This is a genomic window from Halobacillus kuroshimensis DSM 18393, assembly GCF_000425705.1.
Taxonomy (GTDB): Bacteria; Bacillota; Bacilli; order Bacillales; family Halobacillaceae; genus Halobacillus; species Halobacillus kuroshimensis.
In genome coordinates, this window is record NZ_AUDY01000010.1 from 1 (window position 1) to 57,671 (window position 57,671).

Genomic DNA, 57,671 nt, shown 5'->3' on the forward strand with positions numbered 1-57,671 from the left:
TAAAGCGGTACGCGAGCTGGGTTCAGAACGTCGTGAGACAGTTCGGTCCCTATCCGTCGTGGGCGTTGGAAATTTGAAAGGAGCTGTCCTTAGTACGAGAGGACCGGGATGGACACACCGCTGGTGTACCAGTTGTTCCGCCAGGAGCATCGCTGGGTAGCTACGTGTGGTCGGGATAAGTGCTGAAAGCATCTAAGCATGAAGCCCCCCTTGAGATGAGATTTCCCTCTGCTTCGAGCAGATAAGATCCCTCAGAGACGATGAGGTTGATAGGTCCGAGGTGGAAGCGTGGTGACACGTGGAGCTGACGGATACTAATGGATCGATGACTTATCTATATATACTTCGTGAATCGTGTTTTAATCAATAGTTGTTTCCTTATCCGGTTTTGAGGGTTCACCTCAAACTTTATATTGATGTGGTGGTGAAGGCGAAGAGGTCACACCTGTTCCCATGCCGAACACAGTAGTTAAGCTCTTCAGCGCCGATGGTAGTCGGGTTTACCCCCGTGAGAGTAGGACGCTGCCACGTCACACGAACCCTTCAGGATGATCCTGAAGGGTTTTTTTATGTTCTCGTATGAAGAAATAAAGAAACGTGTCTAAAGGACTGGTTTCAAAGTGGGGAAACCGAGTCTTTGGTCACAAATCTGTTCCATAAGCCTGCTGCTGTGTTTAACATAGCAGGTAAACGGTTATGTTCCCTCTGTGAGTTCAAATCTAGTTTGGAGGTATGAACATGAATCGATTTACAATCCCACGCGATATATACTTTGGTGAAAATGCCCTTGAAATCCTTCAGGACATCAAAGGCAAACGGGCACTCCTTGTTATTGGCGGAGGCTCAGTAAAAGAAAACGGAAATCTGGATACGATTAAACAACATTTATCCAAAGCGGATATAGAAACGAAAGTCATTGAAGGTATTACGGAAGAGCCGTCTACGGACTTAGTTAACAATCATCTGGAAGAAGTGAAAAACTATGAGCCGGACTGGATCATTGGTATCGGGGGCGGTTCCCCAATGGATGCTGCCAAAGCCTTCTGGATTTTCTATGAACATCCGGAGCTCAGCTTCCAGGACGCAATGGAGCCATTTAATCTGCCTGCTCTAAGAGGGAAAGCGAAGTTTATCGGAATCCCGACAACAAGTGGTACAGCATCAGAGATTTCCAACCTCTCTGTCATTACAGAATCAGAAACAGGGGTGAAATATCCACTGGCTGATTTTGACCTGACACCGGACCTTGCTGTCATTGACCCGGTTATGGTTGAATCCATGCCGAAGCACGTGACCGCCTATAGTGGTATGGATGCTGTAACACACAGCATTGAAGCTTATGTGGCTAAACCGAGGACGACTTTCACAGATGCCTTGTCCATTGAGGCGCTGGAGACACTGGATCAGCACCTCCTGGCTTCTTATAATGACAATCAGGATTCCCGTGAAAAAGTCCACTATGCTCAAGCGATGGCAGGCATGGCTTTTGCGAATGCTGTTCTCGGAAATGTGCACAGTCTGGCGCATAAGAGTGGACCTACCTTTGGTGTTCCACACGGCTGTGCGAACGCGATTTATCTTCCATATGTCATTCAATTCAACCGAAGTGTAGTGGAAGACCGCTATGCAGCTCTTGCCCGCCGGATCGGCCTTTCCGGACAGACAGATGAAGAACTCGTGGATGGTCTGATTGAATGGGTACGCAATCTGAATAAAGAGATGGATGTACCAAATACACTGAAAGACTTTGGTGTAGAGGAAGAATTGTTTAAAGAGCATGTGGATCAAATGGCTGCCAATGCTGTAGAAGATCCATGCACTGGAACAAACCCTCGTGAAACTTCTGTAGAGCAGATGAAACAATTGTTCATCGCTGCTTACTATGGCAAAGATGTAGACTTTTAATCCATGAAAGACACCCGGTCCATGACCGGGTGTTTTTTTGATTAGATAAGGGTATGATCCATCCATGAACATTTGAAAGTGTGGTAAAATATAGGCGGGAAGGTGTATACATAAGGAATGAAGGAGCGTTTGAAATGGTTCATTTTGAAAGAAAACGCAATACATTTTGGAATTGGAAGTATGCCGTTCTTTTGCTGCTTCTCCCCCTTGGGTTTTATCTTGTTTCTCTGAAAGGAGACATTGGAGAAATCCAGCACATGATTTTTGTGGCTGTGATTGTATGGCTGGCTATCGCAGGTGTTTTCGGTTTGACGAACAGGTGGGACCGGCTGCACGCCTATGGATATCTGTACCTCTTCAGCAGTCTCTTATTCTCGTTTTTAGGACTTGCTTTTATTTGGTAATACCGGTTGTGTTTTCATAGATTCCTCGTTATACTGATTGGGAGAATATATGTTCGGGGTGATCATCATACAACTGACGAGATGGAGTTATTCACGTAGGAAAATGGTCCGCGGATATTTTGATAAGTTTCCACATTCAACCGTATACTTCCGAAGGGTACGGCGTTTCTATATTATTTATATGGTCGATTGGCATGAGCAGGATCCGGTCATCACCCAGGAGGACCGGGAAGGGATGCAGCTGTTGATCAACCGGGAGCTTGGCCGGGAAAAAGAATATAATCAAAGAAAGTCGAGAAAGGGCTGACCCTTTCTCGACTTTTTTTGTCATGCCATTGCTTCCCATGCTGCATGCATGCCCGCTACACGGCCGGTGACCATTGCTGATGTAATATTGTATCCGCCGGTGTATCCGTGAATGTCTAAAACCTCTCCACAGAAATAAAGTCCCGGCATGAATTTCGACTGCATGGTATTCGGGACGATTTCCTTGATAGAAACACCGCCGCCTGTTACGAAAGCTTTTTCGATCGGCTGGGAATCGTGTACATGAACGGTGAAGTGTTTCAGCAGTTGAACGAATTGGTGGAGCTGCTGATTGGACAAGTTCGCCGCCTTATCCTCACGATCGATTTCAGACTGATCCAATACATAGTCAAGCAGACGTTCAGGAACCATCCCTTTGACTACATTCCGAAAAGCTTTCTTGGGCTGGTCTTTCATTGTTTTCTGAAGCTCATCGAGCAGGGATTGTTCATGCTGATCAGGAAGAGCATCAATCTCCACCTGAACAGGTGAGCGGCCCTTCATCAGCTCTTTCACAACATACTGAGAACAGCGTAAAACAGCAGGGCCGGAAAGGCCGAAGTGAGTGAACAGCATATCCATCCGGTGGGTGATGATTTTTCTGCCTTTCGGATTTAATACCGATACGTTCACCCCCCGTAGAGAAAGCCCCTGAAGAGTCTTCTGTTTAATTACAGTGTCGTTTGACAGCAGAGGCACTTCTGTCGGAAACAGTTTTGTAATCGTATGGCCTGCTTTCTTCGCCCATGCATAACCGTCTCCAGTAGATCCGGTATGCGGGACAGCTTTTCCTCCGGCCGCAATGACTACAGCATTCGTTTGTATCTTCTCTTTGGACTTCAGAATGATCTGGTGCTCGTTTTCCCCGTAATGAATGGCATCCACAGGTGTTTCTTTTCTTACTTCGATATTCAATTCATCCATCCGGTTCAAAAGGGCCTGGACAACATCCTTGGCCTTATTACTGACAGGAAACATCCGGCCGTGGTCTTCTTCTTTGAGCGCCACTCCAAGCCCCTCAAAGAAATCAATGATATCGTAATTGTTAAAAACAGAAAATGGACTGTATAGGAACTTTCCGTTTCCTGGTATATGTTTGATGACTTCCTCTTCTGGAAGGCGGTTCGTAACGTTGCAGCGGCCGCCTCCGGAGATGGCAAGCTTGGTGCCCAGCTTTTTTCCTTTTTCAATCAAGAGCGTACTTACACCCTGTTCAGCAGCAGCGATGGCTGCCATAAGCCCTGAGGGCCCTCCGCCGATGACGGTTACGTGGTAATTCATAAATGTCGTCCCTTTCTTATCTCATTCGTTCCTTGTTTATCCTCTATCTATGATAAAATAGATGAGGTCGATTCTACAATAAAATTGAAGGTGAAAAGCGAATTATGTCAAAAATACTTAAAGGTACCTTGTTATTGACTGCAGGAACTTTCCTATCCAAGTTCCTGGGAATGATTTATACGGTTCCGTTTGAAAATATGGTGGGAACAGACGGGACCGACCTATTTTCCATTGCTTATGTTCCCTACAGCATTCTGCTCAGCTTATCGAGTATGGGCGTCCCTGTCGCTGTTTCCAAGTTTGTGTCCAAATACAACTCGCTTGGTGATTACGAGACCGGTCAGCGGATGCTGAAAGCCGGGATGACTCTGATGTCCATCACAGGAGTGATCGCCTTTTTAATGCTTTACTTCTCAGCTGAACAGGTAGCTGTCTGGACAATCGGCTCAGACTCTGACCGCCTTGACCATGCAACAATGGTCATTCAGATGGTCAGTTTTGCTCTGCTTGTTATCCCGCCGATGAGTATTACGCGCGGGTTTTTCCAGGGACATGAGTCCATGGCCCCTACGGCTGTATCACAGGTCGTTGAACAAATCGTCCGAATTGTTTTCCTTCTGGCCTCCGCTTTTATTATTGTCCAGGTCCTGGGCGGCCCTGTCCATCAGGCGGTAGGTTTTGCAACATTTGCTGCCTTTATCGGAGGGATTGCTTCCTGTATCGTTCTGTATGTATATTGGAGAAAGCGTAAACCTTTCCTGGAAAATCAAATTCAGGCTCAGGAATATACGTACGGCTTGTCCAATAAGGAAATGTTCAAGGAATTGTTCACCTATGCCGGTCCTTTCATTCTGGTCGGGATTGCTACGCCTTTATACCAGCTGGTGGACCAGTTTACTTTGGAAAAAGCGATTAAGGCCTCAGGCGCTGAATATAATAATGCTTTTTCCATCATAAATTTTCTAAGTCATAAATTGATTATGATTCCGGTTACTCTCGGCCTTGGTTTATCACTCGCGCTGCTGCCGGCGATTACACAGGCGTTTACGAAGAATGAGATGGACCGCCTGAACAAACAGATCAACCAGGCCCTCCAGATCGTTGCGCTGCTGATCATCCCTGCTGTCGCCGGCTTATCTGTCGTCGCGTGGGAAGCGTATGGAACGTTTTACGGCGTGGATGAGGTAGAATACCGCGGAGATCTTCTCAGGTGGTATGCACCAGTAGGGCTGTTCCTGGCCTTATATACGGTCACTTCTTCGATTCTTCAAGGGGTGAATAAACAGAATTTTGCTGTTGTCAGTCTCGGAACAGGGATTTTGTTAAAAGTCAGCCTGAACTGGTGGTTGATTCAGCTGCTTGGCGCAAAAGGAGCAATTTTAGCGACAGGCATCGGTGTCGCTGCAGCTGTCAGCCTGAACTTCTGGCGTATTTTTACGACCATCGACTTTTCTTACAAGCAGCTGCTGAAGCGTACTCTGCTTGTCGTCATTTTGACAGCAGTCATGGCCGTAACGGTTCTTCTAGTCAAATGGCTGCTCGGTTTTGTATTTGAACCCACCGAGAACCGTGTGGATGCTCTGATCGTATTGATATTCAGTATTGGGGCCGGCGGGATCGTCTACTTGTGGACAGCCTACAAGACGACACTGCTTGAACATGTACTCGGCGGAAGAGTCCGTGTGCTGGATAAGTTTTTGAAGCGCAGCTAAGGAGGAATAGGATTGAGAATTGATAAACTGCTTGCCAATATGGGCTATGGAACTCGTAAAGAGGTGAAAGGCCTTTTGAAAAGCGGCCATGTCCGCATCAATGGCGAACCGGAAAAAAGTCCCAAAACCCATGTAGATCCCAAGGAAGACTTAGTGACGGTTATGGGCGACGAAGTGGAATACCGTGAATATATCTATCTGATGATGAACAAACCAGGGGATTTAATATCCGCTACCGAAGATCCCCATGAGACGACAGTGATCGATATTCTCCAGCCGGAAGATATCGTCTTTGAACCGTTTCCTGTCGGGAGACTCGATAAGGATACAGAAGGCCTGCTCCTGATCACGAACGACGGTCAGCTGAACCATCGGTTGACTTCCCCGAAAAAAGACGTAGGAAAAACCTACTTTGCCCGTATTGAAGGGAAAGTCACTGAGAGCGATGTGGAAAAATTCGCTGCAGGTGTCACTCTGGATGACGGCTACCATACGAAGCCGGGAGAGCTGGTGATTCTTTCTTCTGATGAATTTTCGGAAATCGAACTTACGATTACCGAAGGCAAGTTCCATCAGGTGAAGCGGATGTTCGAAGCTGTAGGAAAGAAGGTTGTGTATCTCCAGCGGATTAAAATGGGGGAACTGGTTCTTGATGAAGAGCTGGAGCTTGGAGAATACCGTGAGCTGACGGATGAGGAACTGGAGTATTTGATGAATATAACAAACCTCTAAGTTCGAGAATAAGCAAAAAAACACCCGGTCCACGACCGGGTGTCATCTATATAAGAAGAGATAATGATTCAATTATGAGATTTTGACCCTCTTTTCAGTGATTGACCACCTTCCACGGTGTGGACTGGCGACAAGTCCATTGTATTCCAATATGCTTAAGTCCCTCTGCATTGTGCGATCAGTGATACCAAACTCATCTGCTAACTCATTTGTCGTGACTGTCCCTTTTTCTCTAATGTAAAGGTAGACAGCTTTGATCCGGGTGAGCATACGTGATGATGGATGATTCAAAAAACCACTCCTTAATCGTCATTATATGGAACTTGTGGTGCCAGTGAATCTCTGAAGTTGGTTTCATTCTACAATAATGAAAGGTATCGTGCTACTATAATCCTCTCAATTTACAGATTATTCACCTTATTTACAGATTATTAAAGATCGGAGGCATGAAATTGTACTTTTTCAGGAAAATTCTTTTAAAAATGGTGAAGGTCAATAATCTTGTCCTTTTCTTAGCAAGCATAGCCCTGCTGCTTCTATCCAGTATTTTGATCGTTATCGTGGAAAATGATACCTTCCCGACACTATTCGATGGGTTCTGGTGGGTCATGACAACGGTAACCACTGTAGGTTACGGGGATTATTCTCCTATCAGTGCTGGTGGGCGGCTGATAGCCATGTTTTTATATATCTTCGGAATCGGTTTGATTGGAATTGTGATTGGTAAGGTCGTTGATAGCCTGGCCATTTATAGAAAAAAACGTCTGGAAGGTGATATCGTGTATAAAGATCAAGGCCATTTTGTTATTATCGGCTGGTCCCAGAAAACAGAATTTGCTGTGAAGGAAATGCTGGATACGCATGAAGACTGTGAAATCGTATTGATCGATCAGCTACCAGAAGCTCCTATGCTTTCAGAAAACATACACTACATAAAAGGAGATGCTGGAGATCATAACACATTGGAAAAAGCCAATATTACAAAAGCGAAAGCTGTATTGATCTTTGCTGATGACCAGATGACCAGCAATCAGATGATTGATGGAAAGACACTTCTGATTGCTTCATCCGTTGAAAATCTGGCTCCGGGTGTTCATACGATCGTTGAAGTGATGGAGGAAAAACACATCAATAACTTTAAGCATGCCCAGGTGGATGAGTTTATCGTCTCCAGTGAAACGATTTCCTCTTTGGCAGTCCGGGCAGCATTCAGAAAAGGGGTTTCTGGAATTTATGGACAGCTTCTGAAGCGTTCTGTAGGAGAGGACCTCTTTTACATTCCGACACGTTCAGAATGGCGTACCTACCGGGATGCTTTTCAAAATCTTCTATCTGAAGGAGCCACCCTTATCGCAGACCGGAATGATCTGGCGATTAATCGAAAGCTGGAAGAGCCGATCCCTGATAACGCAGAACTTTATGCCGTTTGTGATAAAGCCACGTATGACGCCATTCTTTCTAAAGGAGGACAATCATGAATTTCAAAAAATTAAGTGAAGAGTATTTGGATTCCTTCCTTATTCATGCTGGTGAACTGATCAGCATTCCAAGTGTTTATGAGAAAGACGAGGATACACCATTTGGACCCGCCATACAGCAGGCCTTATCCCATATGCTTGCGCTTGGAGAGAAAGACGGGTTTGTAACAAAGAACATCGACGACTTTGCTGGACACATCGAATTTGGAGAAGGAGACGAAATCATCGGGGTGCTCGGCCATCTTGATGTTGTTCCTGCAGGTGAAGGATGGACATCTCCGCCCTTTGAAGCTGCTGTAAGGGATAATAACCTGTACGGACGCGGAGCCCAGGACGATAAAGGACCTGTGATGGCTGCTTATATGGCCATGAAAATGCTAAAGGACCAAGGATTCCAGCCTAAGAAGAGAATCCGGCTTATCCTGGGTACAGATGAAGAGCGGGACTGGCAGGGGATCAGCCATTATTTTAAAAAGGAGCCTATGCCTGTGGCCGGCTTCACTCCAGACGCTTCTTTTCCAGTAATTCATGCCGAAAAAGGGCTGCTTGATGCTTATGCTGCGTATCCTGCTGCACCGGACACAGAAAATGACATCCGCCTCTTACGTGTGAAAGGGGGAGGGCCGTTGAATATGGTACCGGATGAGGCCGTAGTCGAATTGTCAGGGGCTGTTCGGCCGGCTTTTGATGCCTACATAAACGAACATCAAGCAGACGCATACCTGAAGGAGAAAGAAGAGTCTGTCCAAATTGTGTTCAAAGGGAAAGCAGCTCATGCAAGCCGTCCGGAAACAGGAAAAAACGCGCTGATAGACCTTTTGGGCTTTCTCTTCTCCCTCCCGCTTCCTCAAGTCGACCATCAACTTGTTTCTCAGCTGCTTGCCTGCTTTACAGACACGGACGGCAGTGGTCTCGGTTTGGACATGTCTGATGACGTATCCGGACCATTAACCTCAAACCTGGGTTCTTTGGAAAAGACAAAGGAAGAATGGAGAGTCGGGCTGAACCTACGCTATCCTGTAACGGCGGACGCAGAGCAGGTTATGGAACGATTGCACAACGCGCTGGAAATAAACGGAGGAACAGTAGAGATTTATGATCATCTGGCGTCTCTCTATGTTGAGAAAGAGGATACTTTAGTACAGACGCTGCTGTCCGTCTATAACGAAGCCACCGGCGGGCTGGCAGAAGCTTTGTCCATTGGAGGAGCCACTTATGCCCGTTCTTTGACAACCGGGGTCGCTTTCGGGGCGATGTTTGCCGACAGTCCGGATACTGCGCATCAGTCTGATGAACACGTCAGGTTGAAGGATATGGTAAAAGCAATGGAAATTTATGCAGAAAGCCTTTACCGGCTGACAAAATAAAAGGACTAAGGAAACGGAGGCGGGATCATGAGCGACCCTCATTATTTTATCGGCCTGAAGACAGAACAAGCGGCAGATCATCTTCTTCTATGGCAGCAGGAACTGAGGGAACATATGCAGTACAAAGTATGGACGAATCCCTCAGACTTTCACGTAACCCTAAAGTTTCTGGGACCGGCATCCGATGAAAAAATAAACAAGTTGATTACAATCCTCCACCAGCAGGAGCTGCCGGATGCTTTTTCAATCACCATCGGACCCGCCGGTGGTTTCGGCCACCCGCAGTCCCCACGGGTCTTCCTCGCTGAAGTGGAAAAGGCCCCGCAGCTGGAGAAGCTGTACCAACAGGCAGAGAAAGCGGCGGCTGCATCCGGATGGGATCGGGAAAGAAGGAAGTTTCACCCCCATATTACACTGGCAAAAAAACAGGCGGAAGGGCAGTCTCCGCTCTCGTTAAGCAACGTTCCCCCTGTATTTCAACAGAAGTTCCCGATGATTATGGACCATGTAACGTTATTCAGGATCCACCCCGGGGAACATCCGAAATATCAAGAAGTGTTCACCATTGAATTAAAAAGTAGGGATGGCAATGGCTCAACTAATTAAACTGAATGATTATATCTCCAGATATGAAGTGAATATGTATCAATATCCCGCCCAGTTTATCCGTTTGAAACAGGAGAACTGGACGAAAATGCGGTCCCTGTACGAGCAGGGACGGCTGGACTTTCAAAATGAGCTTCCGGATTCTGTAGAAGTTGAACCGGAAAAAATCCCGTGGTGGAAAGCTTTATTCCGGGATAAAGGGCTTGGAGACGCTGGTGAAGAAGCAGCATCCATGATGGTGGAAAAACAGCCCCGCTCATTAAGGGAGCTGAAGCAGTACTATCTGGATGGGCTGCTTCCTTTTCAATTGAAATGGGCGACGACCACCCTGCAGAAAAAATCCTTTCTGCATCCAGCCTACAAGGACGACCCGTCCCTCTCTTTTTATCTGCAGCGCTTCCCGGATACTTACCTGCTCATGTATGAACCGGTCGCTCAGCTGAGAAACGCAGAATTGGAAATCGATCACATCCTGATTGGTCCGCATGGACTGGAGTTGGTTACATCTCTGCCTGCCCGGAAGGGGGAGACGGCGTATGTGCAGTCTGAACACACGTGGATGTTGGAAGAAGGTAACGTTCAGCGGAAAGTCCAAAGTCCGCTGATTTCCTTGAAGCGTACGGAAACCTTTGTAAGGAGCATTCTTAGAAAATACGATATTGAATTCCCTTACACTAAAGTGGTGTTATCTCCTTCCTTGTCATTTGAAAAAACACAGGAGCCCTACCAGACGATCTATGTAGGAAACAATGAGTATGAACGCTGGCTTTATGAGAAAAGACAGATGAGCACACCTTTGAAGCATAAGCAGCTGAAAACGGCAGAAGCTCTCTTGAAGCACTGCCGGACAAGTGCGGTAAAACGAGCCGAATGGGATACGGAGGAACCTATGGAAGAATAGCGGCATGTGGAAACGGAGCTGGTCTGCCAATCAAATAGCCCTGGCCGAAGTGGACACCCAGAGCGGCAAGCCAGTTCCATTCCTCCGGGGTTTCAATCCCTTCAGCCAGGACATCGATAGTAAGTCTGCCTGCGTCAGCCATTACTTGGTTAAGAAAGGACTGTTTCTCCGGCTGGATATGACAGTCCTGAATGTAGGAACGGTCAATTTTGACATAATCGGGCTGTAGTAAGCGAAGCATCTCCAAAGAACTGTATCCGGCCCCCACATCATCAAGAGCTGTTTTCATTCCGGAAGCTTTGTATTTCTCCAGGATCGTTTTTAAGTGATCGACGTTTGTAATTCTCTCTGTTTCCACGACTTCAAACACAAGGTCCTCCGAAGGGACATCGTATTCCTTGACCATTTGGAAGGTATGAGCCAGACAGAAGTCCGGGTCATAAATGGTGGAGGGGAGGAAGTTGATGAAAATCTTTTCTCCTTTTTGTAAATGTTCAGCTTTTGCTTTTACGGCCGCTCTTCTTGCTTTTTGGTCAAGCATCGACTGAAGTCCCGCATCACTGGCAAAAGAGAACAGCTCACCTGGATGGATAGAGGCGTGATTCGTCCGCAGTAAAGCTTCGTATCCAATCACCTTTTTCATTTTTATATCCATGATAGGCTGTAAATGGGCTTGAAACTCACCCTTATGAATAATCGAAACGAGATCCGGACGGGTAATCCTTTCGTAGAGGTGTGTCAAAGGGATTGGATGGGAACGATCCGTGGAAGGGTCTAGAACGTGAATACGGATGTGGGGAATATTCCCGTCATTCCACTGTTCAAGGGCACCCTTCAGCTCCTCGTGACTTCGGTAGGAAAATACAGTGTGAACCTCGTCTTTATCTTCCACCGTTAAGGGCAGTGGTTTTGGGAAGTGATTGAAATAGGATTCTTTAATGACCAGTTTTCCTTGATCAGGGACTGTGAAAATAGTCCCGCATGACAGGCAGTTGTTCCTCATGTGCTTCTCCTCCTTTTATACTAGTAGTATACTGGAGTAGCTATCATAAAGTATAGTCATTCAACTCGCAGGGAGTGGGGCTCATGTATATTCTGATTGTGAATCCTGCGGCGGGAAACGGCCGGGGATTAAAGCTGTATCAACAGCTTAAGAAAACGTCCGACTACCACAGCCGGGATATTCAGACGTTTTTCACAGAAGCGCCTGCTGGTGCGGAAGCACTGGCGTCCGACCTGTCAAAATCTCAGGGGCCTTCCTTGAAAGCTTGTTTAGTTCTTGGTGGAGACGGCACCCTTCATGAAGTGATCAATGGCTGGAATCCGTCACGGCCTGTCCCCATCTGTTTTTTACCAGCCGGGTCAGGGAATGATTTTGCACGGGGACTGGGAGTAAAGTCACGAATTCCAGATTTGTTCAAATCCGTCCTCCGTAAGCCGCGGGAGCACCATGTTTATCTGGGAAACTACCAGGTGCACAATGGGCAGAAAAGAACCTTCTTGAACAGTGTTGGTATCGGATTTGATGGGGCAGTGGCGTCCTATGCGGACCGCCCTGCTTTTCGGTTGTGGATGCGCCGTCTTCATTTAACGAAATGGATCTATCCCGCGGCTCTTGTCCGTGCTTTGCAGTGGTTCAAAGCTGTGGAAGTGGAAGTGAAGCTTGATGATCAGCCTCCTGTTATTGAAAAAGTCATGATGATGACGATTACAAACCATCCTTATTTCGGGGGCGGGATGAAAATTGCACCCAGAGCAGGCATCCACCATCCACGCTTCTCGGTTATTCTCGTTCGAGCTCTATCCAAGCGGAAACTGCTGGCCCTTTTTCTAAGCGTATTCATTGGAAAACATACAGCTTTGAGGGAAGTGGTCGAGTGGGAAGCGGATAGGGTCCATGTCCGTACAAATCAGGGGACACTTTTCCAGGTGGACGGCCAACCTTCTCGATCGGATGAATGGTTGATCAAGAAAGCGTCATCAAAAACGACATTCCTGAGCAATTCATAGATATCTCTTGAAACTTGACAGATCAATGAGTTAATCTATTCTAAGGTGACTATTGAATCGGCAGGGTATATTTCGAATAATGACAAAAGTACGGTATACTGAATGAATAAAGACGTGATTCGATCACAAGAGGATTTGAGGAATTGAAGGTGAATTGGTTGGAACATATACTCGGTAGTAATTGGACAATAACACCAGCAGGCGGTTCGACAGGGGAAGCTTACTATGCCCAGACAGATGAGAAGCGGCTGTTTTTAAAACGCAACTCTTCACCTTTTTTAGCCGTCCTGTCCGCAGAAGGGATCGTCCCTAAATTGATCTGGACCAAAAGGCTGGAGAATGGGGATGTCATTACTGCCCAGGAATGGCTGGACGGGCGGGAATTAAATCCGGAAGAGATGAAGCACCCGCGGGTAGCCGCCCTGTTAAGTAAGATCCACCATTCCACTGAGCTGCTGGATATGTTAATGAGACTGGGTAAGCATCCTTTAACCCCTGATGAGATACTTTTGGATATCAAGGAAAATCAAAAGGTTCTGGATAAGGTGGATCCAAGGATTGAAATTCATCAGGCCGTCAGATACCTGGATCAGGAAGTACGGAATGTCCAACATGATGTTCACGTCGTCTGTCATTGTGATACCAATCATAATAACTGGATGTTATCCGCAAAAGATCATCTTTATTTAATCGATTGGGATAACGCGATGGTAGCTGATCCCGCTTTGGATCTCGGAATGCTTTTATATAACTATATCCCAGAGGATTACTGGGAGACATGGATGAAGGAATACGGCATCCGGCCTGACTCCCACATGTTCCAGCGGATGAAATGGTACTCGATTTCCCAGGCGCTTTCATTTATTCAGTGGCATCAAATGCGGGGAGAATACCATGAATCCGCCGTACGAACAGAAAAGTTAAAAACCATCATGAAGCAGCATGGAATAATATAAACGTCCAATAGAGAAAAAGCTTATGCCGCCGCGGCATAAGCTTTTTTTGAACGGGTCCAGAACATTAAAAGGATCAATCTTCCAAACAGGCGGGTATCGTTGGGTATCTGTCATTAAAATGGAGGGATTGGGTATGGAGAAAAATGTACTCGTTTCAGGAGGAAACCGCGGCATAGGTTTTGAGGCGTGCCGTCAGCTGGCCGAAACGGGCTTTAAAGTGTGGCTGGGGTCCCGGGATGAAGAAAAGGGAAACGAAGCCGCTTCCCGTCTTCAGAAAGAGGGACTGGACGTCCAACAAATTTTCCTTGATGTGGCCCAGCCGGATAGAATGGCTGAAGTCAGGGGTAGAATTCTTAAAGAGGACGGTCGAATCGATGTACTGATTAATAATGCCGGGATCTTTCCTGATAAAAGAAGTTCCATCCTGGATATTGATACCGTTACCTTTGAAGATATTCAGCTTGTGAATTATTTTGGCCCTTATTTTCTCATGAGGAGCCTTATGCCTGTGATGCTGGAGAATAATTATGGCCGGATTGTAAATGTTGCTGCAGAGATGGGGGTCAGTCAGGCGATGGACGCTCCAATGGCTGGTGCCTATAAAGCGTCCAAGTACAGCTTGAATGCCTTAACGAGATTGTTCGCAGGAGCAGCACGCCGGAAGAACGTGAAAGTGAACTCCGTAAGTCCCGGATGGGTGAAAACGGAGCTTGGTGGAGAAAAGGCAGAGCGTAAGCCTGAAGAAGCTATGGAAGGGATTTTATGGCTTTCGCAGCTGGAGGAGGACGGCCCTACAGGGAAATTCTTCAGAGATAGAGATGAACTTGAATTTTAGTGGGAAATGAGACGTCATAAAAAAACCACTGCCCTCAGGCAGCGGTTTTTTGTGTGGCTGGTGTATATTTAAGTTTTTTGGCTTTGACTTCTGCACTCATACGTTCAGACATTTTTTCAAACGGATAAACAAACAGGGCATATCCTGCGAATAGAACAGAGAAGACGGCCAGAACAGATACTTCAAAAAGTTTTGTCATCAATTTCATAGCTTTCTCATCACTCCCGTTCAGTATTGATCAACACGATACTCATCATAAAGTAGGAAGCGCTTACAACCCAACCCCCTTAAAACGGTGAATTTTACGTTATACACGGAGCAGACGTTCTGTAGAAGATATATCCGATAAAATGGCTTTAATCATCACGGATGGTCCATAATCCGTACAGATACAGCGAATATAGAAAAAAATTTTCAATTTCCCGGTCTTCATGGTACCATTTTATCGATAAGAAGGAGGAATTCCATACATGCGTTTAAGAAATAAACCTTGGGCGGATGATTTTCTAAGGGAAGAAGATCAGATTGTCGTCCAGGCTCCATTTGCACAAAAGGGAAGCTGGAAGCATTTGTTTTCCCATCCTGAACAACCCCTTCATTTAGAGATTGGATCAGGAAAAGGTCAGTTTATCGCCGGGATGGGTGTCCAGCATCCTGAAGTCAATTTCATCGGCATTGAATTCGTGAAGAGTGTGATTGTCGGCGCGGTGAAAAAAGTGAAAGACGCGGAGACTGAGAATGTAAGGATGGTCAATGAAAATGCAAAAGATTTGACCGATCTTTTTGAAAATAATGAAGTAGACCATATTTATTTAAACTTTTCTGATCCGTGGCCGAAATCGAAGCATGAAAAAAGGAGGCTGACATTCCATACGTTCCTCTCCCAATATGAGGCGGTTCTTAAAGAAGAGGGGAGAGTCACGTTAAAAACGGATAATAAAGGATTATTCGAGTATTCACTGGTCAGTTTTTCTGAATACGGCATGATTCTTGAGGATGTATCCGTTGATCTCCACGCAGATGAGGATCCATTGAATGTCCCGACGGAATATGAAGAGAAATTCTCGGCAAAAGGACAACCCATCTACCGTTGTACAGCAAGATTCACAACTTGATAACGTTTTCAAAGGCTCTAGTTATTATGATAAACTAGAGCTATCTTTATAGAAGGGGTGATAGTGGTGGAAAAGCTGACGATCGGTCAAGCAGAGCTGACCTGGCTGGATGGCGGGGTAACTCATTTGGATGGCGGTGCCATGTTCGGAGTTGTTCCCAGAGCACTATGGAGCAAGAAATATCCTGTGAACGATAAGAATCAAATTGAGCTTCGGACGGATCCCATCTATGTGCATGCAGGAGGGAAACATATTCTCATTGATTCCGGGATTGGGAATGGAAAAATGAATGAAAAACAGATGCGTAATTTCGGAGTGCTTGAAGAATCCAAAATAGATCAAGGACTTCAGGCATTAAATCTGACCCGTGAGGATATTGATTATGTCCTGATGACTCACCTTCACTTCGATCACGCCTGCGGTTTAACCCGCTGGGAGGGAGAAGAACTGGTATCCGCCTTTCCTGAAGCCGTTATTTATACGAGCCGGACGGAATGGGAGGAAATGCGGGAGCCGAATATACGCTCTATTAATACATACTGGGAGGATAACTGGAAACCTGTAGAACATCAGGTGCGGACCTTTGAAGACAGCCTAGAGGTTGTGCCCGGCCTGCGGATGATTCACACAAGCGGTCATAGTGACGGCCATGCTGTTCTTGTTTATGAGGAAGATGAGCATGTATGGATCCACATGGCTGATTTGATGCCGACCCATGCTCATCAAAATGTGCTGTGGGCTCTCGCTTATGATGATTATCCGGTGACTTCTGTACACGAAAAGAAAAAATGGATGGAATTTGGGTATGATAAAGAGGCCTGGTATACGTTTTACCATGATGCTGTATATCGTGCGTTGAAATTCGACCAGGACGGAAAAATCATCGATCAGGTGGATCAGAACAAGCATCATTACACATAAAAAAATACCCTCTTTGGAAGAGGGTATTTTTATAAGTCAGGCCGTTGTTTCCGCTACATCCACAATGGTGCCTGTGTCTGTATCGATATAAAATTCGAATTGAGAGGTTTCCCCGTCCTGGTTCTTGGAGATGCCGCCTCGATACACATCATAATTGATACCGTTTTTATTCAGTTCTTCCGGCTTCATGTAAATCCATGAACCGCTGATCGGCCCCTGTTTCTTAAAGGCTTCCTTTGCAATTTTCAGTGCCTTTTCAGGAGTGACATTCTGACTGCTGCTGATTTGTTCTTTTACAATATAACCGGCGAGTGCTCCTACACCTGCGGCTATCGCGACTTTTTTCCAGTTCATTAACCAATCACCTCACAACTAGTTTCTAGTGTCCAGTATACTAAATATTCCCGTTAAAAGGAAATCAAAACTCATTTGAACGGCGGATTTGTAGAAACGTTTTCACAATTCCGTTAAAATAGAAACAGATGGAAATAAAGGAGATGTACATATGAATCAAGAAACCCAAGAACTTTTCAAAACGTTGACGGAACTGCCGGGTGCTCCTGGAAACGAACATCTGGTACGCCAATTCATGAAAGAAGAGTTAGGGAAATATTCGGATGGAATCGTTCAGGATCGCCTGGGCGGTGTGTTTGGAGTGAAGAAAGGGAAGGGGCCGACGGTTATGGCTGCGGGCCATATGGATGAAGTAGGCTTCATGGTCACTCAAGTCACTGAAAACGGCATGATCCGCTTTCAGCCGCTGGGAGGCTGGTGGAATCAGGTCCTTCTGGCCCAGCGTGTCCAGGTAGTGACCGATCGCGGGCCCGTGGTTGGTGTGATTGGATCCATCCCTCCTCACAATCTGACACCGGAACAGCGGAAAAAACCGATGGAAATTAAAAACATGCTGATTGATATCGGAGCAGATAACAAGGAAGATGCCGGAGAAATCGGCATCAAGCCTGGACAGCCGATCGTGCCGATCTGCCCGTTCACCTCGATGGCCAATGAAAAGAAAATCCTTGCGAAAGCCTGGGACAACCGTTATGGCTGTGGTCTTTCCATTGAACTACTGAAAGAACTGCAGGGAGAAAAACTTCCGAATGTTCTCTATTCCGGAGCTACTGTTCAGGAAGAAGTCGGACTGCGTGGGGCTCAGGTAGCCGCCAACATGATCCAGCCGGATATTTTTTATGCGATGGATGCTTCACCAGCCAACGATATGAGCGGGGATAAAAAAGAATTCGGTCAGCTGGGTAAGGGGGCACTTCTCCGTATACTTGATCGTTCCATGATCACACACCGCGGCATGCGTGAATTCATCCTGGATACAGCTGAAACCCATGATATTCCTTACCAGTATTTTGTTTCACAGGGTGGAACAGATGCAGGACGGGTGCACATGGCGAACGATGGAGTTCCATCTGCCGTTGTTGGAATCAGCTCCCGATACATTCACACATCCTCTTCCATCATTCATGTGGATGATTATGCAGCAGCTAAAGAGCTTCTCGTGAAGCTGGTCAAAGCGACGGATCAATCCACTGTTGACGAAATCCGCCGGAACGTATAGATCACCAAAAAGTCACACGTGCTGATGTCAGCGGGTGTGACTTTATGCTAGAATGATAGGAACTAAAGAATTCAAGGACCTTGAAAGAATATAAGTGAGAAGGAGAAAGGTGCCTGTTATGTTGAAGATTTATGTAGGATCAAAGAACCCTACGAAGGTTGATTCGGTGAAGCGGGTGTTTCCTGAGGCAGAAGTCGTAGGAATGGAAGTTGAATCAAAAGTGGCAGCACAGCCCTTTTCTGATGAAGAGACGTTGGAAGGTGCCATCAACAGAGCACGCGAATGTGCGTCGCACCATAAATCAAAATTGGGCATCGGCCTGGAAGGCGGGGTCATGGAAATTGAAGATGATCTCTACCTTTGCAACTGGGGCGCTCTTGTAGATGAAAAGGAAAACGTCTATAGTGCAAGCGGAGCCAGAATTCGACTGCCGGATGAAGTGAAGGCAGGCCTTGAAAAAGGAAAAGAATTAGGCGATGTCATGGACGAATACGCAGATAAGCACGATGTCCGGAGTAACGAAGGGGCTATCGGCATATTTACGAATGGTCTGATTCACCGAGAAGATATGTTCACACACGTTGTCCAGCTTCTGAAGGGGCAGTGGGAATTTGATCAACAATAAATGGACGGGGGATTTCCCCCGTCCATTTTCTAATTTTGGATTCGGTTTTCAGCGGCAGTCGCTGCAGCTTGCTTTATTCATAAAGATAGGCAAGGACTTCAATGGCTTGTTCGATGGTTTCTACTGTTACATCAGCCTGATTGGAGAGCTCCTTCAATGGATGAACGAGGGACTCCGGGCGGATCAGGATAAGGGGTTTGCCTGCCTGAATCGCAGCTCCGGCATCCATCGCTGTGTTCCACTGTTTATACGATTCCCCGAAATAGGCAATGGCTGCATCCGACTTGTTCAATAATATTTTCGTACGGAAATTGTTGATGGAAGAGGCCGCATCATCGCGTTCCACTTGACCGGGCTGGTCCCCGAGTATTTTTTCCCCAATATCGTCGGACAGTGCATGATTTTCCTGAGGGCTGACAAAAGTTACCGGCAGCTGTTTCTCGTCTGCCTTGGATTTGATTTCCCTGCGCCAATCATCGTGAATCTGTCCTGCTAAGTATACGGTAAGCTGCATAATTCTCCCTCCCAATCTTTTCTTCTTTTTCAGTATGAGAGAGATGTTGATTCAAGTCCAGTCGAAGCTCTTTGTCAGGAGCTTCGTTTTTCCGGTATATTCCATTCGGGGTCTTTAATTGTAACAACATCGTTATCTAATGGGATTTCTTTTTCACTCGGCCCTTCGTCATCTTCCATCAGCTGTTGAAGAGTGAATTCGCTCACTTCTTCTTCAAGTTCGCTGGACAGTTTTTTAACATCTGAAGCCGAGCGTGTCACCTGCTCGATGGCAGACAATTGATTTTCACTGGATGCCGCTACTTCTTCGGATGTTGCCGCTGCTTCCTCAGAAATGACACTGATATTGTGAAGGCGGCTCTTGACCTCTTCATTGGCTGTTTCGACTTCGTTGACCGCATCCGTTACTTTACCTGTCTGCTCGTTTATATACGTGATGTGGGAAGCGATCGTCTTGAAGGCTACTTCTGTCTGCTGGACGGAGGATTCCTGTGCGGCACGGTACTGTTGGAATTGGTCGGCTTCACTGGTCAGCTTATCCATCTGGACGGTCATATGCTCAATCATGCTTTGGATGCTTCGTGCTTCTGTTTTGGACCGTTCAGCAAGTTTCTTCACTTCATCAGCCACAACAGCGAAGCCACGTCCGGATTCTCCGGCGCGGGCAGATTCGATAGCCGCATTTAAGGCTAAAAGGTTCGTGCTGTCAGCAATATCTTCGATCGTAGTTACGGCTTGTTGGACTTCTTTGGACTGCTCGGCCGCAGCTTTCACTTCCTGTGTCATTAAATCAGACAAACGGATAAAATCATCGGACGTTTCTTTTAAGCCTGTCATCGTCCGAAGGCCTTCATCTCCAGCTTCTTTCGCTTGATCAAGCTTCCCTGCGATATCTGCTGCTGCTGTTTTTGTCTGTTGAATGGCCTCTGATACATCGTGGATGAAGTGATTGGTTTCATCAATCTGCTGAGCCTGCTCCTGAGAACCAGCGGCCACCTCTCCGATGGCTGCATGAACTTCCGAGGCCTGTATGGAAGTTTGTGAAGATACTAAGGACATCTGTTCCGATGTGTCGTTCATCAATCCGGAGGCTTGAAGAACTTTTCTGACGGACTGCTCCATTTTCCCGGCCATCTCATTGAATTGACCCGCAAGTTCGCCCATTTCATCTTTCGTTTCAAGCCGGATCCGGTGACTTAAATTTCCATCTCCGATAATGGAGGCCCCTGTTTTCAGCTGCTGGATGGATTTACTGATGGAGCGGATCAGCAGAAAACCGGTTGAGAAGAGAATGATAAGCATCAATGATCCTAAGGCTAAAAGGCCTCCTGTAAACCAGAGCTGCTGTTCTTCCTGCTCAGCAGCCATGCGTTCGTTCATTTCACCGGCTGCCTGCATCACCTGATCCACCTGGGTGGAAACCTGTGAAGCAATTTCCTCGAACGATGTGCGTATGTTTCCTGCCTGTTCGTAAGTATTATCGATGGTGTTTAAGCCCTGCTCATACTTCAGCAGGCTTCTGCTTAATGTAGTGTTTTCTTCTTCAGAAAGGTTCAAACTCTCCGCGGACTCTTTTAAGGATGAGGAGCTCTCCTTAAAATCAGAAAGCTGTTCTTCCTCTGGATTGTTTAAATAAGCCTGCTCATCCATTTTCATTACCAACAGGGTATTTTCCAGCGCTGGACTTTCGGATTGGCTGATCAGCTCACTGAACTGTGCAGAGGCTTCCTGTATCTGCTTACGAAGTCCTTCTGAATCGGAAAAGCCTATCAGCTTAAACATATTCACCAGCGGTCCGAGCTCTTCTATGTACTGTTCGGAGCTTCCGTAAATCGATTGAAACCCCTTCTCGATGGATGGGTAGCTGCTGTAGGTTTCTTTATAGCTTAGAGATGCTTCCTTCACTTCAGTGATGGCTGTCTCCACGGCTGCGCCCTGGTCTTTTGATGGCTGATTGAAAAACTGCTGCTGTTCCAGTTTCACCTCGTTCATGAGAGCTTGGACGGATTCACTGTCTGTTACGGCCTGCTGAATCATCTGTCTTTCTTCGGCCTGCTTCGACTGTTCCATAAATAAATACGTCGATACGCCTACAAGAAGCAGCAGGGAGCAGAGTGAGGAGATAAGGATGAACCTTACACGTGCACGAATCGTTTTCATAAGAACCCTCCCTGTGAATATTCTGAAATTTATGTAGATATGGATTTATTATAAGACTAATCGATTAGGAACACAATAGAATCCAGGCTTTTAGGTATGGGTCTAAAGACCTTACGGGAAGATGAGGCGACTTGTCTTTACACATGTTGTGTATAGGTGTATAATTTCTTTCGGTAAGACAGGAGGTCATGGAATGAAAAAGTTTTTAAATAGAAAAGGTGTGTATATTTCGGTTCATGCCTATTTCATAACGGCTCTGAGTTATATGGCTCTCGGACTTTTTTCTTCATTAATAATCGGGTTGATTATGAAAACGATTGGTGAACAGCTGGATTTAGGGATGTTTTCAGTTTCTCTTATTGATATGGGAACCTTCGCCATGGATGCAAAGATATGGGGAGGAGCAATCGGGGCGGCTGTAGCCTACGGGTTGAAAGCACCACCGCTGGTCATCTTTGCTGCATTATTCAGCGGTGCTTACGGAGCAGATCTCGGCGGTCCGGCCGGCAGTTATATTGCTGCTCTGTTTGCAACGGAATTTGGGAAGCTTGTCAGTAAGGAAACGAAACTTGATATTATCCTTACTCCTTTTTCTACGATTTTGGTAGGGTACTTTGTTGGTGTGGTGATTGGAGCGCCGATTGGAGCATTTATGACCGGATTGGGAGAAATCATCAACTGGTCCACCCAACAGCAGCCACTTTTGATGGGTGTCCTTGTTGCCGTTCTCATGGGGCTGGCCTTAACTGCCCCGATCTCGAGTCTGGCAATCGCTCTTATGCTTTCTTTAGAAGGGGCAGCGGCCGGAGCGGCTACCGTCGGCTGTGCAGCCCAGATGATTGGGTTTGCGGTGACGAGTTATAAAGATAATGGATTTGGAGGTGCGGTTGCCCAGGGGATCGGCACATCCATGCTTCAGGTAGCCAATGTCGTGAAAAAACCGTTGATCATCCTTCCACCGACGCTGGCCGGGGCGCTGCTGGCTCCATTAGCAACGATGTGGCTGTCGATGGAAAACAATGCAGCCGGTGCCGGTATGGGTACGAGTGGTTTTGTTGGTCAGATTATGACAATTGAGACGATGGGACTTTCACCTGAAGTGGGTCTGATCATCCTTTTCCTCCACTTTATAGGGCCCGCGGTCATCAGCTACGGTTTCTATTATTGGTTTTCAAGAAAAGGGTGGATTGAGCCTGGAGACATGAGAATTGAATATGAGTGATCCTGTGCTAGAATAGCGGTGGAGGTGTCCTTATGATTACATTAGAATCTGATCAGCAATTAAAAGAATTGATAGAAAACGAATCGGTCATCCTGCTCTTTTCGGCAGACTGGTGCCCGGATTGTCGAGTGATCGAGCCATTCCTTCCTGAGCTGGAAGAAAAATATTCCCAATGGACATTTGTTTATGTAGACCGTGATCAATTTATCCACGTCTGCGCCGAAAATGACATTTTTGGAATTCCGAGCTTTCTTGCTTTCCGTGAAGGCGGAGAAGCAGGACGGTTTGTCAGTAAAGACCGTAAGACAAAAGAAGAAATCGAAGCTTTCTTAACGAAAGTTTCCGGTTGATCCACAGACAGGCTGTGCAGATGGCGCAGCCTGTCTGCTTTTTTTACACCAAAGATGTGTGTATAATGGAAGAGTATGCAAATCGAAGAGAAATCAAGGACATGATCTTCTTTCTTCCCATGTAAAAGGAGGAAAAAACAATGAAAATGACAAGTATTAAAATGAAGAAGAAATTAGAGGAGCGGCTGGCCCGGGACGAGTGGAAAGCTACCTTTAACCGAGATAAAGACACATTCAGAATTGAATGGGCAGAGTCTGGAAAAGGGATTACGATCACCCTCCCCAATGTCATATCTAAATACCAAGCGCGCGGGGAAGAGGCTCTTGATGAGCTGGAAGACCATGTAACAGAAGCTCTGCGTGTGATGGAGGAAGACCACCACCTGACAGGAAAGGAACAGTATATCTTTCCTGTTATTCGTGCGGCTTCTTTCCCAACAGAGACAGAGCAGGGAAAAAAGCTCGTTTATACAGATCATACGGCTGAAACCCGTATTTATTATGCCATTGATCTTGGGAAGTCTTATCAGCTAATTGATGAGGATATGCTTAAAAAAGAAAAGTGGGATCTGGACAGGATCCGGGAAATTTCGGGTTTCAACGTCCGGTCTCTGAAAACCAATCTGAAAAAAGATACGGTCTATGGCAATGACTTTTATTTTCATTCCGCCCGGGACGGGTATGATGCCAGCAGGATTCTGAATGAAGCCCTGCTTGAACAGCTCAAAGCAGAAGCCAAAGGAGAGCTTGCCATCAGCATTCCCCACCAGGATGTTATCATTTTTGCGGATGTTCAAAATCCAGAGGGCTATGATATATTAGCTCAGATGGCTATGAAGTTCTTCGCCGAAGGAACGGTCCCCGTAACTTCTTTGAGCTTTCTTTATGAAGATAAACAATTGGAGCCGATATTCATACTGGCTCAGAAAAAACCGAAAAAGGACCGAAAGGAAGAGTAGATCATGCACGTATTTTACAACAAGCAAGGAATTGGAGACGTTTTACTTATTCCCGTTAAAGAAGGCAGCCGGGACGAAATCAAAGAGGAAGCCTATGGTGATGTCGTCAAAATCACCGACAAGAGAGACGGATCCCTCCTTGGATACAACATTTTCAACGCATCCAAGTATTTCAATATTGAAGGCCAGGGGAAAATCCGCTTAACGGAAGAAGTGCTGGCTCCAATTAAGGATCTTTTTACCCAAAACGAATTGAATGATGTCCTTGATTTCGATCTCAGCCCTAAGTTTGTCGTCGGGTACGTAAAGGAAAAAGCCCCTCATGAAAATGCAGATAAATTAAACGTATGTCAGGTCGATGTTGGAACCGAAACCCTTCAAATCGTCTGCGGTGCGCCGAATGTTGATGCAGGACAGAAAGTGGTTGTAGCGAAAGTAGGAGCTGTCATGCCAGGTGGAATGAAGATTAAGGATGCGAAGCTTAGAGGCGTTCCATCTTCAGGGATGATCTGCTCTGCCAAGGAACTCAATCTACCGGATGCTCCTGAGGAGAAGGGTATTCTTGTATTGGATGACCAATATGAAACAGGACAGACGTTTGAAATGGAATAACCCTGTCTAAAAGCAAAGCAGCTCGTCTGCTTTGCTTTTTTTGATTCAAAAGTCATTTTTAAAGCGATTGTAAACCAAACCCTTCTGTAAACCTGTTAAAATATAAGGGAATCAGCATTATGATTTAAATTGGAAAAGAGTGTGAACTTAATGTGGAAAGACCTAAAAGATAAAATGAAACGCTTGTTTGAACAGGAAGAAAACCATGCTGAAGAAGCTGCCGTACATAAAGAAGAAAAGAAAGATGTCAACGCAAAAACAAAAATGACGTATCGATATCCGAAGCAGGGAGAATTCCGTTTTCCTGTCATTCCAGATCAGGACCAGGAACGCCGGGAACATGTGTCACGTGCAAGATCTGAGCGCAGACGTCATGTGCAGGAAGAAGAGCCGGAAGTGGAAAAACGACCACAGCGTAGGAAGAGAAAGCAGCCGGAACCTGAGGAGGAATTAAAAGAGACACTTGAAACGACGTCCATTCCTTTTACTCCAACCGATGTTCCCTCCCCTATCTTTGGCTATCAAACCAGACAGATGACGAAAGGACTGCAGAACCTGGAGTATACCGTAGAGGAAAATTCCAAGCCGGAATTTTACACAGGTTCCTATGAAGAGAAAAAATGGCAGGATTTACGGGAAAAGTTGAGAGAGCGCGTCCAGGTTGGCAGGAAACAGCCGGATGCTGTGACTCCATCCGAGGAGGAGCCGGAACAGGAAAGCCATCAGGAAGGCGCGGCGTCGCTGGAAATGGAAGCGCCTGTCCAGGAGGAGCTTCCAAATAGAAAGGAAGAGCTGTCCAAGCTCAAGGATACTTCCATTCGCGGCGAACATACCGAAGAGACGCCGGCAGACACAGCCCCCCCTGGACACGAAGACACATCCACAGTAGATTTCGAAATGCATGCATCGCATTCGGAGACAGAAGACAGCTCCATGGAAGCCGGCCCAGATCAGGAAGTAAATGCAGAGGCGCATGAAGAAGAAACATACAGGTACCGCCTCCAGGATATCTTCGATCAGGACGCTCCAGCCATAGGCAATGCCAATGACGATGGTAATGGAGAGGTTCATACAGAAGAAGAACAGCCGGAAGAGCCGGAAAATGAAGAAACCCAGGTGGACCCGTTTGAAGATGATTCTTCTGAGGCGGCAGAACGACCGTTCATCAATGAGGAGGAAGAAGAAGCTGTTCCCGAAGGTGCTGGAGAGCTTCCTGACCCGGAAGAATATATGGCAGGGGAAGTAGAAGCTGAGCTTAAGGTAGAGACGGAAACAGAGCGGACTGAGGTGAATCAACCTGAATTCGAGGAGCCGGAAGGTCACACAGCTGAGGACGAATCCGGAGATGGGACAGAGGCAACTGAAGAGCTTCCGGTTGCGGGCCCAGAACACGAGGCTGCATCTGTTTTGGATGAACAAGAGAGGAAAACGAAAGAAGACATGGAGCCCCAGCCGCTTGGGGAAGAACCGGCAGACTCCGGGGAAGACCAAGAGGAAACACCAAAATCCTCTTCCAGAAGAAGCGTGCCATTTAATGTTCTTATGACGCCGCGGGATAAGCGGTCAAGAGATCATCAGAAGCCGGAAGCCCCTAAACAGGAGGAACCCAAGCCTGAAGCTGTCCAAACGAAGGATACTCAGGTGGAGAAACCAGCAGCTGAACAGGAAGAAGCAGCAGGAAAAAGACGTACGGAATATGTGCGCAGTGAATATCAGACACCGCTGCATCTACTCGAGGATCCTGTCCGTCCATCCACAGATGATGACAGCTGGATTACCGGACAGATGGAACTGCTCGAAACAACCCTGCGTCATTTCCATGTCCGGGCGAATGTTGTCAATGCAATGAAGGGTCCTTCTGTCACACGTTTCGAAGTTCAGCCGGAGCCGGGTGTGAAAGTAAGCAAAATCACCAACCTCGCGGATGATATAAAACTGAGCATGGCTGCAAAAGATATCCGTATAGAAGCTCCGATCCCAGGAAAGCAGGCCGTTGGGATTGAAGTTCCCAACAAACAGCCACAGATGGTGGGGCTGCAGGAGATTTTTGAGGATGAAGCCTTTTCTCAAGAACAGTCCCCGCTTTCTGTGGGACTCGGCCTTGATATCGGTGGGGAGTCGATCGTGACCAACCTGAAAAAAATGCCGCACGGGTTGATTGCAGGGGCTACAGGTTCAGGGAAAAGTGTGTGTATCAACACCATTCTTGTCAGCTTGTTATACAAAGCACATTATGATGATGTGAAGTTCCTGCTTATTGATCCTAAGATGGTGGAATTGGCGCCTTACAATGATCTGCCTCATTTAGTCGCACCAGTCATTACAGATGTAAAAGCGGCCACGACAGCATTGAAGTGGGCCGTGAAGGAAATGGAAGAGCGGTATGAAAAGTTCGTAGCCGAAGGCGTCAGGGATGTGGAGCGTTACAACGATAAAATGATCAAACAGGGACGTGCTTCTGAGAAGCTTCCTTATCTTGTGATCGTTATTGATGAGCTTGCTGATCTGATGATGGTTTCTCCTCAGGATGTCGAAGATGCCATCTGCCGGATTGCTCAAAAGGCTCGTGCCTGTGGTATTCACCTGCTGCTTGCTACTCAGCGTCCGTCAGTAGATGTCATAACAGGCCTTATCAAAGCGAATATTCCAACGAGGATTGCCTTCAGTGTATCTTCCCAGGTGGATTCCCGTACCATCATCGACTCCTCCGGTGCCGAGAAGCTGTTAGGAAAAGGGGACATGCTTTTCGTTGAAAATGGTTCAGGTCAGCCTGTCCGAATTCAGGGAGCCTTCGTATCGGATGATGAAATTGAACGGGTCACGAGTTTCATTAAGAAAATGGCTCCTCCGCAGTATCTGTTCCATCAGGATGAATTGATCAAGCAGGTATCGACCGAAGAGGAGACGGATGAGTTGTTTGATGAAGCGGTCGATTTCGTCCTCGCTCAGAACGGAGCCAGTGCCTCCTTGATCCAGCGGCGCTTTAAAGTCGGGTACAATAGAGCCGCCCGCCTGATTGACCAGATGGAGGACTATGGGATTATTTCTGAACAGAAGGGAAGCAAACCGAGGGATGTCCTTCTGACCAGACAGCAGATCGAAGAAATAATGGACTAAAATCTTGGAGATTGGTCGAAAGGCTTGTGAAACAGGTCTCAATTTTATATGATGGACTATGAATAAAAATTCGACCAATTACGACCTATATGTTTAAGGAGTTAAGCCATGAAGGAAATTGCACTTAAATTAAATGGGGAGATCAGCCGACTCACCAACAAGACATTCAAGTTTGATGAACGCGTTGCTGAAGGCTGGTTCTCTGCCGTCTATTTTTTGAAGACCCGGGATATCGTTAAAAGCCACCTTCCTGATAATAAGGTGACGATGCAGTTTTTCCAGAAGGATCATGCCGTTTTATGCGGGACGGATGAAGTGATTGCCCTTATCCATACCTTTGCGGACCACCCGGAGGAACTGGAGATTCATTCGCTGAAGGATGGCGATAAGATCAGTCCGTATGAAACTGTTCTTACAGTCACGGGCCCTTATCAATATTTCGGATTTCTGGAAGGAATCATTGACGGTATTCTGGCCCGGCGTACATCTGTGGCCACCAATGTCTACAATGTCGTAAAAGCGGCCAGATCCTCTGGTAAACAAAAACCGATTATTTTTATGGGAGACAGGGATGACCACTTTACGCAGCAGTCCGGTGACGGATATTCTGCATTCATCGGGGGATCGACTGCCCAGGCCACCCATGCCATGAACGAATGGTGGGGGAAAGAAGGAATGGGTACGATGCCCCACGCTCTGATTCAAATGTTTAAAGGTGATGTCGTTGCAGCCACCAAAGCCTATCATGAACAATTCCCGGACGATCAGCTCATGGCTCTCGTTGATTATAATAATGATGTGATTACAGATTCCCTTCATGTGGCCCGTGAATTCGGGGAGGAGTTGAAAGGGGTACGCCTGGATACATCAAGGAATCTCGTGGACAAATATTTCCTGAGAAATCAGCATCTGATGGGGACATTTGATCCGCGGGGGGTCAATCCTGAATTAATCTTTGCCTTACGCCGAGCATTGGATCAGGAAGGATTCCGTCATGTGAAAATTGTAGTGAGCGGCGGGTTCACGAAGGAACGTATCCGCGCGTTTGAAGAGAAAAAAGTTCCTGTTGATATGTATGGAGTAGGTGGAAGCCTCTTGAAGATAGGAATCGGATTTACGGGGGATAATGTCATCATTGATGGCGAAGCGGAAGCCAAGGAAGGCCGTCGTTTCAAACCGAATCCAAGACTGGAATATGTAGAATATACAGGATCAGCCGAATAGCAGTTTGGAAGGCGCGGACGATACTCGTTGGTGCCTTCCCGGCAGGTCCTGCTTTTTCTAAAGCGATTTCCGTGATAAGATAAGGAAATGCAGACAAGGATTCATCTGTGCAGAGAGGTGAAGCGCAGATCGATACTTGTTACATATACTATACCTAAAGTGACCCACTTTATTTTGGAGGTTCTTGTTTATGACAACTTACCATTTCATTGGTATCAAAGGAACTGGAATGAGTTCGCTTGCCCAGATTCTCCACGACTCGGGCGAGAAAGTTCAAGGATCAGATGTAGATAAACGCTTTTTTACACAAGACGTACTAGAAGCTAAAAATATAGAGATCATGTCTTTTTCAGAAGAAAACATTACAGACGGCCTGACGATTATTGCCGGAAACGCCTTTGGGGACGATCATGAAGAAATCGTGGCAGCCAGGGAGAAAGGTCTGCCGTTTTACCGGTACCACGATTTTTTAGGTGAGTGGCTGCAGAAGTATACAAGTATAGCTGTCACAGGCGCACACGGGAAAACGTCGACAACAGGCCTTCTTGCACATGTGCTGACAGAGAATTATCCGACGTCCTTCCTGATTGGGGATGGAACTGGGAAAGGCCATGAAGACAGCCGTTATTTTGCCTTTGAGGCGTGCGAGTACCGCCGCCATTTTCTTGCCTATGAGCCGGATTATGCCATCATGACAAATATTGATTTTGACCACCCGGACTACTTCTCAAGTGTGGAGGATGTTTTCCAGGCCTTTCAACAGATGGCAAAGCAGGTGAAGAAAGGGATTATTGCGTGCGGAGATGATGAGCACCTGCAGCATATCCAGGCCAATGTTCCTGTCCTTTACTATGGACTGGCTGATACGAACGATTTCCAGGCTCAGAATATCCGTGAAGGTGAAGATGGAACGACGTTTGATGTGTTTGTACGCAACAATTTCTATGATACCTTTACGATTCCACAGTACGGGAACCACACGGTTTTGAATGCTCTCAGCGTGATTGCTCTCTGCCACTATGAGCAGATGCAGCCCGAGCAGATCAAAAAGCTTGCTACATTCAAAGGTGTGAAACGCCGCTTTACCGAAAAGGTCTGGCATAATCAGATTCTTGTCGATGACTATGCCCATCACCCGATCGAAATTACAGCGACCATCGACTCAGCCCGTAAGAAATATGCCGATCGACCGGTCATCGCTATTTTCCAGCCACATACCTTTACAAGGACGAAAACCTTCCTGAATGAGTTTGCGGAAAGCTTGAAGGAAGCGGATCAAGTATACTTGTGCGATATCTTTGGTTCGGCCCGTGAAAATGGTGGAAAGCTGACCATTGACCATCTGCAGGAGCTGATTCCTGAATCCAAGGTACTTCAACTGGATGAGACGCAGCAGCTGGTCGAATACGACGATGCTGTTCTTCTTTTCATGGGAGCCGGGGATATTCAAAAGTTCCAGGACGCTTACGAAAAGCAGTACAATTAAGCAGGCATGCGGCTTTCCATTTTGAAAAGCCGCATGTTTTTTCAATAAAAGTAGAAAATTGGCTGATAAAAAAGGATATTATGTTTAAGATAGCGAATATGTCCATTTATAAGCAGCCTTCACGTTTAGGAAAAGCCTGATTAGGGCAATAACTAAACTGTGTTGATTACATAAGAAGGAGTGTGCAGGGGGAATGATCAATATCCTTTACATTGCTGCTTTAATTGCAGCAGTGGCTTTTGCTGTTCTTGTGATTTTCTTAGCAAGAACGTTAACGGCTGTGCGCCGTACAATGAACAACGTAGCTGATACCCTTGAGGGTGTAGAGAAACAGATGGAAGGCATCACCCTTGAGACCACTGAGCTGTTGAATAAGACGAATAAGCTGGCTGAGGATGTAGGCGAGAAATCGCAGAAACTCAATACATTAGTTGACGGTGTAAAGGGTATAGGAGATACCGTACAGGAATTTAACCAATCCATACGATCTGTATCCAAGGGTTTTACCCAGTCAGCCAATGAGCACACAGACTCAGCTGCCCAGGCGGTCAAGTGGGGACAGGTGGCTATCAGCCTTTGGAAGAAAGCCAAGAAAGAAGATAAGAATTCATAAGGAGGAATTAACATGGGACAACAAAACAAAGAACAAAATAATGGTAGAGATTTTGTACTGGGTTCGCTGATCGGCGGTTTAGTCGGTGCAGCTGTTGCCTTGCTCTTTGCTCCGAAATCCGGACGTGAACTGCGCGAGAACATCAATCAAAGCTCCGGAGAGTTGAGAGAACGTGCCGGAGAGTGGAAGGATGTCGCTTATGAAAAGGGCGGAGAATGGAAAGACCGCGCTGTTGAATCCTCTTCCCATCTGACAAAATCCGTTTCTGAAAAATCTCAGGAGTGGAGCGGATTGATGAAGGACAAAGTGAAAAACATCCGAACAAATGAAGAAGATGAAGCTGAAAGAGCCGCTCAAGAAGTAGCTGAAGCGATCGAGGAAGCTGCTCAGGAGCTGGAAAGACAGCAGGACTCTACGACATCGACAAATATTTGACACAGTATGGAGACTGTCCGCAGTCTCCATCTTTCTTTTAGGAGGAATGGAAATGACAATCGAAGTAATTCAAGACAAGCAGACATTTGAACAGGTGGTTAACGAAAAAGAGGCATTTATCCTGCTCAAGCACAGTTTGACATGCCCTGTCAGCACATTTGCCCATCACCAATATAAGCAGTTCACCGACGGAGCAGATGTACCGTGCTACATTCTCCATGTTCAGGAGGCAAGAGATTTGTCCAATCATATTGCTGCGGAATACGATGTCCAGCATGAATCCCCGCAGGCCCTTTACTTCAAAAATGGGCAGGTGGTATGGCACGACAGCCATGGCGCAATTACAGCCGACCAGCTGAAAGAAGTCACAGCGTAAGGGCACAGGTTTATGGAGGAAGGGTCAAGGTAATCTTGATTCTTCCTCCAACTTTTTAGCCACTTTTTCATGAAAACACTTTCAAAGGGATGACAATATTCAAAAAGTTAGCTATAATTGTCCCTAATTATTTCATAATACTTATGATTCTAATTATCAAATTTCATTGTAGGGGGACGTAAGCATGAGTAATCAAAAGCTTGACCAGTTGCGCAGCGAGTTGGATAAGGTTAATTTAGACCTTTTGAGTTTAATCAATAAACGCGGTGATCTGGTAAAGGAAATTGGTCAGATCAAAGAACAGCAGGGGATGAACCGCTTCGATCCAGTAAGGGAGAGAGCGATGCTGGACCAGTTGTCCCAGCACAATGATGGACCTTTCGAGGATTCAACAATCGTACATTTGTTCAAGGAAATCTTCAAAGCAGCGCTTGAACTGCAGGAAGATGACCACCGTAAAGCACTGCTTGTATCCAGGAAGAAAAAGCCTGAAGATACAGTCGTTGAAATAAAAGGAGAAAAAGTCGGAAACGGCACGCCTTCCTTTGTTATGGGTCCATGTGCGGTGGAAAGCTACGAGCAGGTATCTGAAGTGGCCAAAGCTGTGAAAGCAGAAGGTCTGACACTGCTTCGTGGTGGAGCCTTCAAACCGAGAACTTCTCCATATGATTTCCAGGGACTTGGTCTGGAAGGGTTGAAGATTTTGAAGCAGGCGGCAGATGAGCAGGGACTTGCAGTCGTCAGTGAAATCGTGAATCCAGGAGACCTGGAAGAAGCCCTGGAGTACCTGGATGTCATTCAAATCGGTGCCCGTAACATGCAGAACTTCGAGCTTCTGAAAGCAGCAGGTTCTGTGAACAAGCCTGTATTGCTTAAACGTGGATTGTCAGCAACGATTTCCGAGTTCATCAATGCCGCTGAATACATCATCTCACGTGGAAATGAAAACATCATTCTCTGTGAGCGCGGAATCCGTACCTACGAAAAAGCGACAAGGAATACATTGGACATTTCCGCTGTCCCGATCCTTAAGCAGGAAACCCACCTGCCGGTCATGGTTGATGTGACGCACTCAACCGGCCGTCGCGATCTACTGCTTCCAACAGCGAAAGCAGCACTTGCTGTAGGAGCGGACGGTGTGATGGCTGAAGTTCACCCGGATCCGGCTGTCGCTCTTTCGGATTCAGCACAGCAGATGGATATTCCGACTTTCCACTCTTTCATGGAAGAACTGAAAAAATAACGAAGAAAAAGATAAAGACAGGCTGATCAAACAGCCTGTCTTATTTTTTTCTTCATAGTTTCTAAAAAAATCAGGAAGACTATAAGTAACCTTTTGCACGAATTTAGGAATCCGTTATAATGGATAGGGTACAAACTCTAGAGAACCGTATGATTATTGCGCAGGCAGGCGATCTGTCGTATGATTGTTCTTATAAGTACTACGGTACGACAGGATTCGATGAGGAGGAAATTAGATGAATGTAACAATATATGATGTAGCACGCGAAGCGAACGTTTCAATGGCAACCGTTTCGCGGGTCGTCAACGGGAACCCGAATGTGAAACCCGCCACAAGAAAGAAAGTACATGATGCGATTGAACGGCTCGGGTACCGTCCAAACGCAGTAGCGAGAGGTCTTGCGAGTAAGAAGACAACGACAGTAGGTGTCATTATCCCGGATATCTCCAGCATTTTCTTCGCAGAACTGGCACGGGGAATCGAAGACATCGCAACCATGTACAACTATAACATCATTTTAAGTAACTCTGATCAGAACAAAGACAAAGAGCTTCATTTGATCAATGCCATGCTCGGCAAGCAGGTAGATGGGCTGATCTTTATGGGTGGCGACATTACTGATGACCACATCCGTGAGTTCAAGACGTCTTCTGTACCGATTGCGCTGGCGGCGACTGTTGATGAGTCACAGGAAACGCCATCTGTAAACATTGATTATGAAGAAGCGGCTTATGATGCGACGAAGATGCTTCTTGAATCCAATAACGAGCGGATTGCCTTCATTTCCGGACCGGAAAATACATTAATCAATACAAGAAAAGTAACAGGCTACAAACGTGCCATGGCTGAAAAGGGCGTCGAGGATGCTGACAAATATATCGTAACTGGAGATTATTCCTACGATTCCGGTCACGAAGCGCTAGAGCAGATCCTTGAGATGGACGAACAGCCGTCAGCCGTTTTCGTTTCTTCTGATGAAATGGCCCTCGGTGTTATTCACGGAGCACAGGACCGCGGCATCCGTGTACCTGAGGACATGGAAGTGTTCGGTTTTGACAATACACGTCTGGCTACCATGGTGCGCCCGACGCTGTCCACTGTAGTACAGCCGATGTATGACATCGGAGCAGTGGCTATGCGTCTCCTTACGAAATTCATGAACAAAGAAGAAGTAGAGGAAAAGAACGTGGTTCTTCCACACCGAATTATTGAAAGAAACTCAACTCAGCAGAAATAGTACCGATATATGTACTAAAAGGTACTTGTTCGAACTGAGGAGAGAGTGAAATGACAAAAAAAGATTTAATGACTCCCATAGGAATTACTCTTGGATTTGCTATGGTTATGGTTGGGATCATGTCCAACGCAGGCATCGGAGGGGCCGCCTCCTTTATACAAATATCCTCTATCGTGATTGTGTTGGGAGGGCTGGCCGCCGCCATTCTCGTGAACTTCAATCTTACTGAAGTGAAGCTGACCTTCCGAGTAACGAAGGAAGCCTTCAAAGAAAGCAGCATGAATCTAAGAGAGCTGATCAGCCTCTTTGTGAGACTTTCTGAGCGGGCCCGGAGGGAAGGGCTGCTTGCCTTGGAAGCTGAGCTTGAGGAAGTGGATGATCCTTTTATAAGGAAAGGGATTCTTCTGGCTGTTGACGGTGTAGAGCCTGATGTCATTAATGAAATTATGAATGCGGAAATTTCCGCTGTGGAAGAGCGGCACCAAAAAGGAAGAGCTCTTATTGAAAAGGCGGGGGAATATGCTCCTGCCTGGGGTATGATTGGAACGCTGATCGGTCTTGTCCTGATGCTTTCCAGCTTATCCACCCCGGAAGAGCTTGGTCCCAAAATGGCCGTCGCTCTTCTTACTACTTTTTACGGAACACTGCTAGCCAACCTTGTTTTCATTCCGATGGCGGGGAAGCTTGAGAACAAAACAGACCAGGAAGTGTTCATGAAGCAGATTATCATTGAAGGGGTCATCGGCGTCCAGTCCGGCCAGAATCCGAAACTCCTGGAAGAAAAACTGGGAGCATTCCTGTCTGAAAATGATAAGAAGATTCTGGAAGACGAAGAACAAAACGATCCACTTGGGGAAGCAGCCAATGAGGCGTAGACCTAAAAAGCAGAAACAGGACGGCGCTCCCAAATGGATGACTACATATGCAGACATGATCACCCTTGTCCTTGTATTCTTTATTCTTTTATTTTCCATGTCCCAGATTAATCTCGATAAATTTGAGGCTATAACAGAAAGCTTCCGAAACCGGATGATTTTGGACTTTTATCCTTCTGCTGTGGAAAACAAGAACCCCGCCGATCAGGCTGAGATAGAGGGAAATGATGAAAAGAATAATGAATTTGACATGCCGCCGGAAGAAGTGGAAGCTTCACAATCAAGTGAGGCTGAAGCGGAAAAGGAGCAGGATCTGGATGAATTGAAGCAGGAGATCGATGAATACCTTAAGGAAAACGACTTGAGTGACATTATTGCTGCGACGAATTCCGAACGCGGCGTCGTCCTCGTTCTGGAAGAACAGCTGCTCTTTGAAACAAGTGAGGCGGAAATTCTGGAGCAGGCTAAGCCGTTCTTATCCAAGGTAGGAACCCTGCTTGAAAACATTCCGAACTTTGTCAAAGTGGAAGGGCATACGGATAACCGTCAGATTTCCAGCTACCGCTATCCTTCAAACTGGGAATTGTCCGGAGCACGGGCGAGCAGTGTTATCCGTTATATCCTTGATAACACACAGGACATGGACCCGAAGCGGTTTACGGCTGTTGCTTACGGAGAGACGAGACCGGTCGCCCCGAATGATTCTGAGGAGAACTGGAGCAGGAACCGAAGGGTTGAAATTGTCATTTTAGATCCGGCTTACGAAAATTCCGGATCTTAAAAGCCACTACATAAAAGTAGTGGCTTTTTTTGCTACAAGGAGTTGAATTTCTTTTGGTTATGAATCAGCTGCAGTGCTTTTTCCAACAGCTTATTGTTCTTTTCTGTAATTTCTTCTCTTCTCGGTATAGGTTTGAAAGCATTTGGTGGATCGTTCCATGCATCGGGCAGAGAAACGGGGGATTCTTTTTCCCATTTCTTCAGCCACTCGACAGGAAGGGGACCTGTAAAAGGCTCTTCTTCCAACATGACTTTCCAAATTTGAGCCCATGCTCTCGGGACAACACGCCAGATGTCATATCCGCCCCCGCCAAGAGCCACCCAGCGCCCTTCACAGTATTGATGAGCCAATTCGTGGGCAATCGCAGGTATGCGCTCGTAAATGGCCATCGTGGAGCTTAGATGGGTGAGGGGATCAAGAAAATGAGCATCCGCCCCGTTTTGTGTAATAATGATGTCGGGCTTGAAATAATCGGTGATCTCCTTGAAAGCGGATTCATAAACGTGCAGAAATGATTCATCTTCAGTGAAGGCATCGATCGGTAGATTAAAAGAGTATCCGTACCCTTCCTTCAATCCTCGTTCATTCACATGTCCGGTGCCGGGAAACAGATAACGCCCTGTTTCGTGGATGGACAGGGTGCAGACGTTGGGATCATCATAAAAGGCCCACTGTACACCATCGCCGTGATGGGCGTCTGTATCAACATACAGGACCTTGTAATCGTATTTCCGGCGGATGTATTTAATACCTACGGCCCCGTCATTGTAGATACAGAAGCCTGAGGCTTTGCGTTCAAATCCATGATGCAGGCCGCCACCCAGATTAAGGGCATGGGTGACATCACCGCCCAGAACCGCATCAATAGCAGACAATGTACTGCCCACAAGCAGCTGAGAAGCCTCATGCATGCCTTTAAACATTGGTGTATCTTCTGTTCCTATTCCGTATTCAAGCCCTTCCTCTTCCGACAGATTACCTTCTGATGCTTTTTTCACTGCCTGGATATATGCTGGACTGTGGGCAAGGCGCAGTTCTTCCTCTGTTGCCATTCTGGGAGTGATCAAGTGATTTTCCTCAAGCATTCCTGCTGCATCCAGTAGTTCCTTTGCCAGGACGACTCTCATCTGATTAAATGGGTGGTCATCCCGGAACCGGTAGGAAGTAAAATCGTTGGAGTATACAAACCCTGCTTTACAAGTCATAGGGACTCTCCGGTTTCTTAGGCCACAAAACTTCATAGCCTGCTTCCTCCAGATCTTGAACAGTTGGAAGTGGGTTCATCGTCTGAATCCGGACGACGACAACTTTGTAGTTGGCATCCGGCTTATAAGGATAAATGAGGATGGAGCTGATATTCACCTTTCGTTTTCCGAATACTTGCGTCACTTGAGGAAGGATCCCTGGCTTGTTGATTACTTTCACTTCAATCTGCGAACTCTGGACGTGAGTGCCCGTTAATTGAATCAACGTATAGAGCATGTCTTTTTCAGTTACAATTCCGACCAGTTTTCCGTCTCTGGTGACAGGAACACAGGCAATTTCCTGTTCATAAAAGATGGATGCTGTTTCTTCGACAAAATCAAGGGGATGCACGGTCGTTACCGGATAGGTCATGATGGAGCGGATTGGATACTGCAGTTCCTCCTGCCCGGTGTCTTCTTCCAAAATCGATGGACTGGCATCTCTGACATCACGGTCAGAAACAATACCTATGACGGCTCGGTCCTCATCTATAATTGGGATATGCCGGATATGGTGTTCATGGAGAAGTTTCAACGCTGTTTCAATCGTTTCATCCGGAGTAAGTGTAATCACATGGTCCTTCATGATTTCTTCTACTAACAATTCCGCTACCTCCTCAGCTGGCGATTTCGATGCCTCGTTAAAAAGCGCAGTTGATCAAATGTCTCCACTGATGATTCAGGAACCCGGCTGCCTACTCTGACCATCAGGCAGTTGGCTGGATGGGATATGATTTCAGGATCGTCGGTGGGGGAAGGGGTCAATCCGCCTGCGGCCATCATCTTTTCCATGACCTTTCGATAATCCCATATGTTCAGCCCTGTCCCTTTCAAGTCCCAATGCCAGTAATATTCGGTGGAGATAATAATGTAATTTTCCATATAGTCATCCATCATGGAAAGTTTCAAGAGACGTGAGCCAATCCGGTGTCCACGGAATTCCGGGCTGACTTCAATGGCACCCAGTTCAATTAAATCTTCCATGCTGCCTTCCGACCACCGTTCCAAAGGATCTGGATGCAGGTAGGTCACATAGCCGATGATCTCTTCACTGTTTCTTGCAATGATGATCCGGCCTTCATCGAAATCCGCAATGCTTTTTACAGCTTCAAATTGTTTTTCCGGCGGACGGAAAGCGATAAGGCCTTCGTTAAACGTAAAATGTGACAATTCGTCTGATGTCAGCGGTCCTTCAACAATGATCGGTCCATGCTCGGAGCTGAAGGATTCGCTGTAATAAGTTTTTTCATGATTCATTCAGTCACCACCTGAAAAAGAGATTCATAGAGCGATTGTTTCTATTATACAACAAAATATGGGATTGTTAATTGTTCTCCAAAAAGAAAACCAGCCCATGGCGGGCTGGTTTAATTCATTTATTCTTCATTTTCCGTAGTTTCATCTCCGCTGGACTCGTCGGTGTTTCCGTTATCTGAGTCTTCTTCCGGTGGTGTATCGTTTGAACCATCATCGGAATTTCCTTCTGAATCGTCGGATTCACCACCTTGATTATTGTCATTAGCGGGATCATTATTCTCTTCTGTACTTTCATTTGACTCATCTGCATTGGAGTCGTTCGTGTTTTCGTTATTGTTGCCATTGTTACCATTGTTACCTTCGCTGCTGTTTTCATTACTGGAATCATTCGTATCCTCTTCCGGCTCCGGTTCCGGCTCTGGGGCTGGCTCAGGATCCGGCTCTGGTTCCGGCGCCCCTGGATTTCCGACCGTCACGGAAGAAGAAAGACTGGATGATTGACCGAAATAATCCACCGCTCGAACGGCGTAGACGCCATCGCCTGAAAAGTTGTACGACGTGTTCACTGTGCTGCCAAGCAGGGAATAGCTGCCACCCGGCTCAGAAGCGCGGTAGATCCGGTACCCGACGACATCATTGCTTCCGGATGCATTCCAGCTGATTTTTGACCCGCTGGCAGAAACAGATCCCGGAGCGGAAGGAGCCTTGCCATCATTATCAATGGACGACACGGTAGATCCGATCGAAGAAGAGGAAGGCAGAGCTACATTGCTCCATCGTGATGAATTAGGAATCAATGCTCTTAATTCTTCAGAGGACGTCAATCCTTCCTCTTCCAGCCATTCAGGACTCAATGTGACACCGCCGCCGTCTTTGACGAATTCACGCGGTGTATCCGGCCCAGCGATAACCAATTTATCTTTCACGCTTACGAAGTCGCCGCCGATCAAGCTGTCATCGGCGTTTGAAGGAGCATAGTCGGCATCAAAAATGTCGCTGTCTACAAGACCTGCGGACGAGCATAAGTCAGATGGCAGCATCCCTGATGTCGCACAGTAGGAACTTGTAACAAGGCCGCCCGGGTTCTCGAAATCATTGCTTGGAGCCATCAGTTCCGGCCGTAATTCCGTGACTGCATTGACTACATCGGCCCAAAGTCCCTGTGTCCGCTGGTTGTAGTTCATGTTCTGCATGTTGCCTTCATCAAACCCTGTCCACATTCCAACAGAGACATTCGGGTTCGTAGCAACAAACCAAGAGTCTTTCGTCATTTGAGAAGTACCGGTTTTACCAGCCCACTCGACACCGCGGTCAGCAAGCAGCCCGCGTACACGGGAGCCTGTGCCGTAATCTAATACATCTTTCATGACATCCAGAGTAAGGTAGGAGGCCTGCGGGCTGAATACTTCTGTTTCTTCTGCTTCGTGCTGATAGACGGTTTCCCCGTCTTTGGTTTCAATTTTTTCGATCATGTACGCATCGACGAATTTACCCATGTTGGCAAAAGTTGCGAACGCATTCACATTCTGCTCGACGGATATGCCGTAGGTTAATGCGCCGAGGGCCATGGATTCATTCGTATAGTCATCCTCGTGTAATCGATCTTTCATCCCCATTTTCTCTAAATAACTTTTCACGGGGTTATCGCTCTTAATCTCATTGTACTGTTTAACAGCCGGCACGTTATAGGACTGGGCCAGCGCATATCGGGCACTGACAAACCCTTTGTGGCTTCTGGAGAAGTTTCGTACTTCTCCACCGATGCGATAGTCATAGGGGACATCTGCAATGACGGATCCCGGCTGGGCAGCCCCCATGTCAAAGCTCGGACCGTAGACGAGCAGCGGTTTCATTGTACTGCCGTTGGAGCGGTAAGCATGGGAAGCATGGTTAAGATTCTTTTTATCGAAGTCATATCCGCCGATGAACCCATGAATTTTCCCTGTCGAGTTTTCAATTATTATACTTCCCAGTTGAAGTGGGATTGTCTTTGTGTCTCCAGTAGGGTCACCGTTCTCATCCCTGATCGGAACAGTTTTCCATGGCCAGGATGAAGGTTCTGTATAGGAGTCCTTCACATCCTGCATGGCATCATAGACTTCTTTATCCAGTGTTGTATGGATTTGATAACCGCCGGAGGACATTTCCCGCTCTGCCAGTTCATCGTACTCCTGGGCCAGTTCTTCATCGTTTTCCAGGTCTTCCTGGGTATGACCGTTTTCTTTCATTAAATAGTCTTGGATTTTACCTTTCGCACGTTTCTGCACTTCCTGGTTGATAGCGGGATACTTGCTGATCGCTGTCGGTTTAGCATCAGCCAGCGTTTCATCGTTCAACGAAAAAGCCATCGCCTCATCGTATTCCGCTTTCGTAATGTATTCCGCTTCCAGCATACGTTCGAGTACTTCGTGCATCCGGTCTATGCCGGGTTCCAGTCCTGCTTCGTCCTTAATCGTCCCATCATTGTTGAAAGGGGTATAACCGAAGGGGGATTGTGGCAGGCCGGCAATAAAGGCCGACTGGGCCAAGGAGAGTTCACCGGCATTTACGCCGAAAATGCCCTGTGCAGCTGTTTGTACACCCGCTACATTCTGCCCGTTCGCATTCCGCCCGAACGGGACGATGTTCAAGTAAGCTTCGAGTATTTCTTCTTTTTCAAAGAAACGCTCGATACGAAGGGCAATGAGCATTTCCTTGGCCTTCCGCTCAAATGATACTTCGTTCGTTAAAATCTGGTTTTTAACGAGCTGCTGAGTAAGTGTACTCCCACCGGTTTTTACAGAGGAGTTCGTCACTTCCTGAACGACCGCACGCATGACGGCTTTCGGAACAACACCTTGGTGCTCTTCGAAATACTCGTCTTCCGTAGCGATGACAGCATTTCTTAAATAATCACTGACCTGATCGAGTTCAACGACCTCCCGGTACAGGTCGGAACTGACATCTCCAATTTCTGTTTCGTCCGTGAATAACATCGTGGACGTCTGCGAATAATTATAAATATCGTCTTCCATATCCGCCTGGCTCCGTACTGGCTCGTCCTTTACGAGGGAAGCAAAGTATCCAGCTCCGACACCGCCGGCGAAAAACAAACCGATCACACCGATAATGATAAAAAATAAGATGACGTTCCAAACGACATCGTATGTAATCCGTGTGTTTTTCTGTATACGCCCCTGCTCCCATAAAGAGCGGAAATCTATCTTATTTCGACCGTTCTTCTGGTTATTAGACATGAATAAAACCTCCTAAAAAATCCATCAATATTATAACATACCCCTCTGTATTAAGACACGACGGGACTTGGGGATTTTGTTGCATTTTTTTTTGGAATGTGTTAAATATAGTACATAGTTTAATAAGTGTGCGTGGATGGATTGAAGTAGAATGAAGATCCCTGTTGCAGAGAGCTGACGGTTGGTGCGAGTCAGTACATATTGGATTTCGAATTACGACCCGGAGCATCTTCTGGTAGGAATCAGAAGACGGTGGAAACCGTTATCGATAGAAGTGGCACGTTTTTTATGTGCAACAAGGGTGGTACCGCGAAGACCTCGTCCCTTTTTCAGGGATGGGGTCTTTTTTGTGTTCCGAATCTGAAACCACAGCTTAATGGAAGTAATGACAAGTAGAGGAGTGTTTGTAATGAATTTATTAGAGGATCTGCATCAGCGGGGACTGGTCAATCAAATGACGGATGAAGAAGGCTTGCAAAAGCATTTGGAGAACAATCAGGTGACATTGTACTGTGGGTTTGACCCAACGGCGGACAGCCTGCATATCGGCCACCTGCTTCCTGTGCTGATGCTGAAAAGGTTCCAGGTAGCGGGTCACCGTCCGATTGCTCTTGTCGGTGGGGGAACAGGAATGATTGGAGACCCAAGCGGCCGGTCTTCAGAACGTCAATTGAACAGTGCAGATGTTGTGAAAGGATACAGTGACCGTATCAAGGATCAGCTTGCTAAGATCCTCAACTTTGACGATGGGGAAAATGCTGCTGTCGCACGCAATAATCACGACTGGCTTTCTCAAATGACAATCATCGATTTTCTGCGGGATACAGGAAAGCACTTTGGCGTCAATTACATGCTGGCAAAGGATTCTGTGGAATCTCGGATTGAACAGGGGATCAGCTTCACAGAATTCAGCTACATGATTCTACAGTCCCTGGACTTCCAGCAGCTGTACCAGAAAGAAAACTGTACGCTACAGATCGGCGGCAGTGATCAGTGGGGCAACATTACAGCGGGTCTTGAACTTCTGCGCCGTTCTACAGCAGGGGAGGAAGAGGTGGAAGCCTATGGATTGACGGTGCCTCTTATTACGAAGGCAGATGGATCCAAATTCGGAAAAACAGCAGGCGGCGCTGTCTGGCTTGATCCTGAAAAAACTTCGCCATACGAGTTTTACCAGTTTTGGATCAATGCGGATGACCGTGATGTCATCCGGTACTTGAAGGTCTTTACTTTCCTTGATATGGATGAAATTGCAGCACTTGAAAAAGAGGTGCAGGAGCGTCCGGAAAAACGTGTGGCGCAGCGCAGACTTGCAGAGGAAATGACGAAGCTTGTCCATGATGAAAAAGCACTTCAGCAGGCAGAGCGTATTTCAGAAGCTTTATTCAGCGGTGATATCAAAGCTCTCTCAGGGGAAGAAATTGAACAAGGCTTTAAAGATGTCCCGTCCTTTACGTCTGAATCCAAAGACTCTCAGCTGCTTGATTTATTGGTACATGCCGGAATCTCACCGTCCAAGCGCCAGGCGCGGGAAGATATCAGCAACGGTGCGATTTACATCAATGGGGAGCGGAACCAGGACCTGAAGCATACCATTCAGCAGGAAGAACGGATTGAAGACCGCTTTACGATCATTCGTAGAGGGAAGAAGAAGTATTTCCTTATCCGTTACTAATATCACGAAAAAAGCAGGGATATCCCTGCTTTTTTCTATCATGAAACCAGGAAGGAAGATGGGTTGATGCTTGATAATCGGGGTGTTATAAGAAGAGCTGTACCGGGAGATACGCTGCAATTGGAAGCATGTATGCAAAAAGCATACAGTGTTTATAAAAAACGGATGAATGGAAATCAGCTCCCTCCGTTGGAAGCTGATTATAAAGATGAAATCGTTTCCTATCCAGTGTGGGTTCTGGATAAGGGGGATGAAATTCTTGGGGGTGTCATTTTGATGTTCCACCCGACGTACACGCAAGTCGCCAACATTGCTGTCGATCCTGATTATCAAGGGCACGGGCTGGGACGAAGGTTATTAGGATTTGCTGAGGAGAAATCTGTGGAGCGTGGCTGTTTTGAAATGCGTCTGGCCACACATAGACTCCTTACAGAGAACGTGGCTTTCTACACATCGATGGGGTGGGAGGAATCAGGAAGAGATGACTTCCGGATCTTCTTTAAAAAGCGTTTGGAGACAACATAAATAAAAAAACCGCCGAAATGGCGGTTTTTTTGAAAAGCTATTAACGAGAGTAGAATTCAACGATAAGAGCTTCGTTGATTTCAGATGGAAGCTCAGAACGCTCAGGGAAACGAGTGTACGTACCCTCACGCTTGTCTTCGTCGAAAGTAAGGTATTCTGGAACGAAGTTGTTCACTTCGATAGCCTCTTCTACGACGTTAAGCTTTTGAGATTTTTCGCGAAGGCTGATCACTTGACCAGGAGCTACGCGGTAGGATGGAATGTCAACGCGGCCGCCATTAACAGTAACGTGACCGTGTGTAACAAGCTGACGCGCCTGGCTGCGTGTACGTGCAAGACCGAGACGGTACACAAGGTTATCCAGACGAGATTCAAGAAGAATCATGAAGTTCTCACCGTGGATACCTTTCATATTTCCGGCTTCTTCGAACATGCGGCGGAATTGACGCTCAGTCAAGCCGTACATGAAACGAAGCTTCTGCTTCTCTTGAAGCTGAAGACCGAATTCAGAAAGTTTTTTACGTTGGTTAGGACCGTGTTGTCCTGGTGCGTAAGGGCGCTTTTCAAGCTCCTTACCTGTTCCGCTTAAAGAAATACCATAGCGACGTGATTTTTTCCAAGTTGGACCTGTATATCGTGCCATAGGAATTTCCTCCTTTTTATTTTATTTCGCATAAAATAAAAACAGTGTGTCCTGCTTCCATTGCTCATTATGTTTTCATGCACCATCGCCCCAGCAGCAGAGGGTTACACGATGCACCTCCGTAGAGGAACAAAATGATAACAACGGCGGCTCACATAGGCTGCCATTTATTTTACACAACGAATATTATATAAAGAATAATAGAGGAAGTCAAGGTGTTCTCTGCTTTTTTATTTAAGATTTCCAACGTACACCGATTATTTACTGCCACAGCACATTGGATTGTCATTTTTTACATATACACATTCACTTTTGGGTATAAAGGGATGGTACAATATACTTAAAAATGTGTGCAGGAAGACAGGTGAATCGGATGAGTGTCCCATGCTCTATGGAAATGAAGTTTAACCGCTTGAACAGTCGTCTCTTTGAATGGATGATGACAGAGACGCCCCCTGCGTTTGAACAATTCCTCGTCAAGCTGATGAAGGAAATGAAGGATTTTATGCACGCAGAAGGCACAGCCTGCTACATGTTTCATCAATGGAGAGGCGTGTATCAGCTTTACAGACAAGAAGATACACCGGTTTATTTTCATCATTCCTTCGCCCCGGCTGCTCCACCCGGTCAGGAAGAACAGATGCCTGGTCCTTCTATAAAAGGGCGGATGCTGGCACAACCTGGTCATCATGATCAGGTTATTGTCCTTCCTTTGAAAAAAATGAGCGGAATCGTCGGGTATCTGGCTTTCACTTACACAGATAAAAATTCTTCTCTGATCCCTTCCTCCTATCTAAAGGCTGCATCTGAAAGCTTGGAGAAGGTTATTGAAAAAGCGGATAATTTTTATACGATGAAGGAAGAAAAGAAAATGTTTGAGCGTCTCTTGAATGTGACCGCTCATTTTCATTCTTCTATTGATATCCAAACCGTGTTAAAGGAGATCATTGCGACGCTTTCTGAAGTGTACCCATCCTTTCAGTACCATCTTCACCTTTCTCAGGAGTTTGAGGAAATGCCTGACCTGCCTGTGTACGTCCTCTCCTATAATGAAAGCTCCAGCAGCAATACGGGTCTTCAGGCTTTTATCACAGGTGAATTTCAAATCATTGAAAATCCGGATGGGCAGCAGTTCTTATTATACGCGCCGCTTAAAGGAAGGCAGGGCGTGTATGGCGTGCTTCAGATTACTATTCCCTATACCCTTCCCATCAGAGGGAAGGAGGTGGAGTTCTTTATACAAATTGCCGATACAGCGGGAAAGGCATTTGAAAATGCACGTTTATATGAGCAGGCCCGGAAACAGAATAATGACCTTCAAATTATTACCGCAGCCTCCCAGCGTTTGAATTCCTACACCAAACTATCGGAAAAGGCTGCATTTATGGTAGAACAAATCCAGGAGATTTTTCAAGCAGACGAGGCAGGCTTTCTTACCTATGCAGGGGATGGGGGAGCGAGCGTCCTGGAAGGCAGTTCTAACTACTTCACGTCGATTTTCAACCTTGAGGAGGTTTCAGCTATCCGATCCCTGTTCGAAAGGGAGAGCGGCCCGGTTTTTATCAGTGATCTTCATGGGGACGGTGCGGACGTCCTTCATCCATACCGATCACTGATGGCTGTGCCCATGAAGGACCATCATCAACAAACCGGGTTTGCGGTCGTCCTGCATAAGAAACCTTCTTTTTTCTCTTTTGATTCCTTTAAGCTCCTGCAGTCCCTTGTTCAACATTCGGCTCTAGCCTTTGCCAATTCCATCCTTCAAGAGGAGCTGGAACGAGCAGTGATCACCGATTATTTAACAAAACTTCACTCCAGGATTTATCTTGATCATCGTGTGGAAAAGCATATCAAGGAAGATGAGCAGGGGCATTTAATATTGATAGATATTGATCATTTCAAAGCGGTTAATGACACGTATGGACACCAGACAGGAGACGAAGTCATCTGCCAGGCTGCGGCAGTGATTCAGGAGGAAATGGCTGGATCTTCCGGTCTGGCCGCGCGCTGGGGTGGGGAGGAGCTGGCAGTATATTTCCCTTCGATCAGTTCAGGGGAGGCCTATCAAATCACGGAAAGCATACGTGAGCGAATTGCTTCAGAGACCCACCCCGGGGTCACTGTATCCTGCGGGTTTTCCTCCTGGAAAGCTATACACGGCAGGCCGGAAAGGAAAGAGCTTATCCTTCAAGCGGACCGCGCCCTCTATCAAGCTAAGAAAGCAGGACGGAACTGCATCAAAAAAAATGATCCAGGTATTTTACCTGGATGATTCTTGATTTCAGAGTGTGCAAAGGGGAGATAGACACAAAAAAGTTCCGTTCTTTTATGGAACGGAACTTTTTTTGTCTATTAAATATAGTTTTGTAGAGTTTCCACGAACTCGACCAGCTTCTGCTCGTCCACTTTATCAAAGCGGCCTTTAGAAGGACTGTCGATATCCAGAACGCCGTATATGTCTCCGTTTTTAAGAATAGGAACGACAATTTCGGACTGACTGGCTGCATCGCAGGCAATATGACCCGGGAAAGCGTGAACATCTTCTACGCGCTGAACTTTTCTCTCAGCGACCGCTGTCCCGCATACGCCTCTTCCAGAAGGGATGCGGACACAGGCGGGCATGCCTTGGAATGGTCCGAGTACAAGCTCGTCTTCCTTCCATACATAAAAGCCGACCCAGTTTACATCATCGAGGAACTGGTTGAGCAGGGACGATGCGTTGGAAAGGTTGGCCACAGCATCTTTTTCATCCTCAATCAAGGCTTTCAACTGCTTATTTAGCAGATCATACTGTTGCTCTTTTGTACCTGAATAAGTCATGGATTGGAACATCATAGACCTCCTGATCATTTTTTATTCGACAAAACATGGGAGATTTGTCGGGATTTGCAGGACGATTCTAAGCAGGATTTCCCAAAATTATAGAGAATCCTATCCCGAGGGGGAAAAATAATGAATCGACCGAATGGAACACGTAATAAAGTGTTGGACGTAGCCTGCCGCCTATTCTACAGCCAGGGGTTTAATGGAACATCGGTCAGAGATATTGCTAAGGCAGCCAATGTGAATGTTTCATTGATCCATTACTACTTCAAAAGCAAGCAGGGCCTTTTTGAATCGCTCGCTGTCAGTTACTTTGAACCCTATCTTGAAATGCTTGAAAGTGAGCAGCCCTCTGAGGATGGCAGCCGTCTTCATTCGTTAGTGAAGAAAATTCTACATTATAAACAGACTCATTATCAACTATCCTGTCTCTTGAACCGGGAGCTTTCCTTGAATACTGTATTTGCCAGGGAAATGCTTGTCACCTATCTGGCTAAGGAAAATCATTTGTTCACGCAGATTTTATTTGATAAACATTCCCACATTGAAGTGACCTTCAAGGAGAAGCTCTGCCTTTTACAGCTGAAGGGTCTCTTGAATGCACCCTTCACGATGCCTCATGAATTTAAAGATCCGTTTATAACAGAAGCCTCCATCGACCATTTTGTTGAAGTATACAGTGACTTAATGAATGAACATCAATCGGTGCAGCTTATCGCGGCCAGGGCTTGATCAAGGAATGATCAACAGCCTCCCAGCCCTGCTTCAAAGCTGAAGCGGTATGAGCATCCGAGCCATAAATCAATGGAATTCCCATGGAAGAAGCCTCCCGGGCGATGGCAAGCGGCGGGTAGGTTTCTTTACAGTGGTTTTTTTTCATTCCTGCCCCGTTATAATCGAGCTCAAAGCCATGTTCCTTGACCAGGGTCAAAAAGCGGGAAGCCCTGGACGGCCATTCTTCCGGACCGGGATAAAGCTTCTGAAACTTCCTTACTAAAGTCATGTGGCCGATCCGTTTTGGTTTATAGGAGCCTAGAGGAGCTTGGACTGATTCGGCAAGGGCGTCATAATAGGCGCGGTAGAGAGCCTCTATGCTTCCAAAGTCTGCCGCTGCCTCTTCGAACATTTCCGGACTGTAATCGATACAGTACCACGCCTTGTTCCCCTTGAGAAAATGAACGGAGAGGATGCTGTCATCCAGTTCCGGACCATAGGTGTCAAGAAACGATGAGGTTTCCTTCTCGTACCCTTCAATATAATCCACTTCGAGTCCTTTCAGAATCGTCAAATCCTTCTCGTACTTTTTCTGCAGCCCGCCCAGATCCGCCAGGTAGTTTTCCAGGTCCTCGATTGTCATGCTGCTGTCTTTAGCTGGTGCAGGGTCTGTAAAGGAATCAGGAAGAGGAGCGTGTTCGGTGAACGTCAAGGCGGAATATCCTGCTTTTATGGCATTTTCTATATAACTTTCCAGCGAATCCTTCGACCCGTGAGGGCAGTAGGGAGTATGGATGTGACCGTCTTTCATCCGGCTGTCCTCCTTAAATAGAATTTTTTGTCAGCACACTAATAATTTTGAAATAATTTAGCCAAAAGGCTGTTTTACATGGTATCATTATAAACAACTAAATCACATATCGGAACGTAATTCATCCGTAGGACATGTTTATTGTAAGGAGGCTATTTATGAAGTACGTCATAGGGGCTATATTACTACTAATTGCAATGTTCATCATCGGGCTGATTTGGCGTAAAAAGGTCTATGATGAAGTGGATCGTCTGGAAGGTTGGAAAATGGATATTATGAACCGGCGCGTAACGGAGGAATTATCCAAAGTAAAGAACCTGAACCTTTCCGGCGAGACACAAGAAAAGTTCGAAACATGGCGTGAACGTTGGGATCAAATCCTTACAAAAGAACTGCCCGAACTGGAAGAATACCTTTTTGACGCAGAGGAAGCGGCCGACAAATACCGACTGAAGAAAGTCAGGTCCGTGATTGAAAATACTGAAAAGAAACTGGAATCGATTGAAGAAGATATAAAAACGATGCTGACGGAATTGGAATATCTTCTGAACTCTGAAAAAGAGAGCCGTGTGGAAATCGAATCCATTGCTCCTGAATTGAAAGAATTGACGAAACGTCTGATCCAGAACCGTCACCAGTACGGGAAAGCTGTCAGTTTTTTTGAAAAAAGGGTGGATGCACAGAAAGAAAAGCTGTCCCAGTTTGAACAGCTGACAGAGCAGGGGGATTACCTGGAGGCCAATAAACTGGTGCAGACCGTAAAAGAAGAGACCGTCCTGCTGCAGGAGGATGTTGAAGCTTTCCCCGAACGGTACCGTAAAGTGAAAGTTGAACTCCCGGAACAGCTGAGGGAGTTGAAGAGTGGAATCGAGGAAATGAAAGCAGAAGGCTATCGGATTACCCATTTCGAATTTCTGCCGGAAATACATAAACATGAGCGCACACTGACCGAAGCTTTTGAAAAGCTGGAGCAAGGGGATCAGTCCGATGTTCAGGAAGCTGTAGAAGCCATTGAGTCCAGAATTCAGGAGATGTATCAGGTCTTGGAAGGCGAAGCCGTTGCTCATCAATATGTAGAAAAACAGTTTGAACCTCTTAAAGCGAAGCTGGATGAGCTGGAAAGCATGTTGAGTGTGACAGAACAAGAACTGAATGAGCTGCTTGTAACCTATCAGCTTGAAGAAGAAGATGTGGAATCCCATCAAGGATTGAAAAACTGGTTCAATCAGCTGAGAAAGAAAATGACCAGTCTCGAATTCAAGCGCCAGGATGGGGAAACCGCCTATTCTGAACTGCGTGATGATCTGGAGCAGCTGCAGAAACAGACCGCTGACCTCCAGGAAAAACATGAATTCTTCCAGGAGCGGGTGGAAAACCTAAGGAAAGACGAACGCGAGGCGAAGCAGCAGTTGAGAAAAATGGAAGAGCTGCTGATGGAAACCCACCGCCGTCTGAAGAGGAGCAATATCCCGGGAATTCCTGTTTTTATCTTTGAAGATATGAAAACAGCGAGTGAGAAAGTAGATGAAGTTTTTCAGAACCTGGAGAAACAGCCTCTGGATATGAATGATGTTCATGCATCTTTAGATGAAGCAGTTGAACTGGTGGAAAAGCTGAGAAACGATGCTGAAAAAGTGATGGATAAAGCGCATTTATCAGAGCGTCTCATCCAACATGGGAATCGATATCGGAGCAAGCATCCACTGCTGGCGGCTAAGCTGCTTGAAGCTGAAGAGAAGTTCCGTTCCTATCAGTATGACGAAGCTTTAGCTCTGGCGGCCGAAGCGGTAAAAGAAGTTGACCCCGGAGCGCTTGAGAAAATGGAAGCAGAAGAAGAAATGCTAGTCTAGGACGTGGATGCATGAGAAAAAAACTCTTAATAGGTTTATCCGCATGTGTCGTCCTCCTATGGACAACAGTGCTTGTTATTCTCCTCCTGCCTCGTGACAGCGGACGTCTTCCTGCATCGGAACACAGCTACAGCCGTCTGGACTACGGAGTGGAGGAAAAGCTGATGAAACAGGTGGATAGAGACAACCCGTCCGCAATCCTATCTTCTGAAAGCCAGCCTGAAGATATTTTAGGAAGCATGGAATACACGCAGTCCTGGGTGGACGATGTGACGGAAGATGGAAAGCTTAGTATAGATACAATCCTCGAACATTTGGATTCAATGGAATAAGCCGTCTTCCGGTGAAAAAGGCATCTGCAGTCGTGCAGATGCCTTTTTTTGCAGGGCTGCGACAGGGGCCGGCTGTTCCATTTCTGCCGTTGGTGTGGTAGAATTATGGACTGCAATTTGAAAAAAAGGAGTCAAAGCCAATGATATACTTGGATAACAGCGCGACGACCCAACCTTATCCGGAAGTGCTGGCAAGTTTCCAGAAAGCCGCAGAGCAGTATTTCGCCAATCCTTCCTCCATTCACAGTCTGGGAAGTGAAGTGGAGCGACTGCTAGATCGTTCCCGTAAGCAGGCAGCCAGTCTGCTGCATGTGGATACAAATGAAGTGATCTTTACATCTGGTGGTACAGAGGGGAACAATATGGCGGTGAAAGGGGTGGCTCTGCAGCATCAAAATAGAGGGAAACATCTGATTACAACTTCTATTGAGCACCCATCTGTCATGGAAGCTTTTCGAGCCTTGGAGTCATTGGGCTTTGAAGTTACCTATATAGATGTAAATCGAGACGGTCTTGTAGATGCGGATGCTGTCATGAATGCCGTCAGGCCGGATACCATTTTAGTCAGTGTGATGTCTGTAAATAACGAGTTGGGTTCCATTCAACCCATTAAGGACATCGGGCAGAAACTGAAAGCACATCCAAAAATCCACTTTCATGTAGACCATGTTCAGGGACTTGGTAAAATCGATCTTCCCATGAATGAATGGGGCATTGATTTGTGTACCATTTCCGGTCATAAAATTCATGGTGTGAAAGGGACAGGGGCCCTCCTTGTGCGAAAGCATGTTTCCTTATTTCCAATGCTTCATGGAGGAAGCCAGGAAGCTGAATTGAGAGCGGGTACCGAGAACCTCCCAGGAACGGTAGCCTTTGTTAAAGCCCTCCGCATCCTGAAGGAAAAAGAGCAGCAAAACCGGGACCATTTATGGAAGCTGAGAGCCCGGCTGAGGGAAGCCTTAAGGGATCGGCCTTACTGTGTGTTGAATTCTCCAGAGGACGGGGTTTCCCACATTACCAATTTTTCTATACCCGGCTTAAAACCTGAGGTGGTCATCCACGCATTAGGGCAGAAAGAAATTTATATTTCGACCAAGTCCGCCTGCTCTTCTAAGCAGCCGGATGTGAGTGCTGTACTGAAGGCTTGTAATTTTGATTATGACCGTACCACATCAGCGTTAAGAGTCAGTTTTTCTTCACAGAATACGGAAGAGGATATTAAACAATTTGTAGATGCACTGGATGAAGCTGTCCATCACTTACAAGCTGCAATGAGGTGAGCAATCAATGAAATTTGATCGTATTATGATCCGTTATGGTGAAATGGCGTTAAAGGGAAAAAATAAAAAGTTATTTGAACAGAAACTGAAGTACAATTTGTCGGGTAAACTCAAGGAGTTCCCTGAAACGACGATTGAAAAGACGCAGGGGCGCATGTATGTACACTTGAATGGAGAGCATCCCCAAAAAGTGATGGAAGCGTGCCAGAAAGTATTCGGTATTCACAGCCTAAGCTTTGCTGTGAAGGTTGAGCAGTCAGAGGAAGCGATGAAAGAAGCTGTCCTCCTGGCTTTTCATGATGCCCGGGGAGCGCAGACCTTTAAGATCTCTTCCAAGCGGACGGACAAATCGTTCCCGCTTCCCTCCCAGGACATTAATCCAATGCTTGGCGGTCATATTTTAAGAAATACAGACGGTGTCACAGTCGATGTCCACCGTCCTGACGTGGAAATCAAAGTGGAGGTCCGCCACGAAGGTGTCCTCATCACTGCACGTGATTACCCGGGAGCCGGTGGTCTTCCGGCGGGTACGACAGGAAAGAGTCTGTTGATGCTTTCCGGAGGAATCGACAGTCCTGTGGCCGGGTATTTGACGATGAAGCGCGGTGTGGAACTTGAAGCGGTCCACTTCCACTCTCCGCCTTATACGAGTGAGCGTGCGAAACAAAAAGTGATTGACCTCGCTCAGGAACTGGCGAAATACGGAAGCAAGGTGAAAATACACGTCATCCCGTTCACAGCTGTTCAGCAGAAAATTCATAGGGAGATGCCGTCCGGGTACAGCATGACGATTACAAGACGGATGATGATGAGGATCAGTGAGAAAATTGCAGAACAGCAGGGGATTTTGTCCATTACGACCGGCGAAAGTCTTGGTCAGGTGGCCAGCCAAACGATGGAGAGTATGAACACCATTAATGAAGTAACCAATTACCCTGTCATTCGTCCACTTGCGGCGATGGATAAGCTTGAAATCATTGATATTTCCCGGAAAATAGGAACGTATGATATTTCGATCCGTCCATTTGAAGACTGCTGTACGGTCTTCGTACCAAAAGCACCAAAAACAAAACCGACAAGAGCGAATGCGAATTACTACGAATCCAATACCGACTTTTCGGAAGATCTTGAGAAGGCGGTCCGTGAATCCTACACCATCGAAGTAGATGCGCAGGGAAGTACGGATCAGCAGGAAGACGCTTTTGATGATCTCTTATAAGCCATTGAAACCCTGACCTATCCTAGGTCAGGGTTTTGTTTACAGTTCTCTTTTTTTCCTGGATATGTTATAGATAGTAGTAAATGAAAAGAGAGGAAGTGCTGGGATGAAGCTTTGGTATGGTGGGAAAATTTATACGCTGACAGCTGAAGACACCTGGGTGGAATCTGTTGTGACCGAAGGCGGGCGGATTAAAGCTGTAGGAGATACACAGGATCTGTTTGAAACCTACAAAGACGGAATAAAGGAAGAAATCGATTTGAAAGGGGCGGTGATGTACCCCGGCTTTACTGACAGCCACCTGCACATCCTCGGGCACGGGGAACGCCTGATGCGTCTGGATCTGTCTTTTATGAAATCGGCCGAGGAAGTCAAGCAGGCTCTCCAGCTTCACGCTGAACAGCTTCCTGAAGGGGAGTGGATTATCGGGGACGGCTGGAATGAAAATCAGTGGGAGGAAAAGCGGATCATACATAAAGATGAACTGGACGAAATCTCCCGAAATCATCCCATGATGCTTACGCGTGTCTGTCGTCATGCTCTGCTTGCCAATACAAAAGCAATGGAGCTCGCGAAGGTTACAGATCGTACTCCCGATCCTCAGGGAGGGGTGGTCGTTAAAGATGAGTCCGGTCGTGTGACCGGGTATTTTCACGATAAAGCTCAGGACCTGATCAAATCAGCCATGCCGGAGGTTACACCGGAATACTTAAGGAAAGCAGCAGATCTTGCCGTCAAGGATATGCATGCCTTCGGACTTGTCGGTGGTCACAGTGAGGATTTGAACTATTATGGAGGATTCAAAAGAACCTATGACGCCTTTTTGGATGTGATTGACGGAAAAACAACGAAGTTCAGGGCCCATCTGCTCGTTCATCACGGTGTGATCGAGCAGGTGGATGAGTCCGGGCTTGGATTCAAGCAGGGAACAGACTTTGTAGAACTGGGAGCGTTGAAAATTTTTTCTGATGGGGCTCTTGGAGGACGGACGGCATGGCTGAAACAACCTTATGCGGATGATCCGGACAATTACGGGGTAGCTATCCATACGCAGGAGGAGCTGGACACCCTCGTCGGTGAAGCGCGGAAGCGGAACATGCCTGTGGCCGTTCATGCCATCGGAGACGGAGCGGTGGAAGCTGTAGCAGACGCAGTGGCCAGAAACCCTCTCAAGACAGGCGAGCGTGACCGTATCATTCACGCCCAGATTTTAAGCAGTGAATTGATTCATAAGCTTCAGCATTTGAACGTCGTTCTGGATATCCAGCCGACCTTTGTAGCCTCCGACTTTCCGTGGGTGATGGAAAGGCTGGGGAACATGCGTCTGAAAAACTCGTATTCGTGGAAGACGCTTCTTGATGCAGGAATAAAATGTGCGGGTGGATCAGATGCTCCGATTGAAGAAATCAATCCGCTTCTCGGTATCCGGGCTGCCGTGGACCGAAGAGCCTCCTATGATCATGAAGTCTACCAGGCAGAAGAAAAACTGAGCGTTTATGAAGCCGTCTGTCTGTATACGAAAGGAAGTGCTGAAGCGATTCATAAAGAGGGAGAGCAGGGGATGATCCAGCCTGGATTCACCGCTGACTTTACGGTGCTGGACAGAGACCTGTTTACGCTGAAATCGCACGAACTTGCAGATGCAAAAGTGATGATGACAGTAATCGACGAAGATATTGTCTATCAGCGCTCCTAATACAAAAGGCCTCCGCGGATATTTTTCCGCGGAGGCCTTTTTTGACAGTTATAGGAATGTGCGTTTCACTCGATCCCAGTACGTATTATTTTTCAGCTTGACCGTTTTGATCACTTTTTCACTAAGGTTTACAGTAACGTCATGGATGTTGCGGATAGAGAACGCTTCATTGTCCATGCCGATAATAGGGTAGTCGTTTCCGTCCTGCCTGACCTTAAGGTTCAAGGTTCTTTCTCCACTGAGGATGAAGGATGAACCGAGGGTCCGATAGCGGTTGTTATTCAAGGAGGCAAGCTCACTGATTTGGAAGCACGGAAGTTTTGGATCGACAACGGCTCCATTAATGGATTTGTTGTAGGCTGTACTTCCTGTTGGAGTGGCGATGATCAATCCGTCTCCCCGGAACGTTTCAAAATGAAGGTCATCAATATAGACATCAATGACAATGGACTTAATCAATGTCGAGCGTACACTGCATTCATTTAGACAGGAGAAGGTAGATTCATCGTTGATGGTGGTATCGATGACAGGAAAGCGGCGGACTTCTACTTCTGCATTTTTCATGGCTTCTATCATTTCATCGTGGTCATCAATATTAAAATCACAGTACAGACCTGCTTCATTTTCACTGCGGATTCCTACGTACAGGCAGTCCTGGCGGAATCCTGTTTTTCTGACAGCTTGAAGAAAGGCACCGTCCCCTCCAACAGCAATAACGATGTTGGCGTCTTTAGAATTTTCAACAATTTGGAAATCGTTGTCCCTTGCCAGCTGGAAGAGAGCTTCTAATTTATCCTGAAGTTCGGTTTTTTGATGATAATAAAAGTATAGGTTTCTACGTTGATCCGTCATCGTGACTCCTCCTTTAAGTTGTACAGCTTCAGCCATATCATATCATTTCAAAAGTGTAAGCGCACACAGTTTTCAAATAAATCGGGAAAGTTTCACATTGTTGAATTACATCATGGTTTTCGTTATGGTTAGTTTAGACCATAATGGAACAAGTACGTAAACGGGCGCATTTTGTTATTGACAACGTGCGTCATTTCTTTGGAATTTTTACAGAGAAGGAGTCTAATAGTATGAAGCAGGAACATGTAGAGCAACTATTTCAATGGATTGACAATACAGCGACAACGATTTCAGAGGATATGAATATTACCTACCTCGAATCCATTGCGGAAACAATGGACGTTTTATTCAACGGGCAGCCGTTTGATGACATGAGTGAAAACCTTCAAACGTATTTGACAAATGAATTGACGAAAGTGAAAAAAGACAATCATGAGAAGGAAGAAATCCGGAAAGCTGTTCAGCTGGCGATTCTGAAGGGAATGAAAGGGGCCACGCAGCAGCAGCACTTGATCACCCCGGATTCTGTCGCGATGTTTATGGGGTATCTCGCCTCCCGCTTGTTTGAAGGCGAAGAGGAATTGAAAATCTTCGATCCGGCTGCCGGAAGTGCCAACTTGATTACGTCGGTGATGAACCAGCTTGACATGCCGGTGAACGCCTACGCCAGTGAAGTCGATCCTACATTAATCCAGCTGGCAGTCACCAACGCCAACCTGCAGAAAAACAAGATTGAGTTCTTCCACCAGGACAGTCTTGCCCCGTTCTTAATGGAGCCTGTTGATTTTGTTATGGGAGATCTCCCGGTCGGTTACTATCCGGATGACGTACAGGCAGCGAAATATGAGCTGAAAGCAGAGGAAGGTCTTTCCTACGCTCACCATTTATTCATTGAACAGGGCTTGAACTACACGAAGGAAGGCGGGTATATGATGTTCATCGTGCCAAACTTCCTGTTTGAAAGCGATCAGTCCAAAGCTTTGAATGCCTACCTGCGTGAACACGCCCATATTGTAGGGATGCTCCAGCTTTCTGATTCTCTCTTTAAGGATGAAAAGCACGGCAAGAGCATACTAATCCTGCAGAAGAAAGGGAAGGATACAAAAGCGCCGAAGCAGGCCCTTCTTGTGAAACTTCCGTCCTTTAAAAATCCAAATGGCATGGCGGATATTCTCAGTCAGATGAACGCCTGGTTTGACGAATATAAAAGCCGGTAATTGTGAGAAAATAATGAATATAACAAGTAAACGTTAACATCACGGAACTGCCTTGAAATCAAAGGGTGCGGGTGATTAAATAGTAATGGTAGAAAGTTACGAACCTATATTTAAGGGGATGAGCATCGTTGAGTAATAACATTCTTGCTATCAATGCCGGCAGTTCATCGTTGAAATTCCAACTGATTGAAATGCCTGAGGAAACAGTCGTTACAAAAGGCCTCGTTGAGCGGATCGGTCTGGATGACGCTGTATTCACCATTGAATTTAATGATGAAGAAGATAAAACGGTAACAGAAATTCCTGATCATGCCGAAGCGGTAAAAATGCTTTTGGATAAGCTGACAGCCAACGGCATCATCAACTC

Annotated in this window: 56 protein-coding genes, 2 rRNA genes and 1 other annotated feature (1 of these 59 running past the window's edge); of the genes, 43 read left to right on the forward strand and 15 right to left on the reverse strand. The window is 46.4% G+C overall.

The genetic code is table 11. The features are described from left to right. From H615_RS0110390 to H615_RS0110410, 5 genes are all read left to right on the forward strand, one after another. Window positions 1-338, forward strand: a 23S ribosomal RNA gene (locus H615_RS0110390); the annotation flags it as partial. A gap of 79 nt (window positions 339-417) precedes the next feature. After that, window positions 418-531: ribosomal RNA gene (gene rrf / locus H615_RS0110395) — 5S ribosomal RNA — on the forward strand. 207 nt (window positions 532-738) lie between these two features. Continuing rightward, window positions 739-1,905, forward strand: a complete 1,167-nt coding sequence (locus H615_RS0110400; protein ID WP_027955086.1) for an iron-containing alcohol dehydrogenase — start codon at window positions 739-741, stop codon at window positions 1,903-1,905. Between the two features lie 134 nt (window positions 1,906-2,039). Further along, window positions 2,040-2,309 carry a hypothetical protein gene (locus H615_RS0110405; RefSeq protein ID WP_027955087.1) on the forward strand — a complete coding sequence of 90 codons (270 nt, stop codon included), beginning with the start codon at window positions 2,040-2,042 and terminating at the stop codon, window positions 2,307-2,309. 49 nt (window positions 2,310-2,358) lie between these two features. Then, entirely contained in the window at window positions 2,359-2,616 is a 258-nt protein-coding gene (locus H615_RS0110410) for a hypothetical protein (protein ID WP_027955088.1), read from the forward strand. A 20-nt stretch (window positions 2,617-2,636) separates the two neighbouring features. On the opposite strand, the gene H615_RS0110415 is transcribed toward H615_RS0110410, so the two are convergent. Beyond that, the gene (locus tag H615_RS0110415) at window positions 2,637-3,896 is read right to left on the reverse strand and encodes a BaiN/RdsA family NAD(P)/FAD-dependent oxidoreductase (RefSeq protein WP_027955089.1); all 1,260 of its coding nucleotides are present in this window, start codon (window positions 3,894-3,896) and stop codon (window positions 2,637-2,639) included. A gap of 104 nt (window positions 3,897-4,000) precedes the next feature. Here H615_RS0110415 and H615_RS0110420 point away from each other — a divergent pair, with 104 nt between their 5' ends. Further along, window positions 4,001-5,608 carry a putative polysaccharide biosynthesis protein gene (locus H615_RS0110420; protein WP_027955090.1) on the forward strand — a complete coding sequence of 536 codons (1,608 nt, stop codon included), beginning with the start codon at window positions 4,001-4,003 and terminating at the stop codon, window positions 5,606-5,608. A 12-nt stretch (window positions 5,609-5,620) separates the two neighbouring features. After that, window positions 5,621-6,340: a pseudouridine synthase gene (locus H615_RS0110425; RefSeq protein WP_027955091.1), complete on the forward strand. Its 720-nt coding sequence runs from the start codon at window positions 5,621-5,623 to the stop codon at window positions 6,338-6,340. A gap of 72 nt (window positions 6,341-6,412) precedes the next feature. Here H615_RS0110425 and H615_RS0110430 read toward each other — a convergent pair whose 3' ends face one another. Then, entirely contained in the window at window positions 6,413-6,631 is a 219-nt protein-coding gene (locus H615_RS0110430; protein WP_027955092.1) for a DeoR family transcriptional regulator, read from the reverse strand. Window positions 6,632-6,786: 155 nt separating this feature from the next. On the opposite strand from H615_RS0110430, the gene H615_RS0110435 reads away from it, so the two are divergent. The 4 genes from H615_RS0110435 to H615_RS0110450 are packed head-to-tail and all read left to right on the forward strand — an operon-like array spanning window position 6,787 to window position 10,692. Beyond that, the gene (locus tag H615_RS0110435; RefSeq protein WP_425307002.1) at window positions 6,787-7,818 is read left to right on the forward strand and encodes an ion channel; all 1,032 of its coding nucleotides are present in this window, start codon (window positions 6,787-6,789) and stop codon (window positions 7,816-7,818) included. After that, a complete protein-coding gene (pepV, locus tag H615_RS0110440; RefSeq protein WP_027955094.1) occupies window positions 7,815-9,185 on the forward strand; it encodes a dipeptidase PepV in 1,371 nt (456 codons plus the stop codon). The genes H615_RS0110435 and pepV overlap by 4 nt, the downstream gene beginning before the upstream one ends. A gap of 27 nt (window positions 9,186-9,212) precedes the next feature. Further along, the gene (gene thpR, locus H615_RS21250) at window positions 9,213-9,791 is read left to right on the forward strand and encodes an RNA 2',3'-cyclic phosphodiesterase (RefSeq protein WP_035531965.1); all 579 of its coding nucleotides are present in this window, start codon (window positions 9,213-9,215) and stop codon (window positions 9,789-9,791) included. Further along, window positions 9,775-10,692, forward strand: coding sequence for a nuclease-related domain-containing protein (locus H615_RS0110450; RefSeq protein ID WP_027955095.1), 918 nt, complete (start codon window positions 9,775-9,777; stop codon window positions 10,690-10,692). The genes thpR and H615_RS0110450 overlap by 17 nt, the downstream gene beginning before the upstream one ends. Here H615_RS0110450 and H615_RS0110455 read toward each other — a convergent pair. Continuing rightward, a complete protein-coding gene (locus H615_RS0110455; protein WP_027955096.1) occupies window positions 10,679-11,695 on the reverse strand; it encodes an EAL domain-containing protein in 1,017 nt (338 codons plus the stop codon). The genes H615_RS0110450 and H615_RS0110455 overlap by 14 nt on opposite strands. Before the next feature lie 83 nt (window positions 11,696-11,778). On the opposite strand from H615_RS0110455, the gene H615_RS0110460 reads away from it, so the two are divergent. From H615_RS0110460 to H615_RS0110470, 3 genes are all read left to right on the forward strand, one after another. Beyond that, window positions 11,779-12,702: a diacylglycerol/lipid kinase family protein gene (locus H615_RS0110460; RefSeq protein WP_027955097.1), complete on the forward strand. Its 924-nt coding sequence runs from the start codon at window positions 11,779-11,781 to the stop codon at window positions 12,700-12,702. Between the two features lie 158 nt (window positions 12,703-12,860). Then, window positions 12,861-13,658 carry a phosphotransferase family protein gene (locus H615_RS21255; RefSeq protein WP_035531968.1) on the forward strand — a complete coding sequence of 266 codons (798 nt, stop codon included), beginning with the start codon at window positions 12,861-12,863 and terminating at the stop codon, window positions 13,656-13,658. Window positions 13,659-13,791: 133 nt separating this feature from the next. Continuing rightward, complete coding sequence (locus tag H615_RS0110470; protein ID WP_035531971.1) at window positions 13,792-14,493, forward strand: SDR family NAD(P)-dependent oxidoreductase; 702 nt, start codon at window positions 13,792-13,794, stop codon at window positions 14,491-14,493. A gap of 34 nt (window positions 14,494-14,527) precedes the next feature. Here H615_RS0110470 and H615_RS22555 read toward each other — a convergent pair whose 3' ends face one another. Beyond that, the gene (locus H615_RS22555; protein ID WP_169516195.1) at window positions 14,528-14,701 is read right to left on the reverse strand and encodes a hypothetical protein; all 174 of its coding nucleotides are present in this window, start codon (window positions 14,699-14,701) and stop codon (window positions 14,528-14,530) included. Between the two features lie 262 nt (window positions 14,702-14,963). On the opposite strand from H615_RS22555, the gene trmB reads away from it, so the two are divergent. After that, the gene (gene trmB, locus H615_RS0110480) at window positions 14,964-15,608 is read left to right on the forward strand and encodes a tRNA (guanosine(46)-N7)-methyltransferase TrmB (protein ID WP_027955099.1); all 645 of its coding nucleotides are present in this window, start codon (window positions 14,964-14,966) and stop codon (window positions 15,606-15,608) included. A gap of 66 nt (window positions 15,609-15,674) precedes the next feature. Then, entirely contained in the window at window positions 15,675-16,529 is an 855-nt protein-coding gene (locus tag H615_RS0110485) for a YtnP family quorum-quenching lactonase (protein ID WP_027955100.1), read from the forward strand. A gap of 36 nt (window positions 16,530-16,565) precedes the next feature. On the opposite strand, the gene H615_RS0110490 is transcribed toward H615_RS0110485, so the two are convergent. After that, window positions 16,566-16,883, reverse strand: a complete 318-nt coding sequence (locus H615_RS0110490; RefSeq protein WP_027955101.1) for a PepSY domain-containing protein — start codon at window positions 16,881-16,883, stop codon at window positions 16,566-16,568. Between the two features lie 151 nt (window positions 16,884-17,034). On the opposite strand from H615_RS0110490, the gene H615_RS0110495 reads away from it, so the two are divergent. Further along, on the forward strand, window positions 17,035-18,102 hold the full coding sequence (locus H615_RS0110495; protein WP_027955102.1) for a M42 family metallopeptidase: 1,068 nt from the start codon (window positions 17,035-17,037) through the stop codon (window positions 18,100-18,102). Between the two features lie 121 nt (window positions 18,103-18,223). Continuing rightward, window positions 18,224-18,727 carry a DUF84 family protein gene (locus tag H615_RS0110500; protein WP_027955103.1) on the forward strand — a complete coding sequence of 168 codons (504 nt, stop codon included), beginning with the start codon at window positions 18,224-18,226 and terminating at the stop codon, window positions 18,725-18,727. 73 nt (window positions 18,728-18,800) lie between these two features. Here the strand turns inward: H615_RS0110500 and H615_RS0110505 are convergent, their stop codons facing one another. Together H615_RS0110505 and H615_RS0110510 are read right to left on the reverse strand one after the other, a co-directional pair. Continuing rightward, the gene (locus H615_RS0110505; RefSeq protein WP_027955104.1) at window positions 18,801-19,241 is read right to left on the reverse strand and encodes a YtoQ family protein; all 441 of its coding nucleotides are present in this window, start codon (window positions 19,239-19,241) and stop codon (window positions 18,801-18,803) included. Between the two features lie 74 nt (window positions 19,242-19,315). Further along, window positions 19,316-21,400, reverse strand: coding sequence for a methyl-accepting chemotaxis protein (locus tag H615_RS0110510; RefSeq protein ID WP_027955105.1), 2,085 nt, complete (start codon window positions 21,398-21,400; stop codon window positions 19,316-19,318). 193 nt (window positions 21,401-21,593) lie between these two features. On the opposite strand from H615_RS0110510, the gene H615_RS0110515 reads away from it, so the two are divergent. From H615_RS0110515 to motS, 14 genes are all read left to right on the forward strand, one after another. Continuing rightward, a complete protein-coding gene (locus tag H615_RS0110515) occupies window positions 21,594-22,622 on the forward strand; it encodes a PTS sugar transporter subunit IIC (RefSeq protein WP_027955106.1) in 1,029 nt (342 codons plus the stop codon). 32 nt (window positions 22,623-22,654) lie between these two features. Beyond that, on the forward strand, window positions 22,655-22,972 hold the full coding sequence (locus H615_RS0110520) for a thioredoxin family protein (protein ID WP_027955107.1): 318 nt from the start codon (window positions 22,655-22,657) through the stop codon (window positions 22,970-22,972). Window positions 22,973-23,112: 140 nt separating this feature from the next. Beyond that, complete coding sequence (locus tag H615_RS0110525; RefSeq protein WP_027955108.1) at window positions 23,113-23,931, forward strand: DUF1444 domain-containing protein; 819 nt, start codon at window positions 23,113-23,115, stop codon at window positions 23,929-23,931. Window positions 23,932-23,934: 3 nt separating this feature from the next. Further along, the gene (gene ytpR / locus H615_RS0110530) at window positions 23,935-24,543 is read left to right on the forward strand and encodes a YtpR family tRNA-binding protein (protein WP_027955109.1); all 609 of its coding nucleotides are present in this window, start codon (window positions 23,935-23,937) and stop codon (window positions 24,541-24,543) included. Between the two features lie 150 nt (window positions 24,544-24,693). After that, a complete protein-coding gene (locus H615_RS0110535) occupies window positions 24,694-27,660 on the forward strand; it encodes a DNA translocase FtsK (RefSeq protein ID WP_051254682.1) in 2,967 nt (988 codons plus the stop codon). Between the two features lie 108 nt (window positions 27,661-27,768). After that, a complete protein-coding gene (locus H615_RS0110540) occupies window positions 27,769-28,884 on the forward strand; it encodes a nicotinate phosphoribosyltransferase (RefSeq protein ID WP_027955111.1) in 1,116 nt (371 codons plus the stop codon). Between the two features lie 190 nt (window positions 28,885-29,074). Continuing rightward, entirely contained in the window at window positions 29,075-30,370 is a 1,296-nt protein-coding gene (gene murC, locus H615_RS0110545; protein ID WP_027955112.1) for a UDP-N-acetylmuramate--L-alanine ligase, read from the forward strand. 193 nt (window positions 30,371-30,563) lie between these two features. Next, complete coding sequence (locus tag H615_RS0110550) at window positions 30,564-30,983, forward strand: DUF948 domain-containing protein (protein ID WP_027955113.1); 420 nt, start codon at window positions 30,564-30,566, stop codon at window positions 30,981-30,983. A 12-nt stretch (window positions 30,984-30,995) separates the two neighbouring features. Continuing rightward, entirely contained in the window at window positions 30,996-31,418 is a 423-nt protein-coding gene (locus H615_RS0110555) for a YtxH domain-containing protein (protein ID WP_035531975.1), read from the forward strand. A 52-nt stretch (window positions 31,419-31,470) separates the two neighbouring features. Continuing rightward, on the forward strand, window positions 31,471-31,794 hold the full coding sequence (ytxJ, locus tag H615_RS0110560) for a bacillithiol system redox-active protein YtxJ (protein ID WP_027955115.1): 324 nt from the start codon (window positions 31,471-31,473) through the stop codon (window positions 31,792-31,794). 184 nt (window positions 31,795-31,978) lie between these two features. Then, on the forward strand, window positions 31,979-33,037 hold the full coding sequence (locus H615_RS0110565; protein WP_027955116.1) for a bifunctional 3-deoxy-7-phosphoheptulonate synthase/chorismate mutase: 1,059 nt from the start codon (window positions 31,979-31,981) through the stop codon (window positions 33,035-33,037). Between the two features lie 235 nt (window positions 33,038-33,272). After that, entirely contained in the window at window positions 33,273-34,274 is a 1,002-nt protein-coding gene (gene ccpA, locus H615_RS0110575; RefSeq protein ID WP_027955117.1) for a catabolite control protein A, read from the forward strand. A 50-nt stretch (window positions 34,275-34,324) separates the two neighbouring features. Beyond that, window positions 34,325-35,149 (forward strand): flagellar motor protein MotP, encoded by an 825-nt coding sequence (gene motP, locus H615_RS0110580; protein ID WP_027955118.1) that lies wholly within the window; start codon window positions 34,325-34,327, stop codon window positions 35,147-35,149. Continuing rightward, complete coding sequence (gene motS, locus H615_RS0110585) at window positions 35,139-35,930, forward strand: flagellar motor protein MotS (protein ID WP_027955119.1); 792 nt, start codon at window positions 35,139-35,141, stop codon at window positions 35,928-35,930. The genes motP and motS overlap by 11 nt, the downstream gene beginning before the upstream one ends. Window positions 35,931-35,962: 32 nt before the next feature. Here motS and H615_RS0110590 read toward each other — a convergent pair whose 3' ends face one another. The 4 genes from H615_RS0110590 to H615_RS21260 all read right to left on the reverse strand — a co-directional run bounded on the left by H615_RS0110590 (window position 35,963) and on the right by H615_RS21260 (window position 41,667). Beyond that, a complete protein-coding gene (locus H615_RS0110590; protein ID WP_027955120.1) occupies window positions 35,963-37,135 on the reverse strand; it encodes an acetoin utilization protein AcuC in 1,173 nt (390 codons plus the stop codon). Next, on the reverse strand, window positions 37,125-37,778 hold the full coding sequence (locus tag H615_RS0110595) for an acetoin utilization AcuB family protein (RefSeq protein WP_027955121.1): 654 nt from the start codon (window positions 37,776-37,778) through the stop codon (window positions 37,125-37,127). Before H615_RS0110595 ends, H615_RS0110590 begins: the two co-directional genes overlap by 11 nt. Before the next feature lie 5 nt (window positions 37,779-37,783). Continuing rightward, window positions 37,784-38,431 (reverse strand): GNAT family N-acetyltransferase, encoded by a 648-nt coding sequence (locus tag H615_RS0110600; RefSeq protein WP_027955122.1) that lies wholly within the window; start codon window positions 38,429-38,431, stop codon window positions 37,784-37,786. Between the two features lie 119 nt (window positions 38,432-38,550). Then, window positions 38,551-41,667 carry a transglycosylase domain-containing protein gene (locus tag H615_RS21260; RefSeq protein WP_084163103.1) on the reverse strand — a complete coding sequence of 1,039 codons (3,117 nt, stop codon included), beginning with the start codon at window positions 41,665-41,667 and terminating at the stop codon, window positions 38,551-38,553. Window positions 41,668-41,791: 124 nt separating this feature from the next. Beyond that, window positions 41,792-41,996: a binding site (T-box leader), on the forward strand. A gap of 80 nt (window positions 41,997-42,076) precedes the next feature. Here H615_RS21260 and tyrS point away from each other — a divergent pair. Both tyrS and H615_RS0110615 read left to right on the forward strand, forming a co-directional pair. Beyond that, the gene (tyrS, locus tag H615_RS0110610) at window positions 42,077-43,342 is read left to right on the forward strand and encodes a tyrosine--tRNA ligase (protein WP_027955123.1); all 1,266 of its coding nucleotides are present in this window, start codon (window positions 42,077-42,079) and stop codon (window positions 43,340-43,342) included. A gap of 66 nt (window positions 43,343-43,408) precedes the next feature. Beyond that, window positions 43,409-43,867: a GNAT family N-acetyltransferase gene (locus H615_RS0110615; protein ID WP_027955124.1), complete on the forward strand. Its 459-nt coding sequence runs from the start codon at window positions 43,409-43,411 to the stop codon at window positions 43,865-43,867. Between the two features lie 40 nt (window positions 43,868-43,907). Here H615_RS0110615 and rpsD read toward each other — a convergent pair whose 3' ends face one another. Further along, window positions 43,908-44,510: a 30S ribosomal protein S4 gene (rpsD, locus tag H615_RS0110620; protein WP_027955125.1), complete on the reverse strand. Its 603-nt coding sequence runs from the start codon at window positions 44,508-44,510 to the stop codon at window positions 43,908-43,910. Window positions 44,511-44,883: 373 nt separating this feature from the next. Between rpsD and H615_RS0110625 the strand changes: the two genes are divergently transcribed. Further along, window positions 44,884-46,782, forward strand: a complete 1,899-nt coding sequence (locus tag H615_RS0110625; RefSeq protein WP_169516196.1) for a sensor domain-containing diguanylate cyclase — start codon at window positions 44,884-44,886, stop codon at window positions 46,780-46,782. Between the two features lie 80 nt (window positions 46,783-46,862). Here H615_RS0110625 and H615_RS0110630 read toward each other — a convergent pair whose 3' ends face one another. Next, window positions 46,863-47,342: a GAF domain-containing protein gene (locus H615_RS0110630; RefSeq protein WP_027955127.1), complete on the reverse strand. Its 480-nt coding sequence runs from the start codon at window positions 47,340-47,342 to the stop codon at window positions 46,863-46,865. Between the two features lie 120 nt (window positions 47,343-47,462). Between H615_RS0110630 and refZ the strand changes: the two genes are divergently transcribed. Beyond that, the gene (gene refZ / locus H615_RS0110635; RefSeq protein ID WP_035531980.1) at window positions 47,463-48,065 is read left to right on the forward strand and encodes a forespore capture DNA-binding protein RefZ; all 603 of its coding nucleotides are present in this window, start codon (window positions 47,463-47,465) and stop codon (window positions 48,063-48,065) included. Here the strand turns inward: refZ and hisJ are convergent. Continuing rightward, the gene (hisJ, locus tag H615_RS0110640; RefSeq protein ID WP_027955129.1) at window positions 48,046-48,858 is read right to left on the reverse strand and encodes a histidinol-phosphatase HisJ; all 813 of its coding nucleotides are present in this window, start codon (window positions 48,856-48,858) and stop codon (window positions 48,046-48,048) included. The genes refZ and hisJ overlap by 20 nt on opposite strands. 158 nt (window positions 48,859-49,016) lie before the next feature. On the opposite strand from hisJ, the gene ezrA reads away from it, so the two are divergent. The 5 genes from ezrA to H615_RS0110665 all read left to right on the forward strand — a co-directional run bounded on the left by ezrA (window position 49,017) and on the right by H615_RS0110665 (window position 55,235). After that, window positions 49,017-50,708, forward strand: coding sequence for a septation ring formation regulator EzrA (ezrA, locus tag H615_RS0110645; RefSeq protein WP_027955130.1), 1,692 nt, complete (start codon window positions 49,017-49,019; stop codon window positions 50,706-50,708). Between the two features lie 11 nt (window positions 50,709-50,719). Next, on the forward strand, window positions 50,720-51,040 hold the full coding sequence (locus H615_RS0110650; RefSeq protein WP_027955131.1) for a hypothetical protein: 321 nt from the start codon (window positions 50,720-50,722) through the stop codon (window positions 51,038-51,040). 140 nt (window positions 51,041-51,180) lie between these two features. Next, entirely contained in the window at window positions 51,181-52,320 is a 1,140-nt protein-coding gene (locus tag H615_RS0110655; protein WP_027955132.1) for a cysteine desulfurase family protein, read from the forward strand. A 7-nt stretch (window positions 52,321-52,327) separates the two neighbouring features. Then, window positions 52,328-53,539 carry a tRNA uracil 4-sulfurtransferase ThiI gene (gene thiI, locus H615_RS0110660; protein ID WP_027955133.1) on the forward strand — a complete coding sequence of 404 codons (1,212 nt, stop codon included), beginning with the start codon at window positions 52,328-52,330 and terminating at the stop codon, window positions 53,537-53,539. Between the two features lie 106 nt (window positions 53,540-53,645). Further along, window positions 53,646-55,235 carry an amidohydrolase gene (locus H615_RS0110665; protein WP_027955134.1) on the forward strand — a complete coding sequence of 530 codons (1,590 nt, stop codon included), beginning with the start codon at window positions 53,646-53,648 and terminating at the stop codon, window positions 55,233-55,235. Window positions 55,236-55,283: 48 nt separating this feature from the next. Here H615_RS0110665 and H615_RS0110670 read toward each other — a convergent pair whose 3' ends face one another. Continuing rightward, a complete protein-coding gene (locus tag H615_RS0110670) occupies window positions 55,284-56,087 on the reverse strand; it encodes an NAD kinase (RefSeq protein ID WP_027955135.1) in 804 nt (267 codons plus the stop codon). Between the two features lie 230 nt (window positions 56,088-56,317). On the opposite strand from H615_RS0110670, the gene H615_RS0110675 reads away from it, so the two are divergent. Together H615_RS0110675 and H615_RS0110680 are read left to right on the forward strand one after the other, a co-directional pair. Further along, entirely contained in the window at window positions 56,318-57,304 is a 987-nt protein-coding gene (locus tag H615_RS0110675; RefSeq protein WP_027955136.1) for a class I SAM-dependent methyltransferase, read from the forward strand. 128 nt (window positions 57,305-57,432) lie between these two features. Continuing rightward, on the forward strand, window positions 57,433-57,671 hold the beginning of the coding sequence (locus tag H615_RS0110680) for an acetate kinase (protein WP_027955137.1). The gene runs 952 nt beyond the window's last position; only the first 239 of its 1,191 coding nucleotides appear in the window; it begins with the start codon at window positions 57,433-57,435; its stop codon lies beyond the right edge, outside the window.

Excerpts from the sequence above, each read along its gene's own strand:
- H615_RS0110400 (WP_027955086.1), top strand. The coding sequence starts at position 739 with ATGAATCGATTTACAATCCCACGCGATATATACTTTGGTGAAAATGCC.
- H615_RS0110405 (WP_027955087.1), top strand. The coding sequence starts at position 2,040 with ATGGTTCATTTTGAAAGAAAACGCAATACATTTTGGAATTGGAAGTAT.
- H615_RS0110410 (WP_027955088.1), top strand. The coding sequence starts at position 2,359 with ATGTTCGGGGTGATCATCATACAACTGACGAGATGGAGTTATTCACGT.
- H615_RS0110415 (WP_027955089.1), bottom strand. The coding sequence starts at position 3,896 with ATGAATTACCACGTAACCGTCATCGGCGGAGGGCCCTCAGGGCTTATG.
- H615_RS0110420 (WP_027955090.1), top strand. The coding sequence starts at position 4,001 with ATGTCAAAAATACTTAAAGGTACCTTGTTATTGACTGCAGGAACTTTC.
- H615_RS0110435 (WP_425307002.1), top strand. The coding sequence starts at position 6,787 with ATGAAATTGTACTTTTTCAGGAAAATTCTTTTAAAAATGGTGAAGGTC.
- pepV (WP_027955094.1), top strand. The coding sequence starts at position 7,815 with ATGAATTTCAAAAAATTAAGTGAAGAGTATTTGGATTCCTTCCTTATT.
- thpR (WP_035531965.1), top strand. The coding sequence starts at position 9,213 with ATGAGCGACCCTCATTATTTTATCGGCCTGAAGACAGAACAAGCGGCA.
- H615_RS0110450 (WP_027955095.1), top strand. The coding sequence starts at position 9,775 with ATGGCTCAACTAATTAAACTGAATGATTATATCTCCAGATATGAAGTG.
- H615_RS0110455 (WP_027955096.1), bottom strand. The coding sequence starts at position 11,695 with ATGAGGAACAACTGCCTGTCATGCGGGACTATTTTCACAGTCCCTGAT.
- H615_RS0110460 (WP_027955097.1), top strand. The coding sequence starts at position 11,779 with ATGTATATTCTGATTGTGAATCCTGCGGCGGGAAACGGCCGGGGATTA.
- H615_RS0110470 (WP_035531971.1), top strand. The coding sequence starts at position 13,792 with ATGGAGAAAAATGTACTCGTTTCAGGAGGAAACCGCGGCATAGGTTTT.
- H615_RS22555 (WP_169516195.1), bottom strand. The coding sequence starts at position 14,701 with ATGAAATTGATGACAAAACTTTTTGAAGTATCTGTTCTGGCCGTCTTC.
- trmB (WP_027955099.1), top strand. The coding sequence starts at position 14,964 with ATGCGTTTAAGAAATAAACCTTGGGCGGATGATTTTCTAAGGGAAGAA.
- H615_RS0110490 (WP_027955101.1), bottom strand. The coding sequence starts at position 16,883 with ATGAACTGGAAAAAAGTCGCGATAGCCGCAGGTGTAGGAGCACTCGCC.
- H615_RS0110495 (WP_027955102.1), top strand. The coding sequence starts at position 17,035 with ATGAATCAAGAAACCCAAGAACTTTTCAAAACGTTGACGGAACTGCCG.
- H615_RS0110505 (WP_027955104.1), bottom strand. The coding sequence starts at position 19,241 with ATGCAGCTTACCGTATACTTAGCAGGACAGATTCACGATGATTGGCGC.
- H615_RS0110510 (WP_027955105.1), bottom strand. The coding sequence starts at position 21,400 with ATGAAAACGATTCGTGCACGTGTAAGGTTCATCCTTATCTCCTCACTC.
- H615_RS0110515 (WP_027955106.1), top strand. The coding sequence starts at position 21,594 with ATGAAAAAGTTTTTAAATAGAAAAGGTGTGTATATTTCGGTTCATGCC.
- H615_RS0110520 (WP_027955107.1), top strand. The coding sequence starts at position 22,655 with ATGATTACATTAGAATCTGATCAGCAATTAAAAGAATTGATAGAAAAC.
- H615_RS0110525 (WP_027955108.1), top strand. The coding sequence starts at position 23,113 with ATGAAAATGACAAGTATTAAAATGAAGAAGAAATTAGAGGAGCGGCTG.
- ytpR (WP_027955109.1), top strand. The coding sequence starts at position 23,935 with ATGCACGTATTTTACAACAAGCAAGGAATTGGAGACGTTTTACTTATT.
- H615_RS0110535 (WP_051254682.1), top strand. The coding sequence starts at position 24,694 with ATGTGGAAAGACCTAAAAGATAAAATGAAACGCTTGTTTGAACAGGAA.
- H615_RS0110540 (WP_027955111.1), top strand. The coding sequence starts at position 27,769 with ATGAAGGAAATTGCACTTAAATTAAATGGGGAGATCAGCCGACTCACC.
- murC (WP_027955112.1), top strand. The coding sequence starts at position 29,075 with ATGACAACTTACCATTTCATTGGTATCAAAGGAACTGGAATGAGTTCG.
- H615_RS0110550 (WP_027955113.1), top strand. The coding sequence starts at position 30,564 with ATGATCAATATCCTTTACATTGCTGCTTTAATTGCAGCAGTGGCTTTT.
- H615_RS0110555 (WP_035531975.1), top strand. The coding sequence starts at position 30,996 with ATGGGACAACAAAACAAAGAACAAAATAATGGTAGAGATTTTGTACTG.
- ytxJ (WP_027955115.1), top strand. The coding sequence starts at position 31,471 with ATGACAATCGAAGTAATTCAAGACAAGCAGACATTTGAACAGGTGGTT.
- H615_RS0110565 (WP_027955116.1), top strand. The coding sequence starts at position 31,979 with ATGAGTAATCAAAAGCTTGACCAGTTGCGCAGCGAGTTGGATAAGGTT.
- ccpA (WP_027955117.1), top strand. The coding sequence starts at position 33,273 with ATGAATGTAACAATATATGATGTAGCACGCGAAGCGAACGTTTCAATG.
- motP (WP_027955118.1), top strand. The coding sequence starts at position 34,325 with ATGACAAAAAAAGATTTAATGACTCCCATAGGAATTACTCTTGGATTT.
- motS (WP_027955119.1), top strand. The coding sequence starts at position 35,139 with ATGAGGCGTAGACCTAAAAAGCAGAAACAGGACGGCGCTCCCAAATGG.
- H615_RS0110590 (WP_027955120.1), bottom strand. The coding sequence starts at position 37,135 with ATGACTTGTAAAGCAGGGTTTGTATACTCCAACGATTTTACTTCCTAC.
- H615_RS0110600 (WP_027955122.1), bottom strand. The coding sequence starts at position 38,431 with ATGAATCATGAAAAAACTTATTACAGCGAATCCTTCAGCTCCGAGCAT.
- H615_RS21260 (WP_084163103.1), bottom strand. The coding sequence starts at position 41,667 with ATGTCTAATAACCAGAAGAACGGTCGAAATAAGATAGATTTCCGCTCT.
- tyrS (WP_027955123.1), top strand. The coding sequence starts at position 42,077 with ATGAATTTATTAGAGGATCTGCATCAGCGGGGACTGGTCAATCAAATG.
- H615_RS0110615 (WP_027955124.1), top strand. The coding sequence starts at position 43,409 with ATGCTTGATAATCGGGGTGTTATAAGAAGAGCTGTACCGGGAGATACG.
- rpsD (WP_027955125.1), bottom strand. The coding sequence starts at position 44,510 with ATGGCACGATATACAGGTCCAACTTGGAAAAAATCACGTCGCTATGGT.
- H615_RS0110625 (WP_169516196.1), top strand. The coding sequence starts at position 44,884 with ATGAGTGTCCCATGCTCTATGGAAATGAAGTTTAACCGCTTGAACAGT.
- H615_RS0110630 (WP_027955127.1), bottom strand. The coding sequence starts at position 47,342 with ATGTTCCAATCCATGACTTATTCAGGTACAAAAGAGCAACAGTATGAT.
- refZ (WP_035531980.1), top strand. The coding sequence starts at position 47,463 with ATGAATCGACCGAATGGAACACGTAATAAAGTGTTGGACGTAGCCTGC.
- hisJ (WP_027955129.1), bottom strand. The coding sequence starts at position 48,858 with ATGAAAGACGGTCACATCCATACTCCCTACTGCCCTCACGGGTCGAAG.
- ezrA (WP_027955130.1), top strand. The coding sequence starts at position 49,017 with ATGAAGTACGTCATAGGGGCTATATTACTACTAATTGCAATGTTCATC.
- H615_RS0110650 (WP_027955131.1), top strand. The coding sequence starts at position 50,720 with ATGAGAAAAAAACTCTTAATAGGTTTATCCGCATGTGTCGTCCTCCTA.
- H615_RS0110655 (WP_027955132.1), top strand. The coding sequence starts at position 51,181 with ATGATATACTTGGATAACAGCGCGACGACCCAACCTTATCCGGAAGTG.
- thiI (WP_027955133.1), top strand. The coding sequence starts at position 52,328 with ATGAAATTTGATCGTATTATGATCCGTTATGGTGAAATGGCGTTAAAG.
- H615_RS0110665 (WP_027955134.1), top strand. The coding sequence starts at position 53,646 with ATGAAGCTTTGGTATGGTGGGAAAATTTATACGCTGACAGCTGAAGAC.
- H615_RS0110670 (WP_027955135.1), bottom strand. The coding sequence starts at position 56,087 with ATGACGGATCAACGTAGAAACCTATACTTTTATTATCATCAAAAAACC.
- H615_RS0110675 (WP_027955136.1), top strand. The coding sequence starts at position 56,318 with ATGAAGCAGGAACATGTAGAGCAACTATTTCAATGGATTGACAATACA.